Source organism: Burkholderia sp. WP42, from assembly GCF_000745665.1.
Taxonomy (GTDB): Bacteria; Pseudomonadota; Gammaproteobacteria; order Burkholderiales; family Burkholderiaceae; genus Burkholderia; species Burkholderia vietnamiensis.
On record NZ_KN050727.1, the window covers coordinates 1 to 45,636 of the forward strand.

Here is a 45,636-nt window from a genome sequence, read left to right on the forward strand (position 1 = left end):
CTAAGGCTACGCTGAACAAGCAGCTGAATTGGCGGCGTGTTGGCGATGTGGAGGTGTTCAGGTCGTGAAGCCGACCGTCACTCCTTTGCTTTTGGCCCTTGCGGGCATTGCACGCGGGCGTTTTGCCCGCCTTTCGCCCATTACGGGCGCAACTGCGCCATCAATCGCGTGCGCGACAGGTACACGTTGGCGAGCGCCAAAGCGACGAAGGCCCGGTTCGCATTCTTCGCCAACCCGCGGTAGCGCACCTTCGTGAAGCCCCACAGTCGTTTGACCACCGCGAACACATGCTCCACGCGTGCACGGATCCTCGACTTGTGGCGGTTCTTGCCGCGCTGCACCTCATCGACTTCACCCGCGCGACGGGTGCGCTGATTCGTGAAGTCGCGCGCCTTCGGCGCTTTGCTGTGGATCAGCGCTTTCTGGCTGGCGTATGCGCTGTCACCGTAGACCCGCCGCTCCTGTCCGTGCAGCAATTGTGGCAGCGGATGCTTGTCATGCACGTTGGCCGGCGTGAGCACTGCGCTGTGCGCCAGGCCGCTCTGGCTGTCCACGCCGATATGCAGCTTCGCGCCAAAGTACCATTGCTTGCCTTTGCGCGTCTGATGCATCTCGGGGTCGCGCGACTTCTGCTCATTCTTCGTCGAACTCGGCGCACCGATGATCGTGGCGTCCACGATCGTGCCGCTCTTGAGTTTCATGCCGCTCGCCTGCAGCACCCGGCCGACTTCGGCAAACAGCTTCTCGCCCAGTTTGTGGGTTTCGAGAAGACGACGAAATTTGAGCAGCGTGGTGGCATCTGGTGCCGCCTCGCAGCCCAGATCAATTCTCGCAAAGCGACGCAGGCTGGCACTATCGTAAAGCGCCTCTTCACACGCGAAATCGGCCAGGTTGAACCAGTGCTGGATGAAATGGATTCGCAGCATGCGCTCCAGACCAATCGGCGGGCGGCCATTGCCGCGCTTCGGGTAATGCGGCTCGACCACCGCGCACAACTCAGTCCACGGCAGAATTGCATTCATCGTATCGAGAAACTCATCGCGCCGTGTTCGCTTGCGGTGTGTCTCGAAACCCGCACCTTCATCAGCTGCCATCGCCAACGTCTGCTGCTTCATCCTGTTCTGCCTTCCTTATCCACCCCGATCTATAACGCTCGGAGCAGTTCTGCGGTGGACTTGATCAGCTTTGCCCTAAACCTTTGGATACTTTCACGTCGAAAGCCGCCATTGCAGCAGACTGTAAGGCGTCGCGGCGTCGGCATGATGTTCGAACACGCCAGTCACCGCCGCGCCGATTTCGACCGGCTGACGGGGATCGCCGAGCAGGTTGCCGAGCATGCGCACATGACCCGCGTGCGGCAATTCCACCAGCACCACGAGATACGGCGTCGCTTGAGCGAGCGCCGGGTGCGACGGGTGCCAGACGCGCTCCCAGCTGAAGATGCGGCCGCGCGGCGCCACTTCAAGCCACGCGGGGTCGAAGGTACGGCACCCGTGACAGATCCACTCCGGCCCGAATTGCCACGTGTGGCAATGCGCGCAACGCTGCACGCGCAATTTCTCTTCCCTTAACCCGTCCCAATACGGCGCGGACAAGCCGTCCGGCTCGGGCACCGGCGCGGGAAGTCCGGCGGGCAGATACGTCGGCGAAGCGGATGAATCCGTCATAGCGTTGCCTCCGATCCGAACAGCAGGCTGCTTGCCGGCGTCACCATCGGGCCGCCGATCACCAGCGCCACGTCGTGTCGCGCCGCCTGACTGGTCGACTCGCCGCGCACCTGGCGTGCCGCTTCTATCACCAGCTCGAAGCCGTGTACGTAGCATTCGCCAAGATTGCCGCCGCTCGTGTTGAGCGGCAGCTTGCCCGACGGCGCGACGAGATTCTCCGGCGTTAGAAAATCGTTGGCTTCGTCGGGATGGAAAAACCCGTGCTCGCTCAGCGCCATCGCCACGCCTCCGGTGAAGTTCTCATAGCTCTGCACCACGCCGACGTCCGCGGGCGACACGCGCGCCATCCGGTACAAATCGCCTGAAACGCCGCTATAGTTGGCACTCGCGTAATGGGGCGCGTTGTGCGGCGAGGCGGCCGCTCGCCAGTCACCGCCACTCGCCGCGCCAAGCAGATACACCGGCCGATGGGGAAAGTCCTTCGCGCGTTCGGCTGCCACCAGCAGCAACGCGCCCGCGCCGTCATTCTCCATGCAGCAATCGAACAGACGAAACGGCTCGACGATCCAGCGCGATGCGTCGTACGCTTCGGCGGTCAGCGGTTTGCCGTGCATCACCGCGCGCGGATTGGCCTGCGCGTGCTGATAGGACGCGAGCGCGATCGCGCGCAGCGCTTCGCGGCGCACGCCGTGTTCGTGCATGAAACGCTGCACCTTCATCGCGAACTTCTGTGGCGGCGCAAGCACGCCATACGGCATCTGATACGCCATCTCGCCAGAGATGGTCGCGCGCGGCGCCGCCTGGCCGAAGCGGCCGAACTGCCCCTGCGCGAGTCCGCGATAGACCAGCACGCACTGCGCCATGCCGCTCATGATCGCGGCCGCGCCGTTGGCCACCGCCGCGGCACAGCCGCCGCCTCCGCCGCCCCACTGCATCGTCGTGGAGCGCAAGCGCTTCACGCCGAGCGCCGTGGCGATACGCACCGCGTCGTTGCGATCGTCGGCGAACGAGGCGAAGCCGTCGATGTCCGCCGGGTCGATATCCGCATCGCGGCACGCCGCCAGCACCGCCTTGAGCAGAAGCCTGAATTCCGGGTCCGGCGCGCGGCCGGCACGGTAGTATTCGCTCTCGCCGACGCCCACTACCGCGATCTGCCCTCGCAGCGTGCGCTCCGTCATGATGTGGGGACCTCGGCACCGCCCGCGGCGGCAACCACCTGATTGCAGCTATACACCGCGCCGCTTTGCAACAGCGCATCCGCACCGTCGCCGGAGTAACCCAACACTTCAGTAAGGATCGAGCGACTGTGTTCGCCCACGCGCGGCGCGGGCGACGGATCGTCGATCGGCGTCTCGCTGAAGCGGAACGGCAGATTGATATTCGGCAGCCAGCCGAGCTCCGGATGTTCAAGACGGCTTACGAGCTTGCGCTCGCGTGCTTCCGGCGAACGCAGCGCCTCGCCGACCGTACGTACTTCGCCGCACGGGATCGACGCGGCCCGCATGCGTTGCTGCCAATGCGCCCAAGGGTGGCGAATGAACGCTTCGTCGAGGATACGAAACAGTTCGTCGCGCCCCGCGATGCGGCCGTTGCGATCGGCAAGCACCGGGTCGGCGGCCAGTTCAGGCATCTCCAGCACCTGGTTGGCGAGCCGATGGAAGATCTTGTCGTTACCGCAATTGATGTAGAACGCTTTGTCCGCCGCTTTGAAAACGCCCGACGGACACGTATCGGGACTCGTGTTGCCGTGGCGGCGCGGCTCCTCGCCGGTGAACAGATGCTGCACCGTCGCGTAGCCGGTCATCAGCACGGCGTTGTCGAACAGCGAAACCTCGACAGCCTGGCCCTTGCCGGTGCGTTCGCGTGCGACCAGCGCGCCGAGCATGGCATTGCTCGCCATCATTGCCGTACTGATGTCCATTACCGGCGACAGCGCACGCACGCCAAGGCGATCCGGATAGCCGTTCATCGACACGAATCCGCTCTCGGCCTGCGCGATCGGGTCGAATCCCAGCCGGTCCGCGAACGCACCTTCGCGTCCATAAGCGGACACCGAGCAGTAGATCACCTGCGGATTCAGCTCGCGGCAGGCTTCGTAGCTCAGACCGAGGCGCTCCATCACGCCGGTCGAAAAATTCTCCGCGACGATGTCCGCCGTCGCGACCAGTTCGCGCGCGATGCGTCGTCCCTCCGCCGATTTCAGATCGAGCGCAATGCTGCGCTTGTTGCGATTCGCCCAGAGATAGGGGCCGCCGATACTGGCGTCCTCGGGATGAGCCGGCGGGTAATAACGGAACTCGTCGCCGCGCCCCGGCGCTTCGATCTTGATGACCTCCGCGCCCATGTCGGCCAGCATCATCGTCGCGAACGGCCCCGCGATAAAGTGAGTGAAGTCGACCACGCGAATGCCGGCGAGCGCCTTGGGCGCATTGGCGGGACGCGGCTCGTGCTCGGGAAATTCGTTGACCAGTCTGGAAAGCATGAAGTCTCCTCGTCGATGCGCGCGGCGCACCTTCTATCAGTGATTCGTGTTCGGTTTGAAGATCAGAGATCGAGCACCAACGTAGGCGACAACGACCCCGAACAGCACACCATCACCGCACGGTTCCCCGCCTTCTCCTCGTCGGTCAGATAATCGTCACGATGATCGGGCACGCCGTCGATCACGCCGGTGCGGCAAGTGCCGCACACCCCGGCCGAGCAGGCGTACTGGACGTCGACACCGTGATCCAGCAGCGTGTCGAGAATCGTCTTCCCGGGCGCGACCGGAATACGTCTGCCGTCGCGCCCGAGCACCACGTCGAAGCCGCCGGCCGTTGCCGATTCGTTCGCGGCCGCGAAACGTTCGAAGTGCACCTGCGCGCGAGGCCGCGACGCGCATGCTTCGATAAACGCGTCGACCATGCCGCGCGGTCCGCAGCAATACAGGTGAGCGTCCGCGGGCGCGCGTTCCACCACGCGCCGCAAGTCGAGCCGTCCACCTTCACTTTCCAGATGCATGGTAATGCGCGAGCCGGCTTCGTCGATCTGCGCGAGATCGTCTGCATACGCCGCACGTGAGCGCTCGCGCGCGGCATAGTGCAATTGCCACGATGCGCCGGTGCGCTCGAGACGCCTGATCATCGAAACGATCGGCGTGATGCCGATACCGCCGCAGATGAACACCGATTGCCGTGCTGCTTCGCACAGCGGAAAATCGTTCATCGGTGCGCCGATCGTGAAGCGGTCACCGACCCGCGGCGTGCGGTGCATCCACGCGGAGCCGCCGCGGCCGGTTGCCTCGCGCTGCACGGCGATGACATAACGGTGCCGCTCATGCGGATCGTTGACCAGCGAATAACTGCGCACACGGTTCTCGGGCAGATAAAGGTCGATGTGCGCGCCAGCTTCGAAGGCCGGCAAAACTGGCGTGTCGATGGGCCGGAATTCGTATGACGCCACGTCGTCCGCTTCCAGACGGATCTGCGTAAGACGGACGTCGATGCGATCGGCGTTGTGCTGAGACATGATGTCGAACTCTCGCAAGCGGCCGCTCAGGGCGTGTAGCCGAAATCGGCGCCGAGGCGCGCGCGCATGTGTTCAGCGCCGTCGCTTTGCCAGGGCGCGCCCGCGGGCAACGTCAACGACACCGCGCGCACCATCCAGAGATCCGGATCGTCCACCCGCACCGGTGACACACGTTCAGACGCCAACTTGCGCACGTTTTCGAGCAGCAGGCGCCGGGTCATCGCCACGCCCGTATCGCTGATGCCGAGATTTTCCTTGCGGCGGTCGTAGATCGGCGCAACGCCCGACTGGCATGCGGCGTCCTGCACCCACAAGCCCGGCAGGCCGGAGAACCAGGTTTTCGTCTGCGCGTCGTAATTGAACTGGAAAGCCGATTCGAGGTTGAAGCGGGTCCAGTACTTCGCATACGGCTGCGTGACCGGTCGCGGCGCGAACGCGTGCGCACTCGCGTGGCCGGTCTCGCGTCCCGCGTGGCCGTCTTCGAACAGCTTGCGGGTCTTTTCGTAGAGCGGCGCGGCCGGCGTGTACGAGAACATCAGACACAGTGTGTTTTCGTCGTCGATCGGCACCCATGCGTGGCCGCTCAGTTCCGGATACTTCGATTGCGGCGGCACGAGCGTGTAGAACGGAAACAGGAACTGGTTGACGCGCCAGTAGTGGTGACTGTCGTCGAGTACCCGGCGCGACGCGATGCTGATACCGAACTCGCGCCGCTGGCACTCGAACACAGGACGCAGATCGCGCTTGGCGGTCCATTCGTTGATCGCGCCTTGCGAGTCGATGCGGCCATGCAGGATCGGCGCGTGCGCCGAATCGATCTCGCCTTCCACCGCCTGCAGCCAGTTGCATTCCTGCACGCGGAAGCTGAAGTGCACGTTCTCCAGCGGCACCATATTCCATTCGAGATTCGGCAGCGGCGGCAGCGCGTTTGCATCGGCCTCACCCATGTATGCCCAAACGATGCCGTTGCGTTCGCGGCACGGATAGCTCCTGATGCGTACCTTGTCCTTGAGCCGGCTTTCTGGGGGCTCGGCGGGCGTATCGATCACCTGCCCATCCACGCCGAACTGCCAGCCGTGATAGACGCAGCGCAATCCGCAGTTCTCATTGCGGCCGAACACCAGCGGCGCGCCGCGATGCGGGCAGACATGATCGACAAGACCGACCCGCCCTTCGCTGTCGCGAAACGCGATCAGATCTTCGCCTAGCAGACGCACGCGCTGCGGCTGGCCGTCGACGGTCAGATCCGACGACGGCAGGAACGGCAGCCAGTAAAGGCGCATGAATTGACCGGTCGGCGTGCCGGGGCCAACACGCACCAGGGTCTCGTTGTCTTCGTGGGAAAGCATGACCGTCTCCGTTGGTAGCCAAATTGGTGGGACCAATTATATAAATAATTCGGAGGTGGTCAACTACCAATTTTGCTTGAGGGGAGACGTTTTGGTTAGACATATCGGCCTGATTCCAGGGTTAACCCAACCTGAGAGAAATCCACTATCATTATGATAATAATGGATATTTTCTTGTACATCGCGTGATTCAATCACGATTCCCCAACAGTGGTACATGACCTCCAGGGATTTCCCGGGCTTTGACATTCCGCAAACTCGCTATACATTGGACCCTCCAAATTGGCCCACCCAAATATAGAACACGACCAAAGGAGATAAATATGAGCCTGTCGTCTCGGTCCCCTGTTGCGTCCCCGGCGCCAGGGGTTGCCGCTTTGGCGAACTCCGATGTCGACGGCACCCAAGTAGTGTCGCGTGTCGGGCGACGCTTGATGTGGTACCTGATTGCGCTTTACGTGGTATCCGTGCTGGATCGCGGCAACCTCAGCTTCGCATCGTTTTCGATGAACAAGGAACTGGGTCTCACGCCTCAAATGTATGCCGTCGGTGTCGGCATCCTGTTTCTGGGCTACTCGTTATTCGAAGTCCCGAGTAACCTGGCGCTTGCCAGGTTCGGCGCGCGCATCACGCTCACGCGAATCGCGATGCTGTTCGGTCTGGTGACCATGTCAATGGCGTTCGTCACCGGACCGCGCAGCTTCTATACGGTGCGCGCGCTTCTCGGAATCGCCGAAGCCGGACTGACCCCGGGCGTCTTTCTGTTTCTGAGCTACTGGATTCCACAACAGCATCGCGCGCGCTACAACGCGATGTTTTCCTACTCGATCCCGGCCGCGTACGTGGTCTCGTCACTCGTGTCCGGTGCGATCATGCAACTCGACGGCGCATGGGGTGTGCCGGGCTGGAAGTGGCTATTCCTGCTGGAAGGATTGCCCGCCGTGATGCTCGGCATCTTCGGTGCGTTCTATCTGACCGACAGGCCACATCAGGCAAAGTGGCTCTCGAGCGACGAGAAGATCTGGCTCGCGAAACAACTCGAAAGCGGTGACGCGCCGTCCGCTCACGGCATGCCATCGGGCGTCATGACACTGCTGCGCCGCCCTGAGATGTGGGTACTGACACTTGGATATGTCGGCATATTCTCCGGCAACGCGACGGTCGGCGCGTGGCTTCCGCAGATATTGCATCACACGGGCGTGCCGCTCAGCATCATCGGCTTTGTTACCGCGCTGCCGCCGCTCGCTGGCATAGTGGGCATGACGTTCCTGTCGCGCCGCTCGGATCGTAGCAAGGAGCGCGTGCTGCACACGGTGGCCTCCATGCTGATCGCAGCGGCCGGCTACACCACCGTCGCAATGTCGAGCACGCTCGCCGTCGCGCTCTTTGGTTTCGCGTTGGCCAATATTGGGGTATACGCGTCACTGGCGATCTTCTGGTCGATTCCGCAAACGTATCTGCCTGCAAAGGCCAAACCCGCCGTGATCGCGATTATCAGCTCGTTCGGCGCGATCCTGGGGGCTGGGTCGTCCCGATGATAATCGGCCGCGTGCAGCAGCAGGCGCATAGCCTCGCCGCCGGCATGATCGTGGTGGCAATTTTCTTCGTGCTGTCGTCGGTGTGCGTATTCTTCGCCGGTCGACGCATGGCCTCTCACGCCTGACTGAAATAGCGATGAAACGAGATCCTCTCTCTGGCGGACGCGTGATCGAGTTCAGCGCGCTCCCTCCCGCGCCCCTCTGCACGATGCTGCTCACCGACATTCGCGCGGTATCGTGCAAATCGCGCGGCCGGGCACCCGCATCAATGCCGATGACTTCATGCACCGCGAACGCCGCGTCGCGCCGCTCGATCTGAAGGCGCCCGCGGATTTTAATATTCAATTCCGCCTGCATACGTGGTGTCGTCGCTCGTGTCCGGCGCGATCGTACGATTCGACGGCGTATGGCGCGGCCGGGGTGGACGTGGCGATTTCTTCCTGAAAGAAGATGCCGTAAGCCATTCGTCCAGAATATCCATAGATACAGGGAACACAGAACAGAAATATTGAATGTTCCCAAATACGGAAGATGAAGTGATGCCGACAATTAGCGCAATTAATTCCAATGCATCATCCCCGCCTCTTAGGCATCCCGATAAACTTTTCATCGGCGGAAAATGGATCAATGCCAGTTCGGACGCGAAATTCTCAGTTATTGCTCCACACACCGAGGATGTCTACGTTACGGTTGCCGAGGCCGGAAGGAGTGACATAAACAAAGCCGTGGCTGCCGCTCGCGCTGCGTTCGATCACGGCCCTTGGCCAAGTCTTTCGCATGCTGAGAGGGCAAAATACCTGCATGCAATCGCCGAAAGACTGAGGGCTCGCGCAGGTGACATGGCAGAGATATGGCCAAACGAAATGGGTGTCACGTCGGCATTCGCCCAGGCCCATATGCCGCGAATCGCAGACATTTACGATTTCTACGCGACTCTGGGCGGATCATTCGGTTTTGAAGAACAGCATCAGACCAGCTCCGGCGTCGGCAAGGGACTGTTAGTCCGGGAGCCCGTCGGCGTAGTTGGTGCGATCATTCCATGGAACGCCCCGGCCATGCTCATTGCCTACAAGTTGGCACCGGCACTGATAGCAGGCTGCACTGTGGTCTTGAAGTCATCGCCAGAGGCGCCAGGCATGGCGTTGATCGTGGCCGAAGCCGCTGAGGATGTCGGCCTGCCAGCGGGCGTGCTAAATGTCGTTACTGCCGACCGGGATGCCTCGGATGCGCTGGTACGTAACCAATCAATCGACAAGATCACGTTCACTGGATCGAGCGCGGTGGGCAAGCACATTGCATCCGTATTGGCCGAACGCGTCGGGCGCTTTACCCTTGAACTGGGTGGCAAGTCCGCCGCAGTAATTCTTGAAGACTACGACGTAGAAACTGCCGCAAAGATACTTGCCGCGGCGGCAACGCAAATGACCTGTCAGGTCTGCGCAGCTCTCACCCGCATCATCGTTCCCAAGTCTCGCCATGACCAATTCCTGGATGCGCTTGGAGCAGCTTACTCAGCAGTTAAAGTCGGTAGCCCCTTCGATCCAGAAACACAGATGGGCCCCGTGGCTACGTTCCGACAACGTGAGCGAGTGGAAAGTTATATCAACAAGGGTAAAGAGGCCGGCTTCACGCTAGCTGCCGGTGGTCGACGCCCCCCTCATCTCCCTCGTGGCTATTTTATTGAGCCCACGGTGTTCGGCAACGTCGATAACGGGTCGGTACTGGCTCAGGAAGAAATCTTCGGTCCTGTTCTGGCGGTCATCCCGGCCGAAAGTGAAGCGCGAGCGATTGAGATGGCCAATGATACGGTCTATGGTCTTAGCGGCGCCGTATTTACCAATGACGTAGACCGCGCGTATGCGGTCGCACGCCAACTGCGGACGGGAACGGTCGCGCACAATGGATTCCGCAACGACTTCGGAATAGCCTTCGGCGGCTTCAAGCAATCAGGAATAGGTCGAGAAGGCGGCATTGAGGGCTTGATGCCTTACTTGGAGACAAAGACGCTTCTCCTTGACAGCCTCCCGTCTAAACATCTGAAATCCTGACGGGCTCAAACATCGGACGTTGCTGGTCCGCACCTTCGGCGAACCAGCGCAGTGCGTGTCGACACGTAACATAGCGACACAATCAAAAACAGCACTTACCTGGAGATTTTGCCGTGCCGGAAGCATACGACTACATCATTGTTGGAGGCGGGTCCGCTGGATGTGTTATCGCGACACGACTGATTGAAGAAACTCAAGCTAGCGTATTGTTACTTGAAGCGGGTCCGATGGACAAAGATATGTTCATCCACATGCCTGCAGGGATGCGGAACGCTCAAAAGTACTCATGGAACTATCTTAGCGAAGCTGACCCTGACAACGGAGTTCCCGCCATTCACATACATCAGGGTCGGGTGTTGGGAGGTGGCAGCTCGGTCAACGGCATGGTCTACTGCCGTGGGACAGCTCACGACTATGACGATTGGGAAAGAATCTATGGATGCACCGGCTGGGCCCATCACGATGTATTACCGTATTTTATCCGCTCTGAGCGAAACGAGACGCTCGGAGCGCCGAACCATGGAACCGACGGCTATTTGTGGGTGAGCGAGCATCGCTACCGGCACCCTCTCACAATGGCTTACATCCGCGCGGGGCAAGAACTTGGCTTCCCCTACATCACTGACATGAGCGGAGCGGCCGAACAGGAAGGTGTTGGCTTCTGGCAGTGCACGATTCATGAAGGTAAGCGGGGTAGCACCGCTCGCGCGTATTTGTATCGGGTCATCAAAAACAACCGCCTCACGCTGATCACCGATGCTGTCGCTGAGAAGATCCAGATCGAAAATGGGCGCGCTGTCGGGATTAGCTATTCCCGCAAAGGCGGGTCACAGACGGAAGTGGTCGCGAACAAGGAAGTCATCGTAACCGCTGGCGCCATCGAAACACCCAAGCTGTTGATGCTATCCGGAATTGGTCCGGCTGCACATTTGGCGAAATTCGGGATAAAGGTCAAGGTTGACAGCCCGCAGGTAGGCCAAAACTACCAGGACCATCTGATGGTCTCGTTGACTGCCGAAACACCAGGAATCCGTAGCATCCTGCGGGAGTCCAAAGGACTTAGAAAGATCGCCAACGGGATCGAGTGGTTGGCATTCAATCACGATGGAGTCGTGTCATCAAACGTGCTTGAGGGCGGCGGCTATTTCGACATAGACAAAGATGGCAGAATAGATACACAGCTGTTCGTATTTCCTTTCTACGAGGGCAAACGTTCCCAAAATGCGACGCAAACAGCCGAGATTCCTGACGGCATTTCGCTCAAGGTGGGTCATGTCTGCCCGGAGTCGCGTGGCGAAGTACTCCTTAGCGGTGCCACTGCGGCTGATACGGTGCGATTGAAAGGGAATTATTTGACGGCAAAAGGGGACCTCGATGCACAGGTCAAAGCAGTGAAGCTGGGTATGACCTTCTTTGAAGCACCGTCTCTAAGAAAGATCGCCCGCAATATTTCACCGTCGATCACCGATCTCACCGACGTCGCCGAGTTCGTCAGGAGCAATTGTGTAACGATATTTCATCCCACCTCAACCTGCCGGATGGGGCCGTCTCTGAAAAGTTCGGTTGTCGATCTTGAACTCCGTGTATGGGGCGTGGCCAATCTGCGTGTCGCTGACGCCTCTGTCATGCCGCATATCGTCAGCGGCAATACGAATGCGCCGACAATTATGATCGCAGAGCGCGCAGCTGAAATGATAATAGCCGATTTGCAATTGCTGGCGTATCAAAAGGGCGACTTAGCATTAGCCTAAGAGGCGCTAACACAAGTCATCCACGAAGCGCGAACAGATAACGGCAGTAGCAAGGGAGAGCAACGCAGCGTGAATGTCGAGACGTCGCTCGAAGCGAATGCGCAGTTTGCCGAAGCCGGCAAACCAGGCGTGCGTGCGCTCGACCACCCAGCGATGCCGTCCCAGCCGTTCCTTGCTTTCTATTCCGCGCCGGGCAATGCGCGCCGTGATCCCTCGCTGTTTCAGGTACTGCCTGCAGCGGGCAAAGTCGTAGCCCTTGTCCGCATGCAGTTTGTCCGGGCGTTTGCGGGGCTGGCCGCTCAGGCCCGGTACCGCAGGTATCGCATCAACCGTGCGCTCGAATGCCATCGAATCATGCCGGTTGGCGCCGGTGACCGTGATCGCCAGGGGAACGCCCCGGGCGTCTACGACGAGGTGTCGCTTCGTCCCGAGCTTGCCACGGTCCGTTGGGTTGGGGCCGGTTTCCTGGCCCCCCGGGGGCTGGCAACGCTGTCCGCATCCACGCTCGCCCGTCCCCAATCAATCTGGTCATGCTCGCGCAACCGGCGAAGCATTGCCAGATGCAGCTTGTCCCACACGCCCGCGGCCTGCCAGTCCCGCAAGCGTCGCCAGCAAGTCATGCCGCTACCGAAACCGAGTTCCTGTGGCAGGTCTTCCCAAGGGATACCCGTGTGCAGGACATACAGGATGCCGTTCAGTGCAGCCCGGTCGCCAACCGCGCGACGACGACCGCCTTTGGGTGACGGCGTGAACATCGGAATCAACGATTCCAGCGCCACCCATAATTCGTTGCTGATTTTTCGTCTGGACATGCCGCCAGGATATGGCGTTCATGGCTGGATGTCCAGGTTGTGTTAGCGACTCTAAGTCGTAAACATCGCTGCGTGAGATAGGTGGGGCCACGTGGCAGGGTCAAATTTTGATCCGGCGCTTCAATGACGCCAAGATCGGGTAATGAACCGGCCCTGAACAATCCGCGAAGGCTTATGCAGTAAGGCTCCGAGGTCCGAATGGTGTTAGTTCGGCGCGTTTGATTGCAGCCTCGCTGTACTTGCAACATGCATTCGATCTGTCGGATGAAGCGGTGGTCTGGCAATGGCTCGAGAACCCGTACTGGCAGGTGCTCACCGGCGAGACGTACTTGCAGACCAGACCCGCGATCGATCCGTCGAGCCTGACGCGCTGGCGCAAGCGGCTGGGCGAAGCCACCGTCGAAGAACTGTTTGTGGGTGCCGGCCGCAACGTGCAGATGATCCTTCGGAAGCTGAGGCTTTTTTACGCTCTGATTCTTGCCGTCTTGCTCAACGGTCGGACAGTTACGCCATAGGCGGCGTGATGCCGCCGAGGGAAAAACGAATTGTTCAGGGGCGACTATCAGGGACTACGTCGACCGCGGCAGTTTTGTAGTCGTCATCTCGAAGATGCAGCGCTAGTTTAGCGTCTTCTGGTCTCGCCTAGACGACGTCTAGAGGTTGGGTGGATTTGCTTGTCCGTTTCCCCACCCGGTATGGACAACAGTACGAGATCGCCTTGGCTCTCTTCGGATGCCAGCTGGTCCAGGTAGTCGGCCCAGTCTTGGCTCATCCGTCGTCGCTGATCGAAGAATTGGGCCCGGTCATATGCGTCTCCTGGTTCCTCGTCGCTGCCATGGGCAAGGTGCCGTCAACGATTTCCTTGTCGAAGCCCAGGCGCTCGCGAATCAGGTGCGGCCAGTAGCTCCGAACCCATGTCCGGTCATTTCATGCCCCGAATACACTATAGTCCTGAGGGCCGCATTGATAGTCCCGTCCGACATTGGTAGCCCCTGCACCCTGACGCATAAGCCGGCTATGGACTTCTCATGTAGCGTCAACGCAACAAAATAACTGGGCGCCGGTGCTCTCCTGTAGCTACGTGGATGGACTTGAGATCTGTCGTACGCACCCCGCGTTTCAACTGCAATTTAGTACATCATCTAGTACACCGCCCCCACTCCGTTCATATAATGTTATTTAAAAACAATAGCATAGGTTACGAAAGCGAGTCCTCTCCTGGGCACCATCTGTTTTCGAAAAGGTCGGCTTCTAGCCGGCCTTTTTTATTTTCCGCGCGCGGTTCGATGAGATCGCCAGGTGCACTCGTTCAGCGGCGTGATGCGCGGCAACCTCACCCTGCACCATCGTGAAATCGCATCCGGAAAATATTATCGTTCGCAGCCTCAAATTCTGTTGACAGATCTCCCAGACACGCTAGAATAGCGGTCTTCGCATCGCAGCAAGCGAAACGTGCCCAGGTGGCGGAATTGGTAGACGCACTAGGTTCAGGTCCTAGCGGTGGCAACATCGTGGAGGTTCGAGTCCTCTCCTGGGCACCATCTGTTTTCGAAAAGGTCGGCTTCTAGCCGGCCTTTTTTATTTTCCGCGCGCGATTCGATGGGCTCGCCAAGTGCACGGGCTGGGGGAAGCCACGCGCATGCGGCGCGATTCATCCAGCGGCGTGATGCGCGGCAACTTCACCCTGCACCGCCGTGAAATTTCATCCGAAAAATATTATCGTTCGCGACCTCAAATTCTGTTGACAGATCTCTCAGACACGCTAGAATAGCGGTCTTCGCATCGCAGCAAGCGAAACGTGCCCAGGTGGCGGAATTGGTAGACGCACTAGGTTCAGGTCCTAGCGGTGGCAACATCGTGGAGGTTCGAGTCCTCTCCTGGGCACCATCTGTTTTCGAAAAGGTCGGCTTTTAGCCGGCCTTTTTTCATTTCTGCTCCCTGAACCACGATTCCCGATCGCGCCGACACGACGCGACCAGCCGCCCGGCATGCGTCGCATCCGCGCGGTAACGCGCCGGCAACCGCCCTCTCCCGCATGCCCCCACTCTCGTCACCAAGAAAAACCGGGATTTCCCTAGGCTGACATGACGCCGTCCACGCGGTTAAATAAATCAACATGATTTATTTAATGCGCCGACACCGGTGCGACATGGAAGGAGACGCGATGAGAAGCCCGCACATCGGTCAGGGCAGCAACTCGGCCAACGTGCGCCGTTACAACGAGCGCCTGTTGCTGAAGACGCTGCGCCGCGCGGGCAGCGCGTCGAAAGCCGATCTCGCCCGACTCGCGAACATGACCGGCACGGCCGTCGGCAGCATCATCGCGTCGCTCGCCGACGCGAAGCTGATCGAATTCGCCGGGCGCACCGAAGGCCAGCGCGGCCAGCCGGCGTCGCTGATCCGTCTCGATCCGCGCGGCGCGTTCGGCATCGGCGTCCATCTCGACCGCATGCGCATCGAGACGGCGCTCGTCAATTTCGCCGGCGACGTACTCGGCCGCCGTTCGCACTACACCCTGCTGCCGCCGCCCGCCGAAGTCATCGAGATCGTGCGCCACGACATCGACGCGATGCAGGCTCTGCTGCCCGCGCACGAACGCGCGCGGCTCGCGGGCATCGGCGTCGCCCAGCCGTACAACCTCGGCGCGTGGATGCGCGAGCTCGGCCTGGCGCCCGACACGTTCCGCGCGTGGGAAGACGTCGACTTCGCCAGCGACCTCGGGCGCACGGTGTCGCTGCCCGTGTTCGGCGAGAACGACGGCAACGCGGCCGCCATCGCCGAACTGTTCTACGGGTACGGCCGCCAGTGCGACGACTTCGTCTATCTGTTCATCGGCCCGGCGATCGGCGGCGGCATCGCGATCGACGGCGACTGCCTGCGCGGCGTGACGGGCAATGCCGGCGACATCGCCGTGATCCCCGTGCTGCCGAGCCGGCTCGCCTCCGCGCCGCCGCCACGCGGGCCGTGGGACATCCTGCTCGCGCGCGCGTCGCTGCATGCGCTGGTGCGCCATCTGCGCCATCACGGCGAGACGGTCGAAAGCCGCGCCGACCTCGAGGCGTGCATCGCCCGTGGCCTGCCGGCGGTGACCGAATGGATCGACGACTGCGTCGATGCGCTCGCACCGGCACTGCGTGCGGTGCTGTGCGTCGTCGATGCGCCGGTGGTCGTGCTCGACGCCGATACCGACGCGGGCCTGCTCGACGCGTTGACCAGCCGCCTGCGCGCTGCGCTCGTCGCCACCGCTCCGGAAGCGCGCGGCACGCCGACGCTCGTGCGCGGCACGTTCGGCGCCGACGCCGGCGCGATCGGCGCCGCGACGCTGCCGATGTACTTCAACTTCTCCCCGCGGGCCGGCATCCTCAGGGGCGCCCGCATCGAATCGCAGGAGGTCAACCATGTCGCGATCTGAGTCGCCGCGGCCGCTGCTCGAAATGCGCGGAATCAGCAAGACGTTCCCGGCCGTGCGCGCGCTCGACAACGTCAGCCTGACCGTCTATCCGGGCGAGATCCACTCGCTGATGGGCGAGAACGGCGCGGGCAAGTCGACGCTGATGAAAATCCTCTCGGGCGCGTATCGTGCCGACGCCGGCGGCGAAATCCTGATCGACGGCCAGCGCATCGACGTCGACGGCCCGCTCGCCGCGCGCGATGCCGGCGTCGCGGTGATCTATCAGGAGCTGTGCCTCGCGCCGAACCTCACCGTCGCGGAGAACATCTACGTCGGGCGCGAGCTGCGCCGCGGCAACCGGCGCTGGGGCACCATCGACCGCGCGGCGATGGCGCGCGGCTGCCAGGACGTGCTGGCGCGCCTCGGCGCGCCGTTCGGGCCGGACACGCTGGTCGGCACGCTGTCGATCGCCGAGCAGCAGCTCGTCGAGATCGCGCGCGCCGTGCATACCCGCGCACGCATTCTGGTGATGGACGAACCGACGACGCCGCTGTCGTCGCGCGAAACGGAACATCTGTTCGGCCTGATCCGCCAGCTGCGCGAGGAAGGCCTCGCGATCATCTACATCAGCCACCGAATGGCCGAGATCTACGAGCTGTCCGACCGCGTGTCGGTGCTGCGCGACGGCACCTACGTCGGCACGCTCGAGCGCGCGGCGCTGTCGGCCGACCGGCTCGTCGCGATGATGGTGGGCCGCGACATCTCCGGCTTCTACAAGAAGGAACACGCGCCGTACGACCCCGGCCACCTGCTGCTGTCGGTGCGCGACATCGCCGACGACGAGCGCGTGCGCGGCTGCAGCCTCGACCTGCACGCGGGCGAAGTGCTCGGCATCGCCGGGCTGGTCGGCGCGGGCCGCACCGAACTCGCGCGGCTGATCTTCGGCGCGGAGCCGCGCACGCGCGGCGAGGTGAAGCTCGGCGAGCGCACGTTCGGCGCACATTCGCCGCGCGATGCGATCGACGCCGGCCTCGTCTATCTGACCGAAGACCGCAAGCGCCAGGGCCTGTTCCTCGACATGAGCGTGCGCGACAACATCAACATCTCGGTGTGCAACCGCGACGCGCGGCTCGGCACGCTCGATCTCGCGCGCGGCGCCGAGCGCGCGCGCGACGCGATCGCGTCGCTGTCGATCCGCGTGCCGCACGCGAACGTGAACGTCGGCGCGCTGTCGGGCGGCAATCAGCAGAAGGTGCTGCTGTCGCGACTGCTCGAGACCAAGCCGCGCGTGCTGATCCTCGACGAACCGACGCGCGGCGTCGACATCGGCGCCAAGTCCGAGATCTACCGGATCATCAACGAACTGGCCCGCGCGGGCGTCGGCGTGATCGTGATCTCGAGCGAGCTGCCGGAGATCATCGGCGTCGCCGACCGCGTGCTCGTGATGCGCGAAGGCGAAATCGCCGGCGAACTCGGCGGCCACACGCACACGCCGATCACGCAGGAAGCGATCATCGCGCTCGCGACCGGCTCGCAGGCCGAACTCGCCGACGCGCACTGACCGCGGCCCTCACTCACTCCTTCATCCAAGGTACCGACATGATCAACCAGCCCAAGCAACGGAACCTCGCTTCCGCGGCGGCCCAACCGGTCGCCACCCGCACGCCGCTGTTGCGCGGCGCCGATCATCGCGCACGCATGCAGTCGCTGCTGCGCACGGCAGGGATGCTGCCCGTGCTGCTGGTGCTGTGCATCGGCTTCGGCTTCCTGACCGACGGCTTCTTCACGCTGCAGAACCTGTCGATCGTCACGCAGCAGGCGTCGATCAACATCGTGCTCGCCGCCGGCATGACGTTCGTGATCCTGACGGGCGGCATCGACCTGTCGGTCGGCTCGGTGCTGGCCGCGTCGGCGGTCGCCGCGCTGCTCGCGTCGACGATCCCCGGCTGGGGCTGGCTCGGCGTGCCGATCGCGCTCGCCGTCGGCCTCGCGTTCGGCGCGATCAACGGCGGCCTGATCTCGTTCCTGCGCCTGCCGCCGTTCATCGTCACGCTCGGCGCGATGACGGCCGTGCGCGGCGTCGCGCGCCTGATCGGCAACGACACGACCATCTTCAACCCGCAACTGCCGTTCGCGTTCATCGGCAACGGCACGGTACTCGGCGTGCCCTGGCTCGTCGTGATCGCCTGCGCGGTGATTGCGCTGTCGTGGTTCATCCTGCGCCGCACCGTGCTCGGGATGCGGATCTACTCGGTCGGCGGCAACCCGGAAGCCGCGCGGCTGTCGGGCATCAACGTGCGCGCGATCCAGCTGTTCGTCTATGCGGCGTCGGGGCTGCTCGCCGGGCTCGGCGCGGTGATGTCGGCCGCCCGGCTCTACGCGGCCAACGGCCTGCAGCTCGGCCAGTCGTACGAGCTCGACGCGATCGCCGCGGTGATCCTCGGCGGCACGAGCTTCGTCGGCGGCGTCGGTTCGATCGTCGGCACGCTGATCGGCGCGCTGATCATCGCGGTGCTGACCAACGGCCTCGTGCTGCTGGGCGTATCGGACATCTGGCAGTACATCATCAAGGGGCTCGTGATCATCGGCGCCGTCGCGCTCGACCGCTATCGCCAGCGCGACTCGGCCCGCACCTGAGCCGCCCTTCCCGTTCAACCATCGGGGCGCAGGCAGGTCCTCCTGCGCCCGACCGCCAACGGACCTTCGGAGACACAACGACATGTTCAAGCACCAAGCCGCCCTGACCGCCGTCGCCTGCGCGCTCGCATTCGGCACCGCCGCCGCCCACGCGGCCGACAAGCCGCTGAAATCGATCGGCGTCACGGTCGGATCGCTCGGCAACCCGTACTTCGTCACGATCGTCAAGGGCGCCGAAGCGCGCGCGAAGCAGATCAATCCGAACGCGAAAGTCACCGCGGTGTCGGCCGACTACGATCTGAACAAGCAGTTCACGCAGATCGACAACTTCATCTCCGCGCACGTCGACATGATCCTGCTGAACGCAACCGATCCGAAGGCGATCGAGCCGGCGGTGAAGAAGGCGCAGGCAGCCGGCATCACGGTGGTCGCCGTCGACGTCGCGGCCGCCGGCGCGAACGCGACCGTGCAGACCAACAACGTGAAGGCCGGCGAACTCGCGTGCGACTACCTCGCGAAGAAGCTCAACGGCAAGGGCAACGTGATCATCGAGAACGGCCCGCAGGTGTCGGCCGTGATCGACCGCGTGAACGGCTGCAAGGCCGTGCTCGCGAAGAACCCGGGCATCAAGCTGCTGTCGAGCGACCAGGACGGCAAGGGCTCGCGCGAAGGCGGGATGAACGCGATGCAAGGCTACCTGACGCGCTTTCCGAAGCTCGACGGCGTGTTCACGATCAACGATCCGCAGGCGATCGGCAGCGATCTCGCGGCGAAGCAACTGAACCGCCCGAACATCGTGATCACGTCGGTCGACGGCGCGCCCGACATCGAGGTCGCACTGAAGTCGAACACGCTCGTGCAGGCGTCGTCGAGCCAGGACCCGTGGGCGATGGCGCAACAGGCGGTGAACGTCGGCTACGGCATCATGAACGGCCAGAAGCCGGCCAACCCGATGATCCTGATCGAGCCGACGCTCGTCACGCGCGACAACGTGAAAAGCTACAAGGGCTGGACCAGCCCGCGCTGATCGCGGCGTACGTGCTCGCGTGCGGTGTCGGATGGGGCGTGTGGGCTGAGGGCGGATGCGGGTGGTCGCGGGGCACGAGTCGCACCGGCCGCATTCATTGGCGGCCCCGCGCCGTGGATCGCACGAGCGGCACGGGTGGCATGAGCGGCGCTGGCGGCACGGATTGCATTAGCCGCCGCCAGTCACGCCGCATGCAGCGCGACCGCCCGCCGCGCTTCGCGTCGACGCCGCCGGCGCGAGCGTCCCGCTTGCCCGTTACATATCCCGCTCAACGCACCACCCGCCCCCATCACCCGCCACTCGCCCCGTCGCGACCGCGCGCCTGCAGCAATTGCAGGCTCTCATCCACGCTCAGTTCCGACATCGCGTCGTCGCGCAGCGTATCGTCGGCCGCCCGGCGCAGCGCATTGAGCGCATGCGCCTTGAGCCGCACGATCGCGAGCCGCAGCCCGCGCGCCGCACACTCGGCCGCGAACGTGCGCAACGACTCGATCGTCGTGCCGTCCACGTCGGGCGTTTCCTCGAGGCTCAGCATCACGGTGTGCGCATCGGGTGCGTCCTTCATCAGCGCGCGCACGCGGTTGAGCATCCGGTCCGCGTTCGCGAAGAACAGCTGCGCCTCGGGCCGCACGATCAGCACGCCGGGCACCGGCTTCGCATCGGCATGATTCGCGACGTCGACGAAATCGTGCCCGTCGCGCAGCCGGCCGAGCACGCTGACGTTCGGCTCCGACAGCTTGCGCAGCGTCAGCAGCAGGTTCACGCCGATCGCCACGAGCAGCCCGTGCAGCACGCCGAGCACGAGCACGGCCAGCAGCGCCGCGATCACGACGAGCCGGTCGCGGTGCCATACCCAATACGGCCGGAATATCGACGGATGCAGCGAGTGGCTGACCGCGAAGATCACGATCGCCGCGAGCACGGGCTCCGGCGTGCGCGCGAGCTGCGGCAGCAGCAGCCCCACGATCAGCGCGACCACCGCCGCGGCCCACAACCCCGCGAAGCGGGACTGCGCGCCGGCGGCCTCGTTCGCGGCCGTCGCCGAATAGCCGGCGCCGACCGGCATCCCGTGCAGCAGCCCCGATACGAGGTTCGCGCAGCCGATCGCGACCAGGTCGCGATTCGCGGACACGCTGTCGCCGTGCTTCAGCGCGAAGTTGCGAATCGATCCGTACGACTCCGCGTACAGGATCAGCATCAGCGCGAATGCGAGCTCGACCGTCTGCATCCACGCATTGCGGTCGAGCCGCGGCAGCCCGAATTCGATATGCCGGAAATCGATGTGTCCGACCACCGCGATCCCGTAGCGCTGCCAGTCGACCAGATAGCCGGCGACGATCGACAGCACGATCACGACGAGCGTCGCCGGCACGCGCGAGCGGCGCCCGAGCGCAAACAGCAGCGCGAGCGCGGCCGCGCCGAGCGCGACGCTTGCGAGGTTCGCCTGCGGCGCGCCCCTGACGAGTTCGAGCACGACGTGCGGCGCATCGCCGTGCCGCACGGAAACCGCGAGGATCTTCGGCAGTTGCTTGATGACGATCGTCAGCGCGAGCCCGAACGTGAACCCGCGCAGAACCGGCCGAGCGACGAAATCGGACATGCCGCCGAGCCGCGCCGCGCCCGACAGGATGAACAGCACGCCGGTCACCGTCACGAGTGCGGCCGCCAGCGCGAGTTGAGCGGCCAGCGCGAGCCCCGACTCGCTCAGCACGGTCGCGGCGAGCACGGCGGCCGACGACGACGTCGACGACACGATCGCAAAGCGGCTGCTGCCGGTCAGCGCATAGATGACGAGCCCCGACAGCAGCGCGATGAGGCCCGCCTGCGGCGGCAGGTTCGCAAGGCCGGCATATGCGACGGCCTCGGGGATCAGCAGACCGGCGATCGACAGGCCGGCCAGCGCGTCGAGGCCAACGCGCCGCGGCGGCGAAGGCGCGGCCGCATCGAGTGCGGCGAAATGCTCGGCGCGCTGCGGGCCGGCTTCCGGGCGAGTCTGGGTGGTCGTCATCGAGCCTTCTTCATCGAACGTCGGATCGCTTGCGCCGGTCACGGCTTGACCGCGATCACGCCGGACCAGCCCGGCAGATAGCGCGCGTCCTGATCGTGGGCGCGGCGCAGCGACAGGTCGAGCGCCTTGTCGAAATTCTTGCGGATCTGGTCGAGGCTCACGTGCTGGCGCAGGTAGTCGGCCCAAAGGAATTCGCTGAACGGCGTCGCGTCCTTCGCGTAGCCGCCCGCGGTGCGCAGCTCGCCCGCGAGGCTGCGATACGGGTCGTCCTCGAGCCCGGTCAGCGCCTGCGGCAGATGCGCGTATTCGCGCCGTGCACCGTCCGGGCCGAACGGATGCACCCACTGGTTGTGCTCCATGATCCGCCAGAAAATCGTGTCGTCGAGCCACGACAGATCCTTCAGCAGCATGGCGTTCACGCGAGTCTCGCCCTCCTCGATCAATGCGAGGCCGAGATGGTGATGATCGGTGATGTAATGCAGGCCGCCCGGGCCGAGCACCGCGGGAAACCAGTGCGATTCGATCGCGGCCTGGCGCGCGCGCTTGCCGAGCGTCTTCCAGTGCTTGCGCTTCGCCTTCACTTCGCGATAGCCGACCGTCATCTGCGTCGGACGCAGCGCGTCGAGCCGGACGGGAATCAGATGAACGTCGTTGCCGAGTGCCATGGTCGTACCCCATGTTGCGAATGTCGGCAACGATACTCCTGATCGGGCAAGCCGTTAATACGTCGCGACCTCGATACGCGTACGCTTGACGATCTCTGACAACCGGCGGCGCTAGGTGCGCAGGTCGTCGCGCTCCAGACGATGCCGCACGTAAGGAATGCCGTCGTCCACGACGCCCACGCGGCGCATCCCGAGCTTGTGTGCGACGTTCAGCGAACCGGTGTTGGCCGCCGCGATGTCGGCGATCACACGCGGCAGCCGCACGGTGTCGAATGCGTGCCGCACGACGGCCGCCGCGGCCTCGCTCGCGATGCCGCGCCCCCACGCCGTGCGCACGAGCCGCCAGCCGATCTCGACGTCGCGCGCGCCGCCCGCGTAGTCGGGAATCAGCAGCACCCAGCCGATGAACCGGTCGGGCGCGGCCTTCTCGAAGATCGACCAGTAGCCGAGGCCGGCCGGATAGTCGCGCGTGATCCGGTGCGTGACGAAGCGGCGATGCTCGGCGGGGTCGTGCCACGGGCCGGCGATGTACAGCGTCACTTCCGGATCGCGATCCATCTCGATACACGCGTCGAGATCGGCGAGCACGCGCGGGCGCAGCCACAAGCGCTCGGTCTGCAGCACCGGCAACGCGGTATCGGGGGATTCGGCCATCTGGATTCCTGCTTCGGGAACGATGCGCATCGCGCGTGACGTGATCGATACAAAAAGCCTGCCGCAATGATACAGACGGCTGACGCGTCGCTCGGCCGGCATCGCCTCCGTTGCACGCAATGGATCATTTCATAGGGATTATTCCCGATTCGCCCGTATCGCGCGGCGCGACGGCCTACACTCGATCCATGCCCGCCGCACTGCGCGCCTGCCGGCCGGCAACCGTACGAGCCGGCAGGCAGGCAAGCCAACGAGGAGAACCCACGACATGAGCTGGACTCGCGAGCAACGCAACGTCACGATCGCCGCCTACCTCGGCTGGACGCTCGACGCATTCGATTTCTTCCTGATGGTGTTCGTGCTGAAGGACATCGCGGCCGAATTCGCAACGACGATCCCCGCCGTCGCGTTCGCGCTCACGCTCACGCTCGCGATGCGCCCGCTCGGCGCGCTGATCTTCGGCCGCCTCGCCGATCGCTTCGGCCGCCGCCCGACGCTGATGGTGAACATCGCATGTTATTCGCTGCTCGAGCTGGCGTCGGGTTTCGCGCCGAGCCTGACCGCGCTGCTGGCATTGCGCGCGCTGTTCGGCGTCGCGATGGGCGGCGAATGGGGCGTCGGCTCGGCGCTGACGATGGAAACCGTGCCGACGCATGCGCGCGGCATCGTGTCGGGGCTGCTGCAGGCCGGCTACCCGAGCGGCTATCTGCTCGCTTCGGTCGTGTTCGGGCTGTTCTACCAGTACATCGGCTGGCGCGGCATGTTCATGGTCGGCGTGCTGCCTGCGCTGCTCGTGCTGTACGTGCGCGCGCACGTACCGGAGTCGCCCGCGTGGAAGCAGATGGAGAAACGGACGCGGCCGAGCCTCGCCGCCACGTTTCGGCACAACTGGAAGCTCGCGATCTACGCGATCGTCCTGATGACCGCATTCAACTTCTTCTCGCACGGCACGCAGGACCTGTATCCGACGTTTCTGCGCGAACAGCATCACTTCGATCCGCATACCGTGTCGTGGATCACGATCGTGCTGAACCTCGGCGCGATCGTCGGCGGCCTCTCGTTCGGCGCGATCTCGGAGCGGATCGGCCGCCGCCGCGCGATCTTCATCGCGGCGCTGATCGCACTGCCCGTGCTGCCGCTGTGGGCATTCTCGAGCGGCCCGCTCGCGCTGGCGGCCGGCGCGTTCCTGATGCAGATATCGGTACAGGGCGCGTGGGGCGTGATCCCCGTGCATCTGAACGAAATCTCCCCCGACGAGATCCGCGCGACCTTCCCCGGTTTCGTCTACCAGCTCGGCAATCTGCTCGCGTCCGGCAACGCGACGATGCAGGCGTCGCTCGCCGTGTCGCACGGCAACGACTATGCGTTTGCGCTCGCGCTCGTGGCCGGCATCGTGGCCGTCGCGATCGCCGTGCTGATCCTGTTCAGCCGCGAGCGGCGCGGCATCGACATGACGCAATCGGTCAATACACGTACCGGCGCCGGCTGAACCCGCACGTTGCCGCGCCGCACCATCGGATGCGCCGCGCGGGGCGTGGCTTGCGTCCGACGTATCCCGCATCTGCACATCGAACTAGAGGAATTTGCCGAGACTCCGCGCTTGCCCGGCCTGCCTGCGTCTTTTTATCTTAATAAAAACAGCCGTTTGAATCAGACGAACGAATCAGCTGTTCGCGGCAGGGCGACCGGCATTGGGAGGCGGGACATGGCAGTAACTCAGGAGGGGCGGCCGTCGACGGGACGGCCGTCGGGGACGCGACCGTCCGGCACTCGGCAGAGCGGCGGCACGAAGGTGCGCATCCTCGATGCAGCCGAGGATCTGTTCATCGAGCACGGCTTCGAAGCGATGTCGATGCGGCAGATCACGTCGCGTGCGGCGGTGAACCTTGCCGCGGTCAATTACCACTTCGGCAGCAAGGAAGCGCTGATCCACGCGATGCTGTCGCGTCGGCTCGACCAGTTGAACCAGGAACGGCTCGGCATCCTCGACCGCTTCGATGCGCAACTGGGCACCCACATCACCTGCGAGCACGTGCTCGGCGCGATGTTCATTCCCGCGCTGAAGGCGTCGCGCGATCCCGAGCGCGGCGGCCCTGCGTTCCTGCGGCTGATCGGCCGCGCATACACCGACCCGTCGCCGTTCGTCCGCAACTTCCTGACCGCGCACTATGCGAGCGTCGCCGGTCGTTTCTTCGATGCGTTCCAGCGCGCGCTGCCGCACCTGCCGCGCACGGAACTCGGCTGGCGGCTTCACTTTGCGATCGGCGCGCTGTCCGGCGCGCTCGCCGGCGCCGAGACCGAAAGCCTGATCGACGAATTCTCGCAACGCCGCACGATGAACGACGTGCAGATGATCGCGCGGCTGTCGTCGCTGATCGTCGCCGCGCTGAAGGCGCCGATGCCCGACAGCGCGCAGCTGGCGATCTTCGCGGCCGTGCTCGACGATGCCGGCGCGAGCGAAGCGCTCGGGATGCCGTCGGCGGCTGCCGCCGTCGATACGGCGGCAGCGCATTCGGCGGGTTGAACGCGGCGCGCGGCACAGATCCAGCGTTTCATGACTCGTTTGATCGAGGCCGGTGGGAGTACGTCGCCGGTCGGGATCGGATTTTTGTGGCGAAAACCGATGGGGTTTTCGCCGGATGAGGATAGTGCGGGCGGTGACGCGCTGGGGTGCGCCGACCGCGAAGCATGGGGCGAGAGTAGGCGCTGAAGCGCCAACTCTTGCCGACCGCGAAGCATGGGGCGAGAGTAGGCGCTGAAGCGCCAACTCTCGCCGACACCGGAGACACACATCATGTCAGCACCCGCAGCAACCGCAACGGCGCAGCTCCCGCCCGCCACCGACGGCATCTGGTACAAGTCGTACCCGCGCGGCGTGCCGCACGAAATCGACGTCGCGCAATACACGTCGCTCGTGCAATTCTTCGACGAATGCACGACGCGTTTCGCCGAGCGAGTCGCGTACGTGAGCGCCGGCGCATCGATGACCTACCGCACGCTCGCGCAGAAAGTCGACGCGTTCGCGTCGTATCTGCAAAGCATCGGCGTGAAGCCGGGCGACCGCGTCGCGATCATGCTGCCGAACACGTTCCAGTATCCGGTCGCACTGTTCGGCACGCTGAAAGCCGGCGCAATCGTCGTCAACGTCAATCCGCTCTACACCGCCCGCGAACTCGCGCACCAGCTCAAGGACAGCGGCGCCCAAACCATCGTCGTGTTCGAGAACTTCGCGCGCACGCTGCAGGACGCCCTGCCCGACACCCAGGTGAAGAACATCGTCGTCACCGCGCTCGGCGACCTCCTCGCCGACGGTCTGAACGCCAAAGGACACCTGATCAACTTCGTGCTGAAGCACGTGAAGAAGCTCGTGCCGCCCTACAACCTGCCGCAGGCGGTGCGGCTGCGCGCGGCCCTCGCGCTCGGCGCGCGCACCAAACCGCAGCCGGCGCGCGTCACCCGCGACGACCTCGCGTTCCTGCAATACACCGGCGGCACCACCGGCGTCGCGAAAGGCGCGATGCTCACGCACGGCAACCTGATCGCGAACCTGCTGCAAGCGAAGGCATGGATCGCCGATCAAGTGTCGGGCGACGTCGAAACCGTCCTCACGCCGCTGCCGCTTTACCACATCTATTCGCTGACGGTGAACGCGTTCATCTTCATGGGGCTCGGCGGGCGCAACATCCTGATCGCGAACCCGCGCGACATGACGATGGTGATGAAGATCATCCGCAACGAAACCTTCACCGGCATCACCGGCATCAACACGCTGTACAACGCGTTCCTCGACAACGAAGAATTCCGCAAGCGCGACTTCTCCAAGCTCAAGCTCGCGATGGCTGGCGGGATGGCGATGCAACGCGCGGTCGCGGAACGCTTCGAGGAAGTCACGGGCAGGCCGGTCGTCGAAGGCTACGGGCTCACCGAATGCTCGCCGATCGTCACGATGAACCCGGTCGACCTCAGCGACATGGCCGCGTTCAGCGGCTCCGTCGGCCTGCCCGCGCCGTCGACCCAGGTGCGCTTTCGCCGCGAGGACGGCACCTGGGCCGGCATCGGCGAGCCCGGCGAGCTGTGCGTGCGCGGCCCGCAGGTGATGCGCGGCTACTGGCAACGCCCCGACGAAACCGCCAAGGTGCTCGACGCCGACGGCTGGCTCGGCACCGGCGACATCGGCGTGATGGACGAGCACGGCTTCATCCGTCTGATCGATCGCAAGAAGGACATGATTCTCGTATCCGGCTTCAACGTGTACCCGAACGAGATCGAGGAAGTGCTGGTCATGCATCCGGGCATCAGCGAGGCTGCGGCGATCGGCATTCCGGACGAGGTGCACGGCGAGCGGATCAAGGTGTTCGTCGTGCGGCGCGACCCCGCGCTCACCGTCGACGACGTGCTCGCGCATTGCCGCAAGAACCTCACCGGCTACAAGATGCCGAAGTCGGTCGAATTCCGCGACGCGCTGCCGCAGACGAACGTCGGCAAGATCCTGCGCCGCGCGCTGCGCGACGAGGAGCTCGCGAAACTCGAGGCCGCGAAACAACGCTGAACGATGGCTCGCCCGGAGACGCCGCCGATGAACCCACGAACGATGCGCCGCGCCGCGCATGCGGCCGCCGCCGTCGCATGCATGCTGACGCTGGCGCCGCCGCCGCACGCGCAGGAAACGGCCGCCGCTGCCGCCAGCGCACCCACGGCCACAGCCACGACGCTGCCGGCCGAGCTCGACAAGGTCACGCACGAACCGGCTGCGCAGCAGGCACGCTGGCTGCGCGCGGCCGCGCAGCGCGGCACGCTCGCGCAACTCGACGACGCGACGCTCACCGCGCTGTTCAACGCGCTCGATCCGCTCGCGGTGCCGCTCTATGTCGGTCATGGCCCGAATGGCTATCCGTCGTACCAGTTCACGATGGCGCGGCAGGAACGCATCAACGGCAAGTGGCCCGACACGCCCGACCGCATGCTCGTGAAGACGACGCGCGAGCCGTTGCGCGTGTACGCGAAATGGCTGCCGGGCGGCGCGCATGCGGGACAGGAAACGATCTACGACACGACGCTGCGCAAGGACGAGATGTACGGCCATCTCGGCGGGCTGCTCGGCAAGATTCCGCTGTGGACGGCGCTCGACGGCGCGCTGGCGCGCGCCCAGTCGAATCACCAGGTGAAGGATCTCGGCACCGAGTTCATCGCGAACCAGTACCTGAGCGAAGCCAGGAAATACCAGGAGGCCGGTGTCCAGCGGCCGACCCACGTCGAAGCGAAAACCATCGGAGGCGTACGCGTGGTCGCCCTCACCTACGAAACGCCGACCGGCCGCCCGCAGTTCTATGCGAAGAAGGAAGTGCTCGGCCTCGATCTGCACGCGCCCTACTTCCGGACCGTCGAGTCGTACGACAACGACGGCAGGATCTTCGAGCGGATCGTCATCGAGACGATCGCGCCGGCGACGCTCGACGCGTCCGCGTTCGATCCGAAGAACCCGGACTACGCGTTCTGAGCGTCAGGCGCGCCGCGCCGCGCGCCGTGCTCAATCGTCGTCATCGTCGTGATGCTTGCGCCAGTGCTTGTAATAGTGCTTGCGCCACTTCCGGTAGCCGTCGTCGTCATCGTCGCCGTAGTCGCCGTACCCGTAGCCCGGATAGGCGACGACCGCCGGCTGCGGCGCCACATAGACCGGCGCCGGCTCGACATAGACCGGCGCGACCGGCACGCCGATCCCGACGGACAGGTCGACGTGCCCCGCCATTGCACTGCCGGACGCGACCAATGCCGCGCCGCCGAGCCACACCGCCAAGCCCCTCTTGTTCATGTTTCGTTCCATGTTGCGCCGGCCTGCCCGGCATTCGCCGCGACTGTAATCCGGACGCACACGACGAGGTGCTACGCCGCTGCGAGAGTCGTAACGCGACGTAACGGAACGGCAACTGGCCGTTCGGCCGAATCGCGAAAATGTCCTGGAGCGTCTATAGTGGGTTACGGTTCGACACAATCGCGATCACGCGCGGGCGGAACGAACAGGGTAGAATCCCGCTAAATACTTGGTGAGCGATCACGCCCACACACGCACAACACATCTCTGACGCAGGCTCCTGCCGCACCTCAATGGCCAATCCCGCAGAATCCCATCCGCAAAACGACTTCATCAATTCGGCACGCAAGGAACGTAAGCGTGTTGAAATCTATCTCGTCAACGGCATTCGTCTGACGGGTTGCATCGAGTCGTTCGATCAGTACCTGGTGATGCTGCGCACCCCCGTGGGTCTGCAAGGCATCTACAAGCGCGCGATTTCGACGATCCAGCTCGATACGGGCGGCTCGCGTCCCGGCGGCGGCCCGCGCGGCCCGCGTCCCGGCGGCCGGCCGGGCGGCCGTGAAGGCGGCGGCCACAGCCCGTACGGCTCGCACGGCGGCTCGCGCGAGTCGCGCGGCGACGGCGGCTACGGCTCGCGTGAACCGCGCGAAGGATACGGCTCGCGTGAGCCGCGGGAAGGCTACGGCGCACCGCGCGAACCGCGCGAAGGTTATGGCGCACCGCGCGAAAGCTACGGCGCGCCGCGCGATACCAGCGACGCACCGGGCAGCAGCGCGCCGTCCGATTCACGTGGCGGCACCGGGCCGGTGATCGTCACCCGGCGCCGGCGAATCGTGCCGGACGGCCAGTAAAACAAAAGGGCAAGCCAAACGGCTTGCCCTTTTTGCTGGTAGGCCGGCGCGGCATGTCGCCGCACCGCGCACCCCATGACCGCTCAGTGTGCCGTCGACGGCAAGCCCGCATTGGCCTCACGCTGCAGCGCGCGCACCTGCTTCTGCAACGCGCGCAACTGACCCTGAAGCTGCGCCTGCTGCGTCTGCAGCGCCGCCGTTTCGTCGCGTACGTTCTTCTGGTGATCGGCGACCGCGGCCTGCTGCTCGTGCGCGATCGACAGGTCGGCTTGCAGGCGACGTGCGCGGTCCTGCGTGGCCTGAATCTGCCGGTCGGTTTGCGCCTTCTGCGCTTCCAGCTTCGCCGCCCGCAACTCGTTGACGGCCAGCCGCGCCGCCTGATGCGAGAAGTCGCGGTAGATCGCTTCGGCGCGCGCGTCGTCGTGCGTCTTGATCACACGCCAGAACGCCTTCTGCTGAAACAGCGCCACGAAATACGCACCGTCCTTCACGTTGAACAACAGGCTCGCGCCGTAGCTGCCGTTATAGTTCGTGCGCATTTCCGTCAACGCATGCGCCTGCATCTGCCGCTGCAGCTCGTCGACCGTGCTTTGCCCGGTCGTCTCGCCCGCCTGCGGCTGCACCGACTGAACCTGCGGATCGAGCGCCGGAATCGCCGCTACCGGCGCCGACGCCTGCTGCACCGCCGATGCCGCATCGGCTGCCAATCCCTGCGCGTACACGCCCTGCATGCCTCCCATCATGGCGAACAGCACGCATGCCCGCCCCAACCCCGTAATGTGGCTCATGAATTTTTATTCCCGCCCGTGTCGTTGTAATTGAGCGCGATTTTATCTCATTAATTAATCGCTTTCGCGAGTCTCGGGCTCTTCGTCGAAGATCTGGTACTTGCGCATCTTTTCCCACAGCACCTTTCGGCTGATGCCGAGTTGCTGCGCGGTGTCCTGGCGTCTCCAACCGTTGGCGTCCAGTGCGGCGATCACGCGGCTGCGTTCGTTCATGTCCCACTTGCTGCGATCGACGAACACTTCCGCCGCGCTCTCCGCCGGCACCGGCTGCGCCGAATTGCGCGCGTGCGCGATCAGCCGCTGCAGCCGCGCGGCATCCCAGCCGCCCGTCTGCCGCACCGTCACGCCGACGCGCTCGGCCAGATTGCGCAATTCCCGCACGTTGCCCGGGAAATAGCTGTCCGCGACCGCGTCGGCGAGCCAGTAAGGCAGGTCCGACAGCTCGGCGAGGCGAGCCTCGCCAACCACGTCGGCGACGAACGACTTGAACAACGCGATCTTGTCGACCGCGCCGCGCTCCTCCAGCGACGGAATGCTCAGCTCGATCACCGCGAGCCGATAGTACAGATCCGCGCGAAACAGCCCGTCCTTCACGAGTTGCGGCAGCTTCTTGTTGCTGGCCGCGACGAGGCGGAAATCGACCTTGACCGGCGTCGTCGCACCGACCCGCAGCACCGCGCCGTCCTCGAGCACGCGCAGCAGCTTGACCTGCTGATACAACGGCAGATCGCCGACTTCGTCGAGGAACAGCGTGCCGCCCGCCGCCTGCTCGAAGTAGCCTTTATGCGCAACAACCGCGCCCGTGAACGAGCCCTTCGCATGGCCGAAGAACAGCGACTCGAACAGGCCGTCGGGGATCGCGCCGCAGTTTACGGGCACGAATTCGCCGTGCCGGTAGCGCGAATGCTTCTCGTGCAGCAATTGGGCGATGCGCTCCTTGCCGACGCCGGTTTCGCCGTGCAGCAGCACGTTGGTGTCGCAGTCGGCGAACGTATCGACTTCGTGCAGTAGCGCCTGCATCGACTCCGAGTGCGCGACGAGTTCGGACGGCTGCAGCGTTTCGGCCGCGTGCGCGCGCAATTGCGTGACGAGCTTGCCGACCATCCCGCGCAGTTCGGCACAGGTGAAGTCGAGCGGCAGGATGTGCGAATAGTCGGGCGGATACTGCGACGCATCGTGATCGCGCGCCGCACCGACCCACACGACGGGCATGCCGATGTTGGCCTGCCAGTCGCGCAGGAACGCCGCACCGGTTTCGATCATCGTCACGCTGATGATTGCGAGCGACGGCCGCAGTGCGGCGCGCTCGGGCGAGATCTCCGCGTTGTCGGCACGGATCACCTCGACGTCGAAGCTCGCCATGCAGCGGGCAACGCGGTCGACGATGTCCGCCTTGCCTTCCCAGACGTACAGGTCGAGTTCTGCGATTGCGGGCGTGTTTCTCATGGCTGTTGCTTTCAATGGACGATTTGCGGGGCGTTGCATGTCAGGCTGTGCTGAATCACGGTCAATTGGCCGACTTGCAGTCCGAGTGCGGACAGCAGCGGCGTCACGAGCGTGTTGAGCAACGGATTCACAAGCCCGACGAGCAACGGGATGAGTTGGTCCGTCAGCGGTTGGAGAATCTGCGTGAGAATCGACAGATCGAGGCCCAGAACGTTGAGCTGCAGCGCGGTGCCATTCAACACATTGGTCAGCTGGACGCCCAGCGTGTTGGTGGCAGTCGCCGACGTGGTCCAGTTGGGCCCCGGAGACCAGGCCGACGATGCGCAAGCGCCGTTGCCCGGCTTGGTATTGCAGAACGAGTATTGCGAATTGTTCGGATAGACGATGCCGGTACCGGTCAACGGCAGGTCGGCATTCAACGCGCCCGGTGTCGACGGCAACGGCGGCCCGCTGTATATCGGCGTGCTGGCGCTGCCGCCTACATACGCGACGGGGTTCGACGCCGACAGCGCGATTTGCAGCGCGGTGAAGTTGCCGAGTATTCCAGACGCCGAGAGCTTCGCGACGGGAATCGTGCCGGACGAAGCCGCACAGCTCGGCGCATTGAGGTTCAGCTTGCCGCCGGTATTCTGTCCGGCGCAGATCATCGCCGCGCCCGGCAAGGCGCCGAACGTCGCGGTGCTCGCGGCCGGCGCCGACTGGCAATCGGTACTTGCCAACCAGGCCCGCGCCGGGCCGCCCGCGATGATATAGAGCGGCAGACGCGGCCCGGAAAGCTGGATCGTCAGCAACGGCACCAACGGCGGAATCTGCAGCGGCGGCGGGTCCGACAATACCTGCAGATCGGCGTAGATGCCGATCTCCGCCTGCGACGCCTGCGTGCGCCAGATGCCGTTCACCTGCCCTGCCTCGCCGATGCCGATCGACGGCGGCGCCAGCACCTGCAGTTGCAGACTGTTGACGCGCGCAAGCGCCGATACCGCGCTGATCAGCGGACACAATGCGTTGCCCGGGCAACTGGTTTGCCCGATCGATACCGACAATGCACTGTTGTATGCGCCGACCTCCGCCGTCGTGATCAGCAACTGCAGCACATTGATGCTGGCGTTCGCCGCAGCCTCCGCGTTACTGCCGGAGTATTGAAGGAGGCTGCCCAACGCGATCTTCGACACATTGACGCTCGCACCGACGCTGCCCCGCAACGTGGTGAGCACCACGCCGACCGTCGTATCCTTGCCGACCGCCGTCGCGGCGAGATTGAGAATATCGGATACGGTCAGATCGAGGCCCAGCAGCTGGCCGATCGTGGGCGGACTCGACATGCCGGACTGGCCGAGCTGCAGCGCGGCGTTGGCCAATTGAGCCAGCGTGACGTTGGCCACGGCCAGCGACTGATAGCTCGCCAGGCCGACGTTGACGTTGGCCGAAGCACCCAGCAAGCCGGTCAGCAACGAATCGAGCAGCGCGGAAGACGACGTATTGAGACTCGCGAGCGTCGCAGCGACGCTGAACGTATCGATCGCCGACGAACGTGCCGTTGCAGTGGCCGACAACACGGCCTTTCGACCACTCAATTGGCTCAGCAGCCCGAGAAAGAAATACTGCACTTGCCGGTACACCGTCACGCGTGCCGCATTGGCGACCGACTGCGCCGGCGTAACGTATGCATTCGCGGTATCCCATGCGCCGCAGCTGACGGCGATCTGGTCGTTGCCCGGCGTCGGCGTGGCGTTCGCCGCGGCATCGATCAGCGTGACCGAATAACCGTTGTCGTTCAGGCCCGCGCTGACCGCCACGTTCTTCTTCGCATCGCTCAGGCATCTGGCCGGATCGCTCGACATCGGCTGAACCGCCGCCAATGCGACCATGTCGGCGACGCGCTGCAGGTCCCGCTTCTGAAAATACAGGTTGCCGACGTCGATCGCCCCCAGCACGACGAGCGCGACCAACACCCAGATCGCTCCGATGACCGCAATCGAGCCGCGCTGCCGACGTCGCGCCATCCAACCTGCGCTGGGCCGCCGAATCACGTATGGATGATCACCGCGCATCGTCGTCTCGCTTACTGCGCACTCTGCCCGCCGCCCGACATGCCGCCCGCGGAGCCCATCTGCGAACTCATCGATTCGGGAATCTTGTTCTTGAAGGAATCCAGATAGCGCTGGTACGTCAGCGTCGCAACGTCGCCGAGCAACGGCTGTGTCGGCGCAGCCACGCGGTTGTCCCGCTGCAGCGACAGCCATTGCTGCGTCGAGCGCCCCACCTCCGATGCGCCCGGCGCAGCGACCTGCCCGTATGCGGCAACGGTACCCAGCGCGATGCCGGCGATCGCGCCGAGCAGAGCGATGCGGCCCGCGCGCATGTATCGGTGAAATGTCTGCTTCATGTCGTTCCCCGCGTATCCGTTCATTGTGCAAACCGTTGCAGCAGCGGCGCGGTCTGGTCATAGCTGAGATTGTTCGCCATCGGCGCGATCGACATCGGCGCGGCACGCCGCGATACCACCGGCGGCGTTGCCACCGCCCGCTGCTGCGCGCGCGCCGCGGCCGCCACTCTCGCGGCATCGCTGCTGATGTCCTTGCGGATATTGGCCGGCAAACGCTGCTGGTTCATCAAGCGCTGCGCGTCCTGCGCGCGCCCCGCGGCAACCAGATACAGCGCGAGGTTGCTGACGATCTTGGGGTTGCGTTGATCCAGTTCAGCGGCCTTCATCAGCGGCACGCGCGCGCCGACGATGTCGCCGCTGCGCAATTTCGCGTACGCGAGATCGGACAGCAGCGACGCATCGGTCGGCGCGAGTTCGGACGCCTGCGTCAACGCCTGCACCGCCTGGCCGAAATCGCCGGCTGCGCCCGCGATCAGCCCGAGCCCGCGATAGCCGCGCGCGGCGAGCGGCGTCTTCAGCAATTGCTCATAAGCTGCCGCACTCGCGGCCGGCTGGTCCGTCATCCGCAGCGCATCCGCTCGCAGCAGTATCGTGTCCGGCGATACGCCGTACGTTTTGTCGTACGCGTCGATATGCGCGAGCGACGCGTAATACAAACCTTGTGTCTGCATCCGCTGGATCAGGCCGAGATACATGCCCGGCGTATCGGGCACCGCTTGCTTCTGGTCCGCGGCCTGGATCAACGCCGCACGTTCGGTCTGTGCGCCGACACCATATCCGCTCTCCTTGGTCGCGCATGCAACGAGCATCAACGCCATCGTCGCCATGCCGGCCAGCCTTGCCATCCTGCCGATCCGCTTCATCGTCTTTCCTTCCACCGTCAATGGTGTGCCGACAGCGCGTGCGTCACTGCCAGAAATCCGGGGCCGGCCGTCACGATCAGCAGCGCAGGCAGCAGCGTCAGAACCATCACCCCGGTCATCTTCACGGTCAATCGGCCGATTCGTTCGCGCAGCATCGCGCGACGCGTCTCGCGCAATCGATCGCCGAACTGCTTGAGCGGTTCCTGAACGGCGCCGCCGTGCTTGTCCACCTGCACCATCAGCCGTGCGATCGCGCGCAAATCCTCGTTGTCGAAGCCGCCGGACAAGCGCTGCATCGACTGCTCGCGCGTGCGGCCGGCCGCGAAATGGCGCTGCGCGATGCCGACCTCCGACGAGAGCACCGGCATCATCCCGCGGAAATCGTTCGTCACGACCTGCAGGCTTTGATCGAGCGACAAGCCGACGCCCTGCAACAGCCGCAGCATGTCGACCAGCAACGGCAATTCGTCGATCACGCTCTGACGTCGAGCCGCGGCACGGCGGCGCACGTAGAGCTTCGGCAGCATGAAGCCGAATGCGAATGCGGCGAACACGCCGATCGTCCAGTATCCGCCCTTCATCCGGCCGCTCGCGAACACCGCGAACAGCACGGGCACGGCGATCCCGCAGGCGAGTCGCGCCATCAGGAACAGCCCGCGCGTGCGGGCGTCGACGTAGCCGCATTGCTCGAGCAGACGACGGTCTTCGTCCGCGACGATATGCTTGCCGAAGCCGGTGTCGAGCAGGCGCATCCCGTTCGCCGATACCCAGCCAAGCATGCGTTCGACGCGTTGCCGAACGCGCGCGTCCGGTTTCCCGGCGGAATCGCCGGCCGCAGCGCTTCCCGGCTTGGCTGCCTCGAGCGTCGCCATGCGGTGTTCGAGCGCATCCTTCAGCGCACGCTCGGCACGCGACGCGGCGCTCGCGCGCAACATCGCGGCCATGCCGAACAGCAGGACGCCGAGCGCGCCAAGCGCCAACGCGATCGATCCGATTTGAGTTGCCGTCATCGCATCACCTCAGCCGGGCCATCCGGTACAACCACACACTGCCCGCCACCTGCATCACGAACGCGAGCGTCAGCAGCACGCGTCCGCCCGGGTCGTTCCACATCCCTTGCAGATACCTCGGGTTCGTCATCACGACAAAACTGCCGATCGCGACCGGAAGCATCATGAGCACGAACGCCGACAACCGCGTCTCCGCCGACATCGCCGTCAGCTCGCGCTCCGCCTGCTCGAGATCGCGCATGAACACGGCCATCCTCTCGAGCATCACGTCCGCGCGTCCGCCGTATTTCACCGACAGCCGCAGCACCGAGCCGAGCAGCTCGAATTCCTTCGTGCGGTAGACCTTCGCGACATGTAGCATCGCGCGATCGATCTCGACGCCCGAGCGCAGCATCCTCGACACGTGATCGAGACAGCCGCGCAGCGGTTCCTCGCTCGTCAGCAGCGCCGCCTGGAACGCCGCGGGCACGCTGTTGCCGAGCGTCACCAGCCGCACGATGCCGTCGAGGAACGACGGAATCTGCCGGACGATCTTCAGCCGTCGCCGCTGGATGCGCGATGCCAGCCAGACGCCGAACATCGCGCCGCCGCACACGAGCGCCGCCAGACCGGCGAGCACGCCGGCGCGATGGGTCGCGAGCCCGGCGATCGCCAGCAGCACGGCGAGCGCACCGATCGCCTTGCCGCGAGCGCCTTCGATGCCCGCGCGGTTCACGAGATTGGCGAGGTACTCGGCGGCCGACGCATACCACTGCACCCAGAAGGCCTCGGCCATCGCGCCGCGCGCGACACCGGACGGCGACGCGGTGCGCGCGCCGGCAGATGCCGCCGCCGGCTGCGCCGGCGCGCGCGCGCCCGGTTCGAGCCGGCTGTCGATGAAGCGCTTCGCGTCCGTTCGCACGCGCCGGGTTTCTGCATGTCGCCACAGCATCAATGCCGATGCCACGCACAGCATCGCGACCGCGAGCACCCAGACCATCGCGCTATACATTGAAGCCCCCGCCCCGACCGAATCCGCCACCGCCGAACCCGCCGCCGAATCCACCGCCCGCCGCGCCGCCCGACAGCGTCTGACGGAAACGCGCGAGCTTCGGCGAATGCGGATGGATGCCGAGCGACTCCCAGTGATCGACTTCCTCGCCCTCCGGCGTCACACGCGCCTCGTAGCGATACAGCTCCTGCGTCGCGATGATGTTGTCGGACAGCCCGGTCACCTCGGTGATCGACAGAATCCGGCGACGCCCGTTCGACAGCCGCCCGATCTGCACGATGAAGTCGATCGCGTTCGCGATCTGCCGCCGCAGGCTCGACTCGGTGCCCTGGAAACCGGCGAAGCCCGCAAGCATCTCGAGACGGTACAGGCACTCGCGCGGCGAACTCGCATGCACGGTGCCCATCGAGCCGTCGTGGCCGGTGTTCATCGCCTGCAGCATTTCGAGCACTTCGCCGCCGCGCACTTCGCCGACGATGATCCGGTCCGGACGCATCCGCAGCGTATTGCGCAGCAGGTCGCGAATCGTCACCACGCCGGAGCCGTCGAATCCGCCCGGCCGGCTCTCGAGCCGCACGACGTGCGGATGGTTCAGCGACAGCTCGGCCGTATCCTCGATCGTCACGACGCGCTCGGGCTCGGGAATATGAAACGCGAGCGCATTGAGCAACGACGTCTTGCCCGAGCTCGTGCCGCCCGACACGAGCACGTTGCAGCGCGCTTCGACGGCCGCCTCGAGCAGCGCGCCGATTTCTTCGTTGTACGTGCCGTTGCCGAGAAGGTCCGACGGCTTCAGCGGATCCTTGCGGAACTTCCGGATCGACACGATCGGGCCGTCGATCGACAACGGCTCGATCACGACGTTCACGCGTCCGCCGTCCGGCAGTCGTGCATCGACCATCGGGTTCGACTCGTCGAGCCGGCGGCCGATCGGCGCGAGGATGCGCCGCACGATGCGCAGCAGATGCGCATTGTCGGTGAAGCGCACCGGCAGCTTGGCGAGCATGCCGTGACGCGACACGTACACGTCGTTGTAGCCGTTGATCAGGATGTCCTCGACGGCCGGGTCGGCGAGCAGGTCCTCGATCGGCCCGAAGCCCGCCAGCTCCTTCGTCAGCGCCTCGGCGATCGCGCGCACTTCGTTCTCGTTGAGCGGAATCCGGCGCAGGCGCACGAAGCTGTCGATCTCCAGATCGACGAACTGGTTGATCGCCTGGCGCGACCAGCGGCCGAACTCGGCGCCCAGCTCCTCGATGCGCGTGAGCAAGTGCTCGTGCGCGGCATTCTTGATGTCGTGGAATTGCTGGGTCTGGGAGAACGGCGCTGCGCCGTCGGCAAATTGAATGTCGTGTGCCATCGGTTACGACCGCTTGGACGAAGGTTGAATGAAGCGCTTGAGCGCGGACAGGCGCGGCGCGGCACGCGACGCGCCGGCCGTGCCGGAGATGCCCGGCAACCGCACGGCGAGGGATTCGAGGGCGCGCACGTACGGATCGCGCTCCGCCGCATCGACGATCAGCCGTCCCTGGTTCGCGGCATGGCCGATCGCGACGCGCCGCGCGGGCAACGTGCCGACCAGCGACAGCCCGAGACGCTCGGCGATCTGCGCGGGCATCAGGTCCAGCGCGGGATCGTACTGGTTGACCACCAGCTTGACGCGATCGGTGTCGATCCCCGCGTCACGCAAGCCGGTGAGCAGATCGGCCGCGGACACGATCGACGCGACGCCCTGATCGCAGACGAGCCACGCTTCGTCGGCCGACGCGGCGATCTGCGTGACGAAGTCGCGATTGGAGAAGCCTCCGAGATCGACGACCTGCTGATCGAAGAACGCGCGAAACCGGTTCAGCAAGCCGACGCAAGCCGCATACGACACGTCGCGCAGGCCGCCGAGGTCGGGCGGCAGCGTGGTCAGCGCCACGCCGCTCTGGTGCCGCGTCAGCGCGGTGTTCACGAACGTGCGGTCGATGCGGCGCAGGTTCTGCACGGCGTCGATGAAATGGAACTCGCAGCGCGTGTTCAGGAACAGCGCGCCGTCCCCGGCCGGCAATCCCAGATCGACCAGTGCGGTCTGACGGCCGGCCGGCGTGCTGCCGCCGTGTTGGTCTTTCGCGCCCGGTCCGAGCGCGTGCTTCTGCAACCACACGGCGAGATTCGCGGCGAGCGTGCTGACGCCCATGCCCGCGCGCGCGCCGAGCAACGCGACGACCTTGCCGTGGCGACTCGCCGGCTCGCCGACGTTGGACAGCAGGCTGCGCGTCGTGCGCAGCGCCTCCTCGGCAGGCGCCGACACGTCGATGAAGTCGCGCACGCCCGCGCGCAGCGCGGCGAGCGTGCTTTCCGGCTGGGCCAGCGAACCGAGCGCGACGATCGGCAAGCCGGGATGCGCGGCGCGGATCGCGGCGACGGCAATGCTCGCCGCGTCGCTGCTCGCCGAGAAGTCGATGAACACGAGCGCCGGGTTGAGGCCGGTGATGCGCTGCGCGAGCACGCCGGGCTCGAGCGATGCGGCTTCGACCGCACCGGCCGACACGAGCGTGTTGGCGAGCCAGCGCACGTGTGCTTCCTTCTGCGATGCGCAAACGAAGTAGTCCGTCACGGCGGGTTCACATAGTGATTCGATTCGTGCATTCATGTCGCACACTCCCGATTGCGCAATGCGCCGCGCGGGGACCCGGCGCGTCGTGCTTCGTGCTCATTTCGAAAACCCCGGCGCCGCGTCCGGCGACGCCGCACCGCCGAGATACGAACGCCATACCGGCCCGTCATGCTGCTCGGCCAATTCGCCGGGCGTCGCGGGCAGCACCGCGCCCTTCGCGATCGGCGCGACGAGATGCGGCGTCACGATGATCAGCAGTTCCTTGTCGTTCTGCTGGTAATTCAGGTTCTTGAAGAACGTGCCGATGATCGGCAGGTCGCCCAGCAGCGGCACCTTGCTGACGTTCGACATCGTCTGACGGTCGATCAGGCCGCCGATCACGAAGCTCTCGCCGTCGCCGAGCTCGACCGTCGTGTCGGCGCGGCGCGTCGTGATGCCCGGCACCGCGACGCCGCTGATCGTCACGCTGTTCACGAAATCGAGCTGGCTCGATTCCGGCGCGACCTTCAGCGCGATCCGGTTCGGGCTCAGCACCGTCGGCGTCAGCGACAGCCCGACGCCGTATTGCTTCCACTGGATCGCGGTCGAGCCGAGCCCCTGCGGCGACGGCACCGGAATCTCGCCGCCGGCGAGAAAGCTGGCGCTCTGGCCGGACAGCGCGACGAGCGTCGGTTCCGCGAGCACGCGCGCGAGGTTGTTCGCTTCGAGGAGCGACAGGTCGGCGAAGATGCCGTGCCCGGCTGCGTTCACGACCAGATTGAAGGCGGACGCAACGGGTGCGCCGAGTGTCGGGATATAGGCCGCCGTGCCGGGACCGGACCCGCCGTTGTACGACTGCACGCCGCCCGGCGAGAACGAGCCGAACGAGAAGCCGTTGCTCTGCTTGAAGAAGTTGAAGCCGACCTGCTTGAGCACCGAACGGCTGAATTCGACGACGCGTACGTCCACTTGCACGACGTTCTTGCCGGCCAGCGTCGAACGATCGATCACCGCGCCCTTCGGGCTCATGTTCTTCGCGACGGCCACCGCGCGTTCGTGCGCATCGAGCGAGCCGGCCGCGCCGCGCAGCACCGACGTGCCGCCATAGGCTTTCAACTGCGGCGTCGACCCGTCGAGCACGGCCTGCGCGGCTGCATCGACGACTTCGACGTTCCAGACCGTCGGCTCGTCGTGGCCGCGCTCCCAGACCATCACGTTGGTGGTGCCGGGCGCCTTCGCGGTCAGCAGCACGGAGCCCGCACGGCTGCCTTTCATGATCAGCACGTCGGCGATCGCCGGATCGCCGACGGCGACCCGCTGCAGCGTGCGGCCGTCGGCGATCTGCCGCTGCGCGCCGACCGCGAGCTCGATCGTCCCGCTCGCGCTTGCCATGGATGCGAAGGTCAGGGCCCACAGAACCATCGCGAATGCAGTCAGTGTGTTTTTCATGGATTGTTGTACCGTGGCACGGCTATTACATGTCGTCGCTGATATCGATAGGAATCGATGCTGTTCAATACGCAACCGTTTCCGAGCGGCCGCCGCGGATCACCTCGATGCTGCCGCCGCTGCCCGTCGCCCCCGCGGCGGACCGCACGGCCGGCGGAAGGTGCGACGGCAGCGGCGGGACATTGACATTGGCCGCCGCGGCATTGCGCTGGGTGCCCGACAGCTGTTGCAGCGAGACGCCGGCCGCGGCCAGCGCCGACGGCGACAGCTTGTTGTCGGTGCGTACCGCGACGGTCTGCATCGCGAGTTCGTCGTCGCGCGGGTTGCGCAGCGCGAGCGTCAGCCGGCCGGTGGCCTCGCCGAGCGTCAACGCGTCGACCTGGGCGGTCGGCACTGCCAGTACGGCGATGCGGGCATTGCTCGGCTGGCCGTTGCTGCCGTTCGTGGTGCTGCCGCTGTCGCGCTCCGGCGTCGCGTCGCCGAACGACAGCACGCGCACCTTCGACATCAGCAGGCGCGCCTGCGTCTGGGACACCTCGCCGTCGAACATCGCGCCGCCGCCTTCGCGCTTCAGATTCAGGAACACGTCGACGAAGTTGCCGGGGCGCAGCCGGTTGCCGACGGCATTGGTCTCGTCGACGCGCACCGCGATCGCGCGCTCGCCAGGCTGGATGTCTTCGGCGAGGCCGGAAACCAGCGCGTCGGGCGTGATCGGCGCAGATGCGGGGATGTCGCGGGCGGGGACACGGCCGGCAACCATCGTCGGATCCATGAACGCGTCTGTCGGCACCGGGCTGATCGACTGGACCTTCAACGCGTCGGCGGGAATCGGCTGGCCGGCCGGCAACGCGTGCGTTGCGATCACCACCGGCGCCGCATTGGCGGTGACGACCTGCGGCGCCGGTACGGAAGCGGGCGCGCTGCGTCCGAGCATCCACGCATAGATGCCGAGCAGTACGGCGATCGCGATCAGCAGCCCGGCGATGATCTTCGTCAAATTGTTGGTCATGTTCAAAGAAGGATGGATGCCGGAATGACGACGCGAAATTTCTCGATGGCGCGACTCGGACTCATGACGCGCTGCTCATAGCATGGACTGCGGGATTTGCACGACCGCCGAACTCGTCAGCGGGCCCTTCAGCACTTGCCCCAGTAACGGGATCGACGTCAGCCACTGCAAAGGCACGTAGCTGACCGTGACCGTCAGGCAATTGGTCGGACTCGCCGAGCCGTCTGTACATGCATTGGTCTTCACCGTCACCGACGCCGGCTGCGGATTGCCGTTCAGCCAGCTCAGCGAACTCAACGCGGTATTGCACGCGCTCTGCGTGCGCGTCATGGGCTTCGATACCGACGTACAGGGGTTCTGGTCCGAACCGAGGCTCGGCGCGTAAGTCAACCCGGCGCGCGCGCCTTCGCTGACGGCGAACGTCAGGCTTTGCTGGATGAGGAAAATCATGCCGAAGCTGACGATCGCGTAGAAGATCATGAAGAACAGCGGAAACACGATCGCGAATTCGACCGCGGTCGCGCCGCGTTGACGATCGCGTTTCCGGCACCCTGCGCTTTGACGATTCATCGCCCTGCCCCTGCCATGACGAGGTACACGAGCCACGCAGCCACCGGTGCGACGAGGCATGCCGCATAAGGCGTCGCACGATATCCGCCGACCATCAGGACGGGCGCGCGCCGTGACCGCAGCGCCCGGATGCGCGTGCGCGAGAGCAGCATCAGGACAAGGACGTGCACGCCGGCCGCAAGGCTGGCCGCGACCCAGACCCACAGCAACGCGTTCGCGCCGCACCAGGCGCCCAGCACCGCGAAAATCTTCACGTCCGCCGCACCCATCACGCGCAACAGGAAAAACGGCAGCAGAACGATCAGGCCGACGAACATGCCGATCATCGCGCGCACCGGAAGTACACCGAATGGATTAGCGTCCAGACTCGCCGCCAGAAACCCCGCTACCAGCCCCGCCAGCACGAGCACATTCGAAATACGTCGGTAACGGATATCGCTGGCCGCGACAACGAGCGCCCATGCGAGAAATGCCCCGGTGAATAGGAAATGTGCCATCGCATCACGAGTGGCCGAACATGCCGCAACGGGCGAATCGCGCACGGCGATTCGCCTGTCACGGCACTACGGCTGGCTTGTATCAGTGATGAAACGGGTTTATTTCCAAGGCGCCGTGCAGGCTACGTTGGCCGTTGCCGATGAGCCGGTGCCGGTCGTGGGAGACGTTATGCAGGAGCCCAGATTGGTGAACATGTTGCCGAGGCTACCGCCAATGGACGAAACGCCCGCAACGATGGCCACGGCAATCAGACCCGCGATCAACCCATATTCGATCGCGGTAACCCCGGTTTCTTCCTTGAGGAAGCGCTTGATGAGTGCTTTCATTTTATTCCTCGTGCCTGTATGTACGTTCTTTGGCCTGTTATACGTTGTACATCCCCGCATATCCGGCCGTTGCCCCGCGTGATTCGTTACTTGTGCTGTAACGACAAGCGGGTGCGCTTTCTTTATAGGTCACCCCGAAGGGCGCATACGACGATTTGATGCAAGTTAACATTCGCGATAGTGATCCTCCTCGAACGTCGTGTACCGGACTGTACATTTACTTACACCGATCCGGATTCTATATCCGATCCTATTTATGTTCCAACCTCTTTTAAGAGCCGGCCGAAAAACTTTCCGCCGCAGGACCATTTGTACGGGGTTTCGGTACGACTTACACATAGGATTTACGATAGGTTAGATGTGCACATCTAGTCCACCAGTAAAACAATTCGCGCACCCGTGCCACCTGCCCCACATCCACGTTACGCCGCGCGCGTAACGCCAAAGACCGCACGTTACGTTACGAAACGCGCGAAATCGTTTGCCTCAATCCGGCTTTAAACAGTTTCAACAATCTTTCAATTACCGCCAATGCCTTTTGCGACAAGGAATTGGCGCGTTTTAAGCGATTCATCGACTCCGTCGCCATCGGAATGGCACGACAGTTGCAGAGTAATCCTCGCATCACCCAACACAACATCAGCTTCAATGCGAGGACGAAATGGACATTCAGGTTATCCCTCATGGCACGCTCCGGACGACTATGATCGCGGCCACCGTGGCAGCCATGCTTTCCCTTTCCGCGTGCGGCGGTTCCGGTTCGATCAGCAAGGGCATCAGCGGCGGGTCGAGCTCGGGCGGCGGCGATTCGATCTCCACCTCGGGCGGCGGCACCTCGGGCGGCACGTCGGGTTCGACCAGCGGCAGCACGTCGGGTAGCACCAGCGGCTCGACGAGCGGTTCGACCAGTGGCTCCACCAGCGGCTCCACGAGTGGAACGACCAGCGGCACGTCGAGCGGAACGAGCGGAACGTCGGGTGTGTCGTCGAACCCGGTGGGAACTGTCCTCGCAAGCAGCGGCAATATCGTCACCGGAGTCGGTTCGACGGTATCGGGTCTCGGCACCGTGATCGCCGGTCAGTCGCTGCCCGGTGTGAACCCCGGCACGACGCAGGCGGCCGGTGGCATCGTGCAGAGCGTCGGCGGCGCGGTCACGGCACTCGGCAACGGCCTCGGCAGCGGTCTCGGCCAGCTCGGCGCAACCGCCAACCCGGTGGGTGTCACCGTCGCCAGCACGGGCAACGTGGTCAACCAGCTCGGCGGCGCAGTGACGCAGACGGGCAACCTGGTCACCAGCCTCGGCAGCGGCCCGCTGGCGCCGCTCGCACCGGTTACCGGCGCCGTCGGCGGCCTCGTGACGACGGTCGGCAACGCGGTCTCGGGCGGCGGCGCGACGCTGTCGAACGTGCTGTCGACCGGGCCGGTCCAGCAGCTCACGCAAACGGTCAGTTCGGCCATCACTCCGATCACGACGATGGTCGGTCAGACGACGCAGACGATCGGCACGGCGACCGGGCTCGGCGCGCCTGTCAACACGCTGCTCGGCACGATCGGCAACGGCCTGAACCAGGGCGGCACGCTGATCGCATCGACGGGCGGCAATCCGATCACGACCGGCCTCGGCAACACCGTGTCGTCGGCGGGCAATACCGTGAAGTCCGTGGGCGGCCTGCTGGCCGGCAGCTCCGGCGGCGCGACCAATCCGCTCGCGCCGCTCACGGGCCTCGTCTCGACCGTCACCGGCACGCTCGGCGGTGCAACGGGCGGCGGCAGCGGCCCGCTCGCACCGGTCACCGGCCTCGTCTCCACAGTCACCGGCGCACTCGGCGGCGCAACGGGCGGCGGCAGCGGCCCGCTCGCACCGGTCACCGGCCTCGTCTCCACAGTCACCGGTGCGCTCGGCGGCGCTGCGGGCGGCGGCAGCGGCCCGCTCGCGCCGATCACCGGCCTCGTCTCCACCGTCACCGGCGCACTCGGCGGCGCAGCGGGCGGCAGCGGCGGCCCG

General features: G+C 64.8%; 40 protein-coding genes, 2 tRNA genes and 1 pseudogene. 17 read left to right on the forward strand and 26 right to left on the reverse strand.

The annotated features are described in order from the left end of the window. Positions 1-140: 140 nt before the first annotated feature. The 6 genes from EX20_RS29110 to EX20_RS29135 form a co-directional block, all read right to left on the reverse strand. Positions 141-1,115, reverse strand: coding sequence for an IS5 family transposase (locus EX20_RS29110; protein WP_034194679.1), 975 nt, complete (start codon positions 1,113-1,115; stop codon positions 141-143). A gap of 93 nt (positions 1,116-1,208) precedes the next feature. Then, positions 1,209-1,667: a Zn-ribbon domain-containing OB-fold protein gene (locus EX20_RS29115; RefSeq protein WP_034195552.1), complete on the reverse strand. Its 459-nt coding sequence runs from the start codon at positions 1,665-1,667 to the stop codon at positions 1,209-1,211. Further along, entirely contained in the window at positions 1,664-2,845 is a 1,182-nt protein-coding gene (locus EX20_RS29120; RefSeq protein WP_034195553.1) for a thiolase C-terminal domain-containing protein, read from the reverse strand. Before EX20_RS29120 ends, EX20_RS29115 begins: the two co-directional genes overlap by 4 nt. Beyond that, positions 2,842-4,149 carry a CaiB/BaiF CoA transferase family protein gene (locus EX20_RS29125; RefSeq protein WP_034195554.1) on the reverse strand — a complete coding sequence of 436 codons (1,308 nt, stop codon included), beginning with the start codon at positions 4,147-4,149 and terminating at the stop codon, positions 2,842-2,844. Before EX20_RS29125 ends, EX20_RS29120 begins: the two co-directional genes overlap by 4 nt. 62 nt (positions 4,150-4,211) lie before the next feature. Continuing rightward, complete coding sequence (locus EX20_RS29130; protein ID WP_034195598.1) at positions 4,212-5,174, reverse strand: PDR/VanB family oxidoreductase; 963 nt, start codon at positions 5,172-5,174, stop codon at positions 4,212-4,214. A 26-nt stretch (positions 5,175-5,200) separates the two neighbouring features. Continuing rightward, complete coding sequence (locus EX20_RS29135) at positions 5,201-6,523, reverse strand: Rieske 2Fe-2S domain-containing protein (protein ID WP_034195555.1); 1,323 nt, start codon at positions 6,521-6,523, stop codon at positions 5,201-5,203. Between the two features lie 434 nt (positions 6,524-6,957). Between EX20_RS29135 and EX20_RS29140 the strand changes: the two genes are divergently transcribed. From EX20_RS29140 to EX20_RS29155, 4 genes are all read left to right on the forward strand, one after another. Then, a complete protein-coding gene (locus EX20_RS29140) occupies positions 6,958-8,061 on the forward strand; it encodes an MFS transporter (RefSeq protein ID WP_231572308.1) in 1,104 nt (367 codons plus the stop codon). Positions 8,062-8,298: 237 nt separating this feature from the next. Further along, the gene (locus EX20_RS33105; protein ID WP_034195556.1) at positions 8,299-8,505 is read left to right on the forward strand and encodes a hypothetical protein; all 207 of its coding nucleotides are present in this window, start codon (positions 8,299-8,301) and stop codon (positions 8,503-8,505) included. A 68-nt stretch (positions 8,506-8,573) separates the two neighbouring features. Further along, complete coding sequence (locus EX20_RS29150) at positions 8,574-10,109, forward strand: aldehyde dehydrogenase (RefSeq protein ID WP_269321577.1); 1,536 nt, start codon at positions 8,574-8,576, stop codon at positions 10,107-10,109. Between the two features lie 113 nt (positions 10,110-10,222). Then, a complete protein-coding gene (locus tag EX20_RS29155; RefSeq protein WP_072465530.1) occupies positions 10,223-11,860 on the forward strand; it encodes a GMC family oxidoreductase in 1,638 nt (545 codons plus the stop codon). A gap of 6 nt (positions 11,861-11,866) precedes the next feature. Here EX20_RS29155 and EX20_RS31585 read toward each other — a convergent pair. Next, a protein-coding gene (locus tag EX20_RS31585; protein WP_131929128.1) for an IS5 family transposase occupies positions 11,867-12,672 on the reverse strand; the annotation gives its coding sequence in 2 pieces (ribosomal slippage) (positions 11,867-12,342 and positions 12,342-12,672; 807 coding nt in all). Positions 12,673-12,878: 206 nt separating this feature from the next. Between EX20_RS31585 and EX20_RS29165 the strand changes: the two are divergent. The 7 genes and pseudogenes from EX20_RS29165 to EX20_RS29200 form a co-directional block, all read left to right on the forward strand. Then, positions 12,879-13,082: pseudogene (locus EX20_RS29165) on the forward strand (transposase); the annotation flags it as partial. A gap of 1,044 nt (positions 13,083-14,126) precedes the next feature. After that, a tRNA-Leu gene (locus EX20_RS29175) sits at positions 14,127-14,213 on the forward strand. Between the two features lie 259 nt (positions 14,214-14,472). Continuing rightward, positions 14,473-14,559: transfer RNA gene (locus EX20_RS29180), tRNA-Leu, on the forward strand. Between the two features lie 277 nt (positions 14,560-14,836). After that, on the forward strand, positions 14,837-16,084 hold the full coding sequence (locus tag EX20_RS29185) for an ROK family protein (protein WP_034195560.1): 1,248 nt from the start codon (positions 14,837-14,839) through the stop codon (positions 16,082-16,084). Continuing rightward, complete coding sequence (locus EX20_RS29190) at positions 16,071-17,624, forward strand: sugar ABC transporter ATP-binding protein (RefSeq protein ID WP_014722957.1); 1,554 nt, start codon at positions 16,071-16,073, stop codon at positions 17,622-17,624. The genes EX20_RS29185 and EX20_RS29190 overlap by 14 nt, the downstream gene beginning before the upstream one ends. Before the next feature lie 38 nt (positions 17,625-17,662). Next, a complete protein-coding gene (locus tag EX20_RS29195; protein WP_011884653.1) occupies positions 17,663-18,700 on the forward strand; it encodes an ABC transporter permease subunit in 1,038 nt (345 codons plus the stop codon). Between the two features lie 82 nt (positions 18,701-18,782). Continuing rightward, the gene (locus EX20_RS29200; RefSeq protein ID WP_034195561.1) at positions 18,783-19,727 is read left to right on the forward strand and encodes an ABC transporter substrate-binding protein; all 945 of its coding nucleotides are present in this window, start codon (positions 18,783-18,785) and stop codon (positions 19,725-19,727) included. A 289-nt stretch (positions 19,728-20,016) separates the two neighbouring features. On the opposite strand, the gene EX20_RS29205 is transcribed toward EX20_RS29200, so the two are convergent. The 3 genes from EX20_RS29205 to EX20_RS29215 all read right to left on the reverse strand — a co-directional run bounded on the left by EX20_RS29205 (position 20,017) and on the right by EX20_RS29215 (position 23,054). Continuing rightward, positions 20,017-21,735 (reverse strand): SulP family inorganic anion transporter, encoded by a 1,719-nt coding sequence (locus EX20_RS29205; protein WP_011884651.1) that lies wholly within the window; start codon positions 21,733-21,735, stop codon positions 20,017-20,019. A gap of 38 nt (positions 21,736-21,773) precedes the next feature. Next, positions 21,774-22,400 (reverse strand): ParB-like protein, encoded by a 627-nt coding sequence (locus EX20_RS29210; RefSeq protein WP_011884649.1) that lies wholly within the window; start codon positions 22,398-22,400, stop codon positions 21,774-21,776. Positions 22,401-22,511: 111 nt separating this feature from the next. Then, positions 22,512-23,054 (reverse strand): GNAT family N-acetyltransferase, encoded by a 543-nt coding sequence (locus tag EX20_RS29215; protein WP_034195601.1) that lies wholly within the window; start codon positions 23,052-23,054, stop codon positions 22,512-22,514. Positions 23,055-23,322: 268 nt separating this feature from the next. Here EX20_RS29215 and EX20_RS29220 point away from each other — a divergent pair, with 268 nt between their 5' ends. From EX20_RS29220 to EX20_RS29235, 4 genes are all read left to right on the forward strand, one after another. Further along, complete coding sequence (locus EX20_RS29220) at positions 23,323-24,543, forward strand: MFS transporter (protein ID WP_014722954.1); 1,221 nt, start codon at positions 23,323-23,325, stop codon at positions 24,541-24,543. A 216-nt stretch (positions 24,544-24,759) separates the two neighbouring features. Further along, positions 24,760-25,578 (forward strand): TetR/AcrR family transcriptional regulator, encoded by an 819-nt coding sequence (locus EX20_RS29225; protein WP_011884645.1) that lies wholly within the window; start codon positions 24,760-24,762, stop codon positions 25,576-25,578. A gap of 270 nt (positions 25,579-25,848) precedes the next feature. Further along, positions 25,849-27,603, forward strand: a complete 1,755-nt coding sequence (locus EX20_RS29230; RefSeq protein ID WP_034195562.1) for an AMP-binding protein — start codon at positions 25,849-25,851, stop codon at positions 27,601-27,603. A 27-nt stretch (positions 27,604-27,630) separates the two neighbouring features. Next, complete coding sequence (locus tag EX20_RS29235) at positions 27,631-28,551, forward strand: DUF1571 domain-containing protein (RefSeq protein ID WP_011884641.1); 921 nt, start codon at positions 27,631-27,633, stop codon at positions 28,549-28,551. Between the two features lie 30 nt (positions 28,552-28,581). On the opposite strand, the gene EX20_RS29240 is transcribed toward EX20_RS29235, so the two are convergent. Next, positions 28,582-28,863 carry a PXPV repeat protein gene (locus EX20_RS29240; RefSeq protein ID WP_034195563.1) on the reverse strand — a complete coding sequence of 94 codons (282 nt, stop codon included), beginning with the start codon at positions 28,861-28,863 and terminating at the stop codon, positions 28,582-28,584. 293 nt (positions 28,864-29,156) lie between these two features. On the opposite strand from EX20_RS29240, the gene hfq reads away from it, so the two are divergent. Then, the gene (gene hfq, locus EX20_RS29245; protein WP_034195564.1) at positions 29,157-29,717 is read left to right on the forward strand and encodes an RNA chaperone Hfq; all 561 of its coding nucleotides are present in this window, start codon (positions 29,157-29,159) and stop codon (positions 29,715-29,717) included. Between the two features lie 83 nt (positions 29,718-29,800). On the opposite strand, the gene EX20_RS29250 is transcribed toward hfq, so the two are convergent. The 15 genes from EX20_RS29250 to EX20_RS32685 form a co-directional block, all read right to left on the reverse strand. Further along, positions 29,801-30,505 (reverse strand): DUF2968 domain-containing protein, encoded by a 705-nt coding sequence (locus EX20_RS29250; protein WP_011884635.1) that lies wholly within the window; start codon positions 30,503-30,505, stop codon positions 29,801-29,803. Positions 30,506-30,559: 54 nt separating this feature from the next. Next, on the reverse strand, positions 30,560-31,951 hold the full coding sequence (locus tag EX20_RS29255) for a sigma 54-interacting transcriptional regulator (RefSeq protein ID WP_011884633.1): 1,392 nt from the start codon (positions 31,949-31,951) through the stop codon (positions 30,560-30,562). An 11-nt stretch (positions 31,952-31,962) separates the two neighbouring features. After that, positions 31,963-34,002, reverse strand: a complete 2,040-nt coding sequence (locus tag EX20_RS29260) for a pilus assembly protein TadG-related protein (RefSeq protein ID WP_080938704.1) — start codon at positions 34,000-34,002, stop codon at positions 31,963-31,965. An 11-nt stretch (positions 34,003-34,013) separates the two neighbouring features. Next, entirely contained in the window at positions 34,014-34,337 is a 324-nt protein-coding gene (locus EX20_RS29265) for a DUF3613 domain-containing protein (protein ID WP_034195566.1), read from the reverse strand. Positions 34,338-34,357: 20 nt separating this feature from the next. Next, on the reverse strand, positions 34,358-35,200 hold the full coding sequence (locus tag EX20_RS29270; RefSeq protein ID WP_034195567.1) for a tetratricopeptide repeat protein: 843 nt from the start codon (positions 35,198-35,200) through the stop codon (positions 34,358-34,360). 17 nt (positions 35,201-35,217) lie between these two features. Further along, entirely contained in the window at positions 35,218-36,210 is a 993-nt protein-coding gene (locus EX20_RS29275; RefSeq protein WP_034195568.1) for a type II secretion system F family protein, read from the reverse strand. A 4-nt stretch (positions 36,211-36,214) separates the two neighbouring features. Then, a complete protein-coding gene (locus EX20_RS29280) occupies positions 36,215-37,201 on the reverse strand; it encodes a type II secretion system F family protein (protein ID WP_034195569.1) in 987 nt (328 codons plus the stop codon). After that, a complete protein-coding gene (locus tag EX20_RS29285; RefSeq protein ID WP_034195570.1) occupies positions 37,194-38,558 on the reverse strand; it encodes a CpaF family protein in 1,365 nt (454 codons plus the stop codon). Before EX20_RS29285 ends, EX20_RS29280 begins: the two co-directional genes overlap by 8 nt. 3 nt (positions 38,559-38,561) lie before the next feature. Then, on the reverse strand, positions 38,562-39,836 hold the full coding sequence (locus EX20_RS29290) for a fimbrial protein (RefSeq protein WP_034195571.1): 1,275 nt from the start codon (positions 39,834-39,836) through the stop codon (positions 38,562-38,564). Between the two features lie 60 nt (positions 39,837-39,896). Next, positions 39,897-41,228 carry a type II and III secretion system protein family protein gene (locus EX20_RS29295; RefSeq protein ID WP_034195572.1) on the reverse strand — a complete coding sequence of 444 codons (1,332 nt, stop codon included), beginning with the start codon at positions 41,226-41,228 and terminating at the stop codon, positions 39,897-39,899. A 64-nt stretch (positions 41,229-41,292) separates the two neighbouring features. Then, positions 41,293-42,237, reverse strand: a complete 945-nt coding sequence (gene cpaB, locus EX20_RS29300) for a Flp pilus assembly protein CpaB (protein WP_034195573.1) — start codon at positions 42,235-42,237, stop codon at positions 41,293-41,295. Between the two features lie 75 nt (positions 42,238-42,312). Beyond that, positions 42,313-42,807, reverse strand: coding sequence for a TadE/TadG family type IV pilus assembly protein (locus EX20_RS29305; RefSeq protein ID WP_034195574.1), 495 nt, complete (start codon positions 42,805-42,807; stop codon positions 42,313-42,315). Beyond that, positions 42,804-43,304, reverse strand: a complete 501-nt coding sequence (locus EX20_RS29310) for an A24 family peptidase (protein ID WP_034195575.1) — start codon at positions 43,302-43,304, stop codon at positions 42,804-42,806. Before EX20_RS29310 ends, EX20_RS29305 begins: the two co-directional genes overlap by 4 nt. Positions 43,305-43,403: 99 nt before the next feature. After that, the gene (locus EX20_RS29315; protein ID WP_034195576.1) at positions 43,404-43,631 is read right to left on the reverse strand and encodes a Flp family type IVb pilin; all 228 of its coding nucleotides are present in this window, start codon (positions 43,629-43,631) and stop codon (positions 43,404-43,406) included. Between the two features lie 460 nt (positions 43,632-44,091). After that, a complete protein-coding gene (locus EX20_RS32685; protein WP_014722940.1) occupies positions 44,092-44,316 on the reverse strand; it encodes a hypothetical protein in 225 nt (74 codons plus the stop codon). On the opposite strand from EX20_RS32685, the gene EX20_RS29320 reads away from it, so the two are divergent. Next, positions 44,293-45,636: collagen-like triple helix repeat-containing protein (locus EX20_RS29320; RefSeq protein ID WP_034195577.1), on the forward strand; the 1,344-nt coding region annotated here is incomplete at its 3' end. The genes EX20_RS32685 and EX20_RS29320 overlap by 24 nt on opposite strands.

What these genes read in the sequence shown, in the direction of transcription:
- EX20_RS29110 (WP_034194679.1), bottom strand. Translation starts at nt 1,115, where the DNA reads ATGAAGCAGCAGACGTTGGCGATGGCAGCTGATGAAGGTGCGGGTTTC.
- EX20_RS29115 (WP_034195552.1), bottom strand. Translation starts at nt 1,667, where the DNA reads ATGACGGATTCATCCGCTTCGCCGACGTATCTGCCCGCCGGACTTCCC.
- EX20_RS29120 (WP_034195553.1), bottom strand. Translation starts at nt 2,845, where the DNA reads ATGACGGAGCGCACGCTGCGAGGGCAGATCGCGGTAGTGGGCGTCGGC.
- EX20_RS29125 (WP_034195554.1), bottom strand. Translation starts at nt 4,149, where the DNA reads ATGCTTTCCAGACTGGTCAACGAATTTCCCGAGCACGAGCCGCGTCCC.
- EX20_RS29130 (WP_034195598.1), bottom strand. Translation starts at nt 5,174, where the DNA reads ATGTCTCAGCACAACGCCGATCGCATCGACGTCCGTCTTACGCAGATC.
- EX20_RS29135 (WP_034195555.1), bottom strand. Translation starts at nt 6,523, where the DNA reads ATGCTTTCCCACGAAGACAACGAGACCCTGGTGCGTGTTGGCCCCGGC.
- EX20_RS29140 (WP_231572308.1), top strand. Translation starts at nt 6,958, where the DNA reads ATGTGGTACCTGATTGCGCTTTACGTGGTATCCGTGCTGGATCGCGGC.
- EX20_RS29150 (WP_269321577.1), top strand. Translation starts at nt 8,574, where the DNA reads ATGTTCCCAAATACGGAAGATGAAGTGATGCCGACAATTAGCGCAATT.
- EX20_RS29185 (WP_034195560.1), top strand. Translation starts at nt 14,837, where the DNA reads ATGAGAAGCCCGCACATCGGTCAGGGCAGCAACTCGGCCAACGTGCGC.
- EX20_RS29190 (WP_014722957.1), top strand. Translation starts at nt 16,071, where the DNA reads ATGTCGCGATCTGAGTCGCCGCGGCCGCTGCTCGAAATGCGCGGAATC.
- EX20_RS29195 (WP_011884653.1), top strand. Translation starts at nt 17,663, where the DNA reads ATGATCAACCAGCCCAAGCAACGGAACCTCGCTTCCGCGGCGGCCCAA.
- EX20_RS29200 (WP_034195561.1), top strand. Translation starts at nt 18,783, where the DNA reads ATGTTCAAGCACCAAGCCGCCCTGACCGCCGTCGCCTGCGCGCTCGCA.
- EX20_RS29205 (WP_011884651.1), bottom strand. Translation starts at nt 21,735, where the DNA reads ATGACGACCACCCAGACTCGCCCGGAAGCCGGCCCGCAGCGCGCCGAG.
- EX20_RS29210 (WP_011884649.1), bottom strand. Translation starts at nt 22,400, where the DNA reads ATGGCACTCGGCAACGACGTTCATCTGATTCCCGTCCGGCTCGACGCG.
- EX20_RS29215 (WP_034195601.1), bottom strand. Translation starts at nt 23,054, where the DNA reads ATGGCCGAATCCCCCGATACCGCGTTGCCGGTGCTGCAGACCGAGCGC.
- EX20_RS29220 (WP_014722954.1), top strand. Translation starts at nt 23,323, where the DNA reads ATGAGCTGGACTCGCGAGCAACGCAACGTCACGATCGCCGCCTACCTC.
- EX20_RS29225 (WP_011884645.1), top strand. Translation starts at nt 24,760, where the DNA reads ATGGCAGTAACTCAGGAGGGGCGGCCGTCGACGGGACGGCCGTCGGGG.
- EX20_RS29230 (WP_034195562.1), top strand. Translation starts at nt 25,849, where the DNA reads ATGTCAGCACCCGCAGCAACCGCAACGGCGCAGCTCCCGCCCGCCACC.
- EX20_RS29235 (WP_011884641.1), top strand. Translation starts at nt 27,631, where the DNA reads ATGAACCCACGAACGATGCGCCGCGCCGCGCATGCGGCCGCCGCCGTC.
- EX20_RS29240 (WP_034195563.1), bottom strand. Translation starts at nt 28,863, where the DNA reads ATGAACAAGAGGGGCTTGGCGGTGTGGCTCGGCGGCGCGGCATTGGTC.
- hfq (WP_034195564.1), top strand. Translation starts at nt 29,157, where the DNA reads ATGGCCAATCCCGCAGAATCCCATCCGCAAAACGACTTCATCAATTCG.
- EX20_RS29250 (WP_011884635.1), bottom strand. Translation starts at nt 30,505, where the DNA reads ATGAGCCACATTACGGGGTTGGGGCGGGCATGCGTGCTGTTCGCCATG.
- EX20_RS29255 (WP_011884633.1), bottom strand. Translation starts at nt 31,951, where the DNA reads ATGAGAAACACGCCCGCAATCGCAGAACTCGACCTGTACGTCTGGGAA.
- EX20_RS29260 (WP_080938704.1), bottom strand. Translation starts at nt 34,002, where the DNA reads ATGCGCGGTGATCATCCATACGTGATTCGGCGGCCCAGCGCAGGTTGG.
- EX20_RS29265 (WP_034195566.1), bottom strand. Translation starts at nt 34,337, where the DNA reads ATGAAGCAGACATTTCACCGATACATGCGCGCGGGCCGCATCGCTCTG.
- EX20_RS29270 (WP_034195567.1), bottom strand. Translation starts at nt 35,200, where the DNA reads ATGAAGCGGATCGGCAGGATGGCAAGGCTGGCCGGCATGGCGACGATG.
- EX20_RS29275 (WP_034195568.1), bottom strand. Translation starts at nt 36,210, where the DNA reads ATGACGGCAACTCAAATCGGATCGATCGCGTTGGCGCTTGGCGCGCTC.
- EX20_RS29280 (WP_034195569.1), bottom strand. Translation starts at nt 37,201, where the DNA reads ATGTATAGCGCGATGGTCTGGGTGCTCGCGGTCGCGATGCTGTGCGTG.
- EX20_RS29285 (WP_034195570.1), bottom strand. Translation starts at nt 38,558, where the DNA reads ATGGCACACGACATTCAATTTGCCGACGGCGCAGCGCCGTTCTCCCAG.
- EX20_RS29290 (WP_034195571.1), bottom strand. Translation starts at nt 39,836, where the DNA reads ATGAATGCACGAATCGAATCACTATGTGAACCCGCCGTGACGGACTAC.
- EX20_RS29295 (WP_034195572.1), bottom strand. Translation starts at nt 41,228, where the DNA reads ATGAAAAACACACTGACTGCATTCGCGATGGTTCTGTGGGCCCTGACC.
- cpaB (WP_034195573.1), bottom strand. Translation starts at nt 42,237, where the DNA reads ATGACCAACAATTTGACGAAGATCATCGCCGGGCTGCTGATCGCGATC.
- EX20_RS29305 (WP_034195574.1), bottom strand. Translation starts at nt 42,807, where the DNA reads ATGAATCGTCAAAGCGCAGGGTGCCGGAAACGCGATCGTCAACGCGGC.
- EX20_RS29310 (WP_034195575.1), bottom strand. Translation starts at nt 43,304, where the DNA reads ATGGCACATTTCCTATTCACCGGGGCATTTCTCGCATGGGCGCTCGTT.
- EX20_RS29315 (WP_034195576.1), bottom strand. Translation starts at nt 43,631, where the DNA reads ATGAAAGCACTCATCAAGCGCTTCCTCAAGGAAGAAACCGGGGTTACC.
- EX20_RS32685 (WP_014722940.1), bottom strand. Translation starts at nt 44,316, where the DNA reads ATGAGGGATAACCTGAATGTCCATTTCGTCCTCGCATTGAAGCTGATG.